The 57,330-nt window shown below is 64.6% G+C and carries 50 protein-coding genes, 2 tRNA genes and 1 other RNA gene (1 of these 53 only partly in view); 12 read left to right on the forward strand and 41 right to left on the reverse strand.

Going from position 1 to position 57,330, the window contains the following annotated elements; all coding sequences use genetic code 11:
- Positions 1-286: 286 nt before the first annotated feature.
- Positions 287-362: transfer RNA gene (locus HNO79_RS09600), tRNA-Asn, on the reverse strand.
- A 141-nt stretch (positions 363-503) separates the two neighbouring features.
- Between HNO79_RS09600 and HNO79_RS09605 the strand changes: the two genes are divergently transcribed.
- On the forward strand, positions 504-1,607 hold the full coding sequence (locus tag HNO79_RS09605) for an ABC transporter substrate-binding protein (protein WP_214164843.1): 1,104 nt from the start codon (positions 504-506) through the stop codon (positions 1,605-1,607).
- Positions 1,608-1,680: 73 nt separating this feature from the next.
- Here the strand turns inward: HNO79_RS09605 and HNO79_RS09610 are convergent, their stop codons facing one another.
- Positions 1,681-3,882: a TonB-dependent siderophore receptor gene (locus HNO79_RS09610; protein ID WP_010512991.1), complete on the reverse strand. Its 2,202-nt coding sequence runs from the start codon at positions 3,880-3,882 to the stop codon at positions 1,681-1,683.
- Between the two features lie 475 nt (positions 3,883-4,357).
- On the opposite strand from HNO79_RS09610, the gene HNO79_RS09615 reads away from it, so the two are divergent.
- Positions 4,358-4,807, forward strand: coding sequence for a hypothetical protein (locus HNO79_RS09615; protein WP_214164842.1), 450 nt, complete (start codon positions 4,358-4,360; stop codon positions 4,805-4,807).
- 448 nt (positions 4,808-5,255) lie between these two features.
- On the opposite strand, the gene HNO79_RS09620 is transcribed toward HNO79_RS09615, so the two are convergent.
- From HNO79_RS09620 to rnpB, 25 genes are all read right to left on the reverse strand, one after another.
- Complete coding sequence (locus tag HNO79_RS09620) at positions 5,256-6,194, reverse strand: ABC transporter permease (RefSeq protein WP_010512996.1); 939 nt, start codon at positions 6,192-6,194, stop codon at positions 5,256-5,258.
- On the reverse strand, positions 6,191-7,255 hold the full coding sequence (locus HNO79_RS09625; protein ID WP_010512997.1) for an ABC transporter permease: 1,065 nt from the start codon (positions 7,253-7,255) through the stop codon (positions 6,191-6,193). Before HNO79_RS09625 ends, HNO79_RS09620 begins: the two co-directional genes overlap by 4 nt.
- Positions 7,255-8,841 (reverse strand): ABC transporter ATP-binding protein, encoded by a 1,587-nt coding sequence (locus HNO79_RS09630; RefSeq protein WP_214164841.1) that lies wholly within the window; start codon positions 8,839-8,841, stop codon positions 7,255-7,257. The genes HNO79_RS09625 and HNO79_RS09630 overlap by 1 nt, the downstream gene beginning before the upstream one ends.
- Positions 8,834-9,955 (reverse strand): BMP family ABC transporter substrate-binding protein, encoded by a 1,122-nt coding sequence (locus HNO79_RS09635; RefSeq protein ID WP_048857185.1) that lies wholly within the window; start codon positions 9,953-9,955, stop codon positions 8,834-8,836. Before HNO79_RS09635 ends, HNO79_RS09630 begins: the two co-directional genes overlap by 8 nt.
- Positions 9,956-10,123: 168 nt before the next feature.
- Positions 10,124-12,271, reverse strand: a complete 2,148-nt coding sequence (ligA, locus tag HNO79_RS09640) for an NAD-dependent DNA ligase LigA (RefSeq protein ID WP_214164840.1) — start codon at positions 12,269-12,271, stop codon at positions 10,124-10,126.
- 1 nt (position 12,272) lies between these two features.
- Positions 12,273-13,994 carry a DNA repair protein RecN gene (gene recN, locus HNO79_RS09645; protein ID WP_048857183.1) on the reverse strand — a complete coding sequence of 574 codons (1,722 nt, stop codon included), beginning with the start codon at positions 13,992-13,994 and terminating at the stop codon, positions 12,273-12,275.
- Positions 13,995-14,033: 39 nt separating this feature from the next.
- The gene (locus HNO79_RS09650) at positions 14,034-14,918 is read right to left on the reverse strand and encodes an outer membrane protein assembly factor BamD (protein ID WP_214164839.1); all 885 of its coding nucleotides are present in this window, start codon (positions 14,916-14,918) and stop codon (positions 14,034-14,036) included.
- An 83-nt stretch (positions 14,919-15,001) separates the two neighbouring features.
- Positions 15,002-15,967 carry a UDP-3-O-acyl-N-acetylglucosamine deacetylase gene (lpxC, locus tag HNO79_RS09655; protein ID WP_216630151.1) on the reverse strand — a complete coding sequence of 322 codons (966 nt, stop codon included), beginning with the start codon at positions 15,965-15,967 and terminating at the stop codon, positions 15,002-15,004.
- A gap of 164 nt (positions 15,968-16,131) precedes the next feature.
- Positions 16,132-17,631 (reverse strand): cell division protein FtsZ, encoded by a 1,500-nt coding sequence (gene ftsZ, locus HNO79_RS09660; protein ID WP_214164837.1) that lies wholly within the window; start codon positions 17,629-17,631, stop codon positions 16,132-16,134.
- A gap of 77 nt (positions 17,632-17,708) precedes the next feature.
- Entirely contained in the window at positions 17,709-19,112 is a 1,404-nt protein-coding gene (gene ftsA, locus HNO79_RS09665; protein ID WP_010513006.1) for a cell division protein FtsA, read from the reverse strand.
- A complete protein-coding gene (locus tag HNO79_RS09670) occupies positions 19,109-20,044 on the reverse strand; it encodes a cell division protein FtsQ/DivIB (RefSeq protein ID WP_214164836.1) in 936 nt (311 codons plus the stop codon). Before HNO79_RS09670 ends, ftsA begins: the two co-directional genes overlap by 4 nt.
- Complete coding sequence (locus HNO79_RS09675; RefSeq protein ID WP_200409526.1) at positions 20,041-20,982, reverse strand: D-alanine--D-alanine ligase; 942 nt, start codon at positions 20,980-20,982, stop codon at positions 20,041-20,043. Before HNO79_RS09675 ends, HNO79_RS09670 begins: the two co-directional genes overlap by 4 nt.
- Complete coding sequence (gene murB / locus HNO79_RS09680) at positions 20,979-21,947, reverse strand: UDP-N-acetylmuramate dehydrogenase (RefSeq protein WP_244987496.1); 969 nt, start codon at positions 21,945-21,947, stop codon at positions 20,979-20,981. The genes HNO79_RS09675 and murB overlap by 4 nt, the downstream gene beginning before the upstream one ends.
- Positions 21,944-23,392 carry a UDP-N-acetylmuramate--L-alanine ligase gene (murC, locus tag HNO79_RS09685; RefSeq protein ID WP_010513011.1) on the reverse strand — a complete coding sequence of 483 codons (1,449 nt, stop codon included), beginning with the start codon at positions 23,390-23,392 and terminating at the stop codon, positions 21,944-21,946. The genes murB and murC overlap by 4 nt, the downstream gene beginning before the upstream one ends.
- Positions 23,393-23,424: 32 nt before the next feature.
- Positions 23,425-24,540 (reverse strand): UDP-N-acetylglucosamine--N-acetylmuramyl-(pentapeptide) pyrophosphoryl-undecaprenol N-acetylglucosamine transferase, encoded by a 1,116-nt coding sequence (locus HNO79_RS09690; protein ID WP_214164835.1) that lies wholly within the window; start codon positions 24,538-24,540, stop codon positions 23,425-23,427.
- Complete coding sequence (locus tag HNO79_RS09695; RefSeq protein ID WP_010513013.1) at positions 24,537-25,703, reverse strand: FtsW/RodA/SpoVE family cell cycle protein; 1,167 nt, start codon at positions 25,701-25,703, stop codon at positions 24,537-24,539. Before HNO79_RS09695 ends, HNO79_RS09690 begins: the two co-directional genes overlap by 4 nt.
- Complete coding sequence (murD, locus tag HNO79_RS09700) at positions 25,700-27,100, reverse strand: UDP-N-acetylmuramoyl-L-alanine--D-glutamate ligase (RefSeq protein ID WP_214164834.1); 1,401 nt, start codon at positions 27,098-27,100, stop codon at positions 25,700-25,702. Before murD ends, HNO79_RS09695 begins: the two co-directional genes overlap by 4 nt.
- Positions 27,097-28,188, reverse strand: coding sequence for a phospho-N-acetylmuramoyl-pentapeptide-transferase (mraY, locus tag HNO79_RS09705; RefSeq protein WP_010513015.1), 1,092 nt, complete (start codon positions 28,186-28,188; stop codon positions 27,097-27,099). The genes murD and mraY overlap by 4 nt, the downstream gene beginning before the upstream one ends.
- A complete protein-coding gene (locus HNO79_RS09710; RefSeq protein WP_214164833.1) occupies positions 28,188-29,579 on the reverse strand; it encodes a UDP-N-acetylmuramoyl-tripeptide--D-alanyl-D-alanine ligase in 1,392 nt (463 codons plus the stop codon). Before HNO79_RS09710 ends, mraY begins: the two co-directional genes overlap by 1 nt.
- Positions 29,576-31,045 (reverse strand): UDP-N-acetylmuramoyl-L-alanyl-D-glutamate--2,6-diaminopimelate ligase, encoded by a 1,470-nt coding sequence (locus HNO79_RS09715; RefSeq protein WP_214164832.1) that lies wholly within the window; start codon positions 31,043-31,045, stop codon positions 29,576-29,578. Before HNO79_RS09715 ends, HNO79_RS09710 begins: the two co-directional genes overlap by 4 nt.
- A 5-nt stretch (positions 31,046-31,050) precedes the next feature.
- Complete coding sequence (locus HNO79_RS09720; RefSeq protein ID WP_214164831.1) at positions 31,051-33,060, reverse strand: peptidoglycan D,D-transpeptidase FtsI family protein; 2,010 nt, start codon at positions 33,058-33,060, stop codon at positions 31,051-31,053.
- A gap of 47 nt (positions 33,061-33,107) precedes the next feature.
- Complete coding sequence (gene ftsL / locus HNO79_RS09725) at positions 33,108-33,899, reverse strand: cell division protein FtsL (protein WP_214164830.1); 792 nt, start codon at positions 33,897-33,899, stop codon at positions 33,108-33,110.
- On the reverse strand, positions 33,896-34,900 hold the full coding sequence (gene rsmH, locus HNO79_RS09730; protein WP_214164829.1) for a 16S rRNA (cytosine(1402)-N(4))-methyltransferase RsmH: 1,005 nt from the start codon (positions 34,898-34,900) through the stop codon (positions 33,896-33,898). The genes ftsL and rsmH overlap by 4 nt, the downstream gene beginning before the upstream one ends.
- Positions 34,897-35,373, reverse strand: a complete 477-nt coding sequence (mraZ, locus tag HNO79_RS09735; RefSeq protein ID WP_214164828.1) for a division/cell wall cluster transcriptional repressor MraZ — start codon at positions 35,371-35,373, stop codon at positions 34,897-34,899. Before mraZ ends, rsmH begins: the two co-directional genes overlap by 4 nt.
- Positions 35,374-35,703: 330 nt before the next feature.
- Positions 35,704-36,113: RNase P RNA component class A (gene rnpB, locus HNO79_RS09740), an RNA gene on the reverse strand.
- Between the two features lie 103 nt (positions 36,114-36,216).
- Here rnpB and HNO79_RS09745 point away from each other — a divergent pair.
- Positions 36,217-37,254: an alpha/beta hydrolase gene (locus tag HNO79_RS09745; protein WP_214164827.1), complete on the forward strand. Its 1,038-nt coding sequence runs from the start codon at positions 36,217-36,219 to the stop codon at positions 37,252-37,254.
- Here HNO79_RS09745 and HNO79_RS09750 read toward each other — a convergent pair.
- Complete coding sequence (locus HNO79_RS09750; RefSeq protein WP_010513024.1) at positions 37,172-37,627, reverse strand: hypothetical protein; 456 nt, start codon at positions 37,625-37,627, stop codon at positions 37,172-37,174. The two genes, HNO79_RS09745 and HNO79_RS09750, sit on opposite strands and share 83 nt — an antisense overlap.
- Before the next feature lie 7 nt (positions 37,628-37,634).
- Positions 37,635-39,116 carry a glucose-6-phosphate dehydrogenase gene (gene zwf, locus HNO79_RS09755; RefSeq protein ID WP_214164826.1) on the reverse strand — a complete coding sequence of 494 codons (1,482 nt, stop codon included), beginning with the start codon at positions 39,114-39,116 and terminating at the stop codon, positions 37,635-37,637.
- A gap of 255 nt (positions 39,117-39,371) precedes the next feature.
- On the opposite strand from zwf, the gene HNO79_RS09760 reads away from it, so the two are divergent.
- Positions 39,372-39,647 (forward strand): DUF2312 domain-containing protein, encoded by a 276-nt coding sequence (locus tag HNO79_RS09760; RefSeq protein WP_010513026.1) that lies wholly within the window; start codon positions 39,372-39,374, stop codon positions 39,645-39,647.
- Between the two features lie 66 nt (positions 39,648-39,713).
- Positions 39,714-40,466, forward strand: a complete 753-nt coding sequence (locus HNO79_RS09765; RefSeq protein ID WP_214164825.1) for a hypothetical protein — start codon at positions 39,714-39,716, stop codon at positions 40,464-40,466.
- A 113-nt stretch (positions 40,467-40,579) separates the two neighbouring features.
- On the opposite strand, the gene proB is transcribed toward HNO79_RS09765, so the two are convergent.
- From proB to rplU, 4 genes are all read right to left on the reverse strand, one after another.
- Entirely contained in the window at positions 40,580-41,731 is a 1,152-nt protein-coding gene (proB, locus tag HNO79_RS09770) for a glutamate 5-kinase (RefSeq protein WP_214164824.1), read from the reverse strand.
- Entirely contained in the window at positions 41,728-42,765 is a 1,038-nt protein-coding gene (gene obgE / locus HNO79_RS09775; protein WP_214164823.1) for a GTPase ObgE, read from the reverse strand. Before obgE ends, proB begins: the two co-directional genes overlap by 4 nt.
- A gap of 153 nt (positions 42,766-42,918) precedes the next feature.
- Entirely contained in the window at positions 42,919-43,188 is a 270-nt protein-coding gene (rpmA, locus tag HNO79_RS09780; RefSeq protein WP_010513031.1) for a 50S ribosomal protein L27, read from the reverse strand.
- Between the two features lie 63 nt (positions 43,189-43,251).
- On the reverse strand, positions 43,252-43,566 hold the full coding sequence (rplU, locus tag HNO79_RS09785; RefSeq protein WP_010513032.1) for a 50S ribosomal protein L21: 315 nt from the start codon (positions 43,564-43,566) through the stop codon (positions 43,252-43,254).
- 247 nt (positions 43,567-43,813) lie between these two features.
- Here rplU and HNO79_RS09790 point away from each other — a divergent pair.
- Positions 43,814-43,903, forward strand: a tRNA-Ser gene (locus HNO79_RS09790).
- Positions 43,904-43,924: 21 nt separating this feature from the next.
- Here the strand turns inward: HNO79_RS09790 and guaD are convergent.
- From guaD to HNO79_RS09810, 4 genes are all read right to left on the reverse strand, one after another.
- Positions 43,925-45,274, reverse strand: coding sequence for a guanine deaminase (gene guaD / locus HNO79_RS09795; RefSeq protein WP_010513033.1), 1,350 nt, complete (start codon positions 45,272-45,274; stop codon positions 43,925-43,927).
- Positions 45,275-45,318: 44 nt separating this feature from the next.
- Positions 45,319-47,526, reverse strand: a complete 2,208-nt coding sequence (locus HNO79_RS09800; RefSeq protein ID WP_010513034.1) for an FUSC family protein — start codon at positions 47,524-47,526, stop codon at positions 45,319-45,321.
- Positions 47,527-47,632: 106 nt separating this feature from the next.
- Positions 47,633-48,856, reverse strand: coding sequence for a UdgX family uracil-DNA binding protein (locus HNO79_RS09805; protein ID WP_214164852.1), 1,224 nt, complete (start codon positions 48,854-48,856; stop codon positions 47,633-47,635).
- 45 nt (positions 48,857-48,901) lie between these two features.
- Positions 48,902-49,693 carry a sulfite exporter TauE/SafE family protein gene (locus HNO79_RS09810; protein WP_010513037.1) on the reverse strand — a complete coding sequence of 264 codons (792 nt, stop codon included), beginning with the start codon at positions 49,691-49,693 and terminating at the stop codon, positions 48,902-48,904.
- Between the two features lie 199 nt (positions 49,694-49,892).
- Between HNO79_RS09810 and HNO79_RS09815 the strand changes: the two genes are divergently transcribed.
- The 4 genes from HNO79_RS09815 to HNO79_RS09830 all read left to right on the forward strand — a co-directional run bounded on the left by HNO79_RS09815 (position 49,893) and on the right by HNO79_RS09830 (position 52,304).
- Positions 49,893-50,297: an ArsR/SmtB family transcription factor gene (locus HNO79_RS09815; RefSeq protein ID WP_214164822.1), complete on the forward strand. Its 405-nt coding sequence runs from the start codon at positions 49,893-49,895 to the stop codon at positions 50,295-50,297.
- A gap of 222 nt (positions 50,298-50,519) precedes the next feature.
- Positions 50,520-50,996 carry a MucR family transcriptional regulator gene (locus tag HNO79_RS09820; protein WP_048855740.1) on the forward strand — a complete coding sequence of 159 codons (477 nt, stop codon included), beginning with the start codon at positions 50,520-50,522 and terminating at the stop codon, positions 50,994-50,996.
- Between the two features lie 61 nt (positions 50,997-51,057).
- Positions 51,058-51,981 (forward strand): signal peptide peptidase SppA, encoded by a 924-nt coding sequence (gene sppA, locus HNO79_RS09825; RefSeq protein WP_010513041.1) that lies wholly within the window; start codon positions 51,058-51,060, stop codon positions 51,979-51,981.
- A gap of 26 nt (positions 51,982-52,007) precedes the next feature.
- Positions 52,008-52,304, forward strand: coding sequence for an integration host factor subunit beta (locus HNO79_RS09830; protein ID WP_010513042.1), 297 nt, complete (start codon positions 52,008-52,010; stop codon positions 52,302-52,304).
- 94 nt (positions 52,305-52,398) lie between these two features.
- Here HNO79_RS09830 and HNO79_RS09835 read toward each other — a convergent pair whose 3' ends face one another.
- On the reverse strand, positions 52,399-53,283 hold the full coding sequence (locus tag HNO79_RS09835; protein ID WP_014104779.1) for a LysR family transcriptional regulator: 885 nt from the start codon (positions 53,281-53,283) through the stop codon (positions 52,399-52,401).
- A 106-nt stretch (positions 53,284-53,389) separates the two neighbouring features.
- Entirely contained in the window at positions 53,390-54,346 is a 957-nt protein-coding gene (gene trxB / locus HNO79_RS09840; protein ID WP_010513044.1) for a thioredoxin-disulfide reductase, read from the reverse strand.
- A 140-nt stretch (positions 54,347-54,486) separates the two neighbouring features.
- Between trxB and HNO79_RS09845 the strand changes: the two genes are divergently transcribed.
- Both HNO79_RS09845 and HNO79_RS09850 read left to right on the forward strand, forming a co-directional pair.
- On the forward strand, positions 54,487-54,957 hold the full coding sequence (locus HNO79_RS09845) for an Lrp/AsnC family transcriptional regulator (RefSeq protein ID WP_010513045.1): 471 nt from the start codon (positions 54,487-54,489) through the stop codon (positions 54,955-54,957).
- Positions 54,954-56,408, forward strand: coding sequence for an ArnT family glycosyltransferase (locus HNO79_RS09850; protein ID WP_214164821.1), 1,455 nt, complete (start codon positions 54,954-54,956; stop codon positions 56,406-56,408). Before HNO79_RS09845 ends, HNO79_RS09850 begins: the two co-directional genes overlap by 4 nt.
- 184 nt (positions 56,409-56,592) lie before the next feature.
- Here the strand turns inward: HNO79_RS09850 and HNO79_RS09855 are convergent, their stop codons facing one another.
- Both HNO79_RS09855 and HNO79_RS09860 read right to left on the reverse strand, forming a co-directional pair.
- A complete protein-coding gene (locus HNO79_RS09855; RefSeq protein WP_010513047.1) occupies positions 56,593-56,940 on the reverse strand; it encodes a response regulator in 348 nt (115 codons plus the stop codon).
- Positions 56,937-57,330, reverse strand: partial view of an NUDIX hydrolase gene (locus HNO79_RS09860; protein WP_010513049.1) — the 3' portion only. 113 nt of this gene lie beyond the right edge of the window; 394 of the gene's 507 nt are visible here — the last part of the coding sequence; its start codon lies beyond the right edge, outside the window; the stop codon is at positions 56,937-56,939. The genes HNO79_RS09855 and HNO79_RS09860 overlap by 4 nt, the downstream gene beginning before the upstream one ends.

Here is a 57,330-nt window from a genome sequence, read left to right on the forward strand (position 1 = left end):
CCCCATGCACCAGGGCGCAGTCATCCACAGCAAGGCTTCCTTACAATTTTCAACCGTAGCAAAGGAGTCGCCGCCTGTAGGCTGGTGATTGCCGGCAGGACCGCTTGGGATGTGAAAATGATGGGGGTGAGTCTGAGGGTTTGGAACAGGGCCAAACCGCGTTCAAACCGGTCTGGACGTGTCAGAACGTCCCCGGAAAGCGCATCGCTCATCATGGGTTTAATCGTGGGTTCAGATTTGAAGAAATCCGTAACCTACTGATTTAACACTAATTTTTAAGGAAAGGTGGCTCCCGAAGTAGGACTCGAACCTACGACCCAGCGATTAACAGTCGCTTGCTCTACCAACTGAGCTATTCGGGATCAGCGTTGAGCAGCTTATAGCCACACAGGCGGGGGGGCGTAAACCCCCCTTTTGAACTTTTTTTCAAAAAGGGGAAAAAGGGAACCCGGACCGGCTAAAAGCACGGTAGAGCCTTCGCGGAGCAGGAGAAACTGTAGGCAATGGAAGAAGATAACAGGGCAGGGCAGCCAATGCGCCTGCTGCGTCGGGCCGTTGTGCCGCTGCTGGTCGGGGCAGGGTGCGCCGTCGTGGGCGGGCAGTGGCTGCAAAGCCGGCAGCAGGCCCGCATCGTGCGGCATGATGATGAACTGCTGGATGGCGAACCCCATGACCTGACGCTGTCCTGGCCTTCCGCTCAGGCCTCGACCCTGTACAATGTCGCCCTCAGGCAGGACTTCTTTTCCCAGTATCATCTGGATGTGCACCTGCAGCCCGGCGCGCTGACGGGGCGGGACGCCATTGCCGACCTGCAGGCGGGCCGCAGCATGGCCGCGGTGGCCCCGGTGCTGTCATGGCTTCAGGCCTATCAGGCGAATGCGGACCTGCCCGCCCGGCTGGTCATGGGGCTGCAGGCGGGGACATTCCGCCTGCTGGTGCGCAGGCGGCTCAGGATTGCCAAGATCGAGGACCTGGTGGGCCGCAGGATCGCCGTGCTGAATGCGGACATGGCGGACCGGCTGTTCTTTTCCGTTATCCTGCGCCGCAAGGGCCTGAACCCGGATACGGCGCCCGACTGGGTGATCCTGCCCCCCGACCAGATTGACGACGCCCTTGCGGCAGGCACGGTGGATGCGGTGGCGCTGCATGACCCGCTGGCGTGGCAACTGCTGAACAACCGGGCGCTGGATATGGTTGAACTGGTCAACAGCGTGAAGGGCCTGTACGCGGAACGCACGAATCTGGCGCTGGGCGTCTCGACGGACCTGCTGGACCGGACGCCCGGTGCTGCGGTGGCGCTTGTGCTGGCGCTGTCACATGCCGCGCGCTGGCTGCCCGAGCACATGGCGGAAGCGGCCACCCTGCTTGATGGCCGGGTGGATGGCATGGATCAGGACACGGTCCTGCAGATGATGCGCCATGAAGTGTTGGGCATAAGCCCGGTGGGCAACGACCTGAAGATCCAGATCGCGCGTTATGTCGATGAGCTCAAGCTGCTGGGCCAATTCCCCGACAGCCTTGATTCCGCAGGTTACGCCCGTCGGATTTCAGCCGATATCCTGCATCACGGGCATGGTGGAAAAGGTGGTGCAGGGCAGACGGGCTGAACTGCGGATACGGCGCGCCGCCCATTATATCCGTCCGGCAGCCCCATGCATGGGCTGCCGGGATGGGACGACTTTACCACGTATAGCCAATGCTTGCCTGCGCGTTGCGACGTTCGCCGTAATAGCACCATTCCTGATTATAGGAGGCATAGCTCAGGCAGTTCGCGACATAATTCTTGTCAAATAGGTTGCGGACACTGGCCGCGACGGTCCAGCCATGCAGCGACGGCGAAAGGTTGGACAGGTCATAGCGGGCCGATGCATCAAACACGGCATATTGTGGCACCCAGACGCTGCCGTAACTGGCCTCGCCACCATAGGATTTGTTGGAATAACGCATGCCCCCACCAAAGCCGAGGCCTTTTACCGGGCCGGATGGCATGGTGTAGAACGCGAACAGCGAGGCATTGCCCTTGCCGGACTGGATCAGCGGCTTGCCGGTCGAATCATCATGGACCTTCTGCACGCTGACCGCTGCGGTGATCATGAGGTTCCTGAACGGTTCGGCATGGGCTTCGAATTCGAAGCCGTCCGAATGTACCTTCCCGCTTTGCGTGCTGTAGCCCAGGTTGCCCACGGCAACCAGAACGTTGCTCTGTTCAATATGAAAACCCGCGGCCGTCAGCAGCAGCGACGTACCCGGAAGCTGGTATTTCAGTCCACCCTCAAGCTGCTTGCCAAGGGAGGGATCGGCCTGGCGGAACGTCTTGCCGCCATCATTGGAAACAGTGCCCGACTGCGGCTGGAATGATGTCGAGTAGCTGACATATGGGGCTAGCCCAAAGCGGAAATGATACAGGCCCGAGGCGCGCCATGTAATCTGCCGCGGACTTTCCGCCGAGGATGAGTGAGAGATGTATTCGTTCTGCTGTGACCGGTACCAGTCATTACGCAGGCTACCGGTCAGGACCAGTCCACGCCAGTGCATTTCATCCTGCGCGTACATGCCGATCTGGTGCGAATTGGTCTGGTAATTCACATATGGGCTCATGGCGGGAATGACCATGTGATAGTCCGGGTGCAGGACGTTCAGGTCGGGCGCGCTGCCATAAAATCCCTGTTCGGACGCGCTCTGCTGCATGTAGTCGAAGCCGAACATCATCGTATGCCGTACGGGGCCGGTACGGACATGGCCCTTGAACTGGCTGTCGAATGTCAGGTTATGCGTATGTTCATTCGTCCCGAAGGCGGAGCGGCTGAGCATATCCTCGCTTGTGTAATACCCGTTGTTATACACGCTGCGATAGATGGTCTTGATGTCGTCATACCGACCGCGGCTGGTGAAGCTCCAGTTGTCATTGAAACGGTGGTTGAAGATATAGGTGATGCTGCCCTGCCGGCGGTTGAATTTCTCGAACGATACATCGCCGTCATAAAAATCTCGGGGCAGGTAGCCATATGACGCGGGTTTGAGCGACCCGACCAGCGGCTCACCGCCATAGGTGCCATTTTCCGGATCGTACTGGTAATTGCCCAGAATGGTCAGCGTCGTCGGTCCATCCCCGCCGAAGGTAAAGGAGGGGCTGATGGAAAAGCGCCGGCTTCCCGTCCGGCTCATCTGGCTGTGCTGGCCATTGACCGTGCCGTACAGGCGATAGCGCACAAGGCCATTATCCGTCGCATACCCACCAACATCGGCATCCACGCGATAGAGGTCGAACATGCCGCCCGTCGTGGTGACGCCACCATAGAACTTCTGGTCGGTCGGCAGCTTGCTGGACAGTGCGACAAGGCCACCGGGGCTGGACTGGCCATACAGTGCAGATGCCGGTCCCTTCAGGATCTCGACCCGTTCCAGCCGGGATGTATCGGTCTGCGCTGTGGCATAGCCCGTGGGGCTGTCCTGCAGCTTGAGGCCGTCAAGGAAGGTCGGGACCGTAAAGCCGCGCAGGGCAAACTGGTCATAGCGCGTGCCTTCGCCCCCGCCACGCAGGTCCGGGGTAATGCCTGCCGTGTACCGCACGGCCTGGTTCAGGTTCAGTACCCCGCGCACGTCCATTTCGTTGCGGGTCACGACCGTCACCGACTGGGCGGTTTCAATCAGCGGGGTATCGGATTTCGTTGCCGAGGACGCGACCGTTGACGGCCTGCGTGCATGCACTTCCAGCTTTTCAGCCCGTGCGGTGGTCGTGCCCGGCTGGTCGGTCGCCTGTTTCGTGGTCTGGGTCCGGGCCGGATGGGTAGAATCGGACGTATCGACCGGATTCGCCGCAAGGGCATTCCCTGTCACCAGAAGGGAAAGCGGAAACACATAAAAAACCCTGCTGCGCTGCATGCCTGACCTCGTTCTTGGCGTTTTCTGCCGTTAGGAGGTGGGTTCTTAAGGTTAATGAGAATCATTTGCAACATATATCAAAACGTGTCAGCACGAATGGCAAGATCCGGTGGAGCGTTTTCTCTCAGTTTGGCAGCAGGGCCACAGTCAGCCGCACCGACCGGTCAACAGGTACGCAGGGAGTGAATGCGCCGTGCAGACCGTCCGGCAGGATGACGGGATGTGTCCAGACCAGATGATTACGGTCATTGCGACGGGCGGACAGGTGTTCCGGTTTTGGATAATGCATCTTCCTGACTTCCCCTTGGGGGAGGGGCGTAGGGGCATGGCGCGCAGCATGCACGACCGTATTCAGCAATGCGTATGCTAATCAGAACAAACCGTTTGAGGATGTTCAGCCGAATGCGGATGATGGCATGAACAGGCAGCTTCATGATGCCCTGCGCCAGAACGCAACCGTATGGTTGACGGGGGCATGACCGCGGAAACTGACCATGAACCATTGGTTGCCACAGTCATGTCCGTCGCGCGCGCACAGGCACAGCCCATGGAGCGTACGGATGAATATGGAACCGCCGCAACGACGGTACGCGCGTTTTATACAGCGCTGGGCGACGGGCAGGGGGACGATGCTTCAGCCATGGTCATCCCGGATAAACGCTCCAGACCGGCATTTTCTACCGCAGGCCTGACCGGGTTTTATGGGCGGCTGGCAGACCCCATCCACCAGGTGGATATTACAAAGGAAAACGCCGGCACGTTCCTTGTCCATTGTCACTATGCAACAAAATCATGTGTCTGTAATGGCGCGGCAATAATCACGACAACCATTCGCAACGGACGGAATTTCATACAGGGCATCCGGGCACTGAACGGCTGCCAGGTATTACTCTGGCAGAATGTGTGGGGATGCGATCGGGAATGACCTGTCATATTGCTGACAGGCCGGGCCGAGCTCATCCGGTGCGCCTTCTTTCCGTCCAGTCGCCGTGTCGGGATTGGAGAAGGGCGTAGGTCAGATCATGGACAACAGGGTTCTGCGGTCCAGCCCATGTTCGTCTTTCAGAATGATCGGGTTCCGGTTACGCGCCCTACGTGACAGGTGCACCTGTCACGCAGGGCCAGACGGATATGACAGCACGCGATGACGTCGCTGCGGGCAGGCTTTGCCGATGCCCGGTTTTTTGGAACCGGGCAGATGCACTGGTGCAATGACCGGCGTGCCCTCTGTCGGCATCTGTCCCGCGCCTCAGCGGGTGCTCCCCTTCAACTGACATATCCCGGAACTGAAGCGAAACGGGATATGTCTCATTTATGGGCATCAGGACGTTCCGCCCTGAGTGCCCGTTCGCCAAAAACAGCAGGTCCAGGCCCTAGCGCACGTCGCGGTAATAGGGCTGGGCCAGCGCCGCAGGGGCGGCCATGACCCGCCGCATGCGGTGCCACACCACAACCGGCACGATAATGAAGGCCATGGTGCCCACATACGGCAGCATGTTCAGGAATGCCGGATCAATCGGCCAGTTATGGGCCTGCCCGACAAAGGACAGAGCCGTCACCAGCCCGAACAGCAGCGCGGACAGGGTCACGATAACCGGGCGGTACCCCGCAAAGATCACCAGCGCCAGCGCGATCCACCCGCGCCCAGCCACCATGCCTTCCGACCACACGGGCACATAGGTCAGCGTCAGGTATCCCCCCGCCATGCCCGCCATCGCGCCGCCAAGCGTGACGTACCAGAACCGCATGGCCATGACCGGAATACCGGCCGCATCCGCCGCCGCCGGGTTTTCCCCCACCGCGCGCATGTTCAGCCCGTGGCGGGTGCGGAACATGACAAAATGCACCAGCGCGGGCAGGATGACGTAAATCGGCACGATCAGGATATTCTGCCCGAACAATGCCGGACCAATGACCGGAATGGACGACAGCAGCGGCACGGTGACATGGCCAAACGTTGTCGCAACCGGCTGCCCGGCATAGTTGTGGCCAAGTGCTGTGGACAGCCCCAGCCCCATGAAGGTCGTCGCCAGGCCACACAGCACCTGGTTCGCCCGCATCACCACGGCCCCGAACGCAAACACCATGCCGCCCGCCGCGCCGACCAGACCGGCGACCAGCAGCCCGACCCATGGCGAGGGAATGGACGCCACGGTCATGACAGCCGTGACTGCCCCCAGCGCCATAAGCCCTTCCACGCCCAGATTGGTCACGCCAACCCGTTCGGCCAGCACTTCGCCAAGGGCGGCCAGCGCCAGCACGCCACCCGCCAGCACGGCGGTGGCCAGCATACCCGTCAGTAGCGTGATCATGATGCTTTTCCCTTTGGCGTGGCGCCCGCCACCGGACGGTAATGGGCCAGTTCGTCGCCAATGGCGATCATGAACAGGATCAGCCCCGTAATGGCGAGGACAACCGACGCCGAAAGCTGCTGTGTCTGCATGACAATGCCCGAATCAAGGATCAGCGCCATAAGCAGTGCTGCGGGAATGACGTTCAGGCACGACCCGCGCGCCAGAACCGCCACCACGATCCCCAGATAGCCAAAATTGTTGGCCATGCCGCCCTGCAGCCGGTGGACCGTGCCCGCGACCTCAAACATGCCCGCAAGACCGGCCAGCCCGCCCGACAGCAGCATGACCGAAATGATGCGCAGCCGCACCGGAATCCCGGCATAGCGCGCGGCTTCGGGGTTGGCGCCACCAATGCGGATTTCATATCCCCACCGCGTGCGCGACAGCACCAGCGCCAGTCCGATCACGATCACGATGGCCACCGGAAAGCCCCAGTGCACGATGCCCCACATTTCGGGAATGGAAACCGACAGGCGCTGCGTCGATACCTGCGCCCCGCTGATCCGGTCCCGCCATGGCCCGGTGGTCAGGTAATAGGTCAGCAGCGAGGCAATGAAGTTGAGCAGCAGCGTGGTGATGATTTCATTCACCCCGGCATAGGCCCGCGCCAGCGTGGGCACGGCAATCCATGCCATGCCGCCAAGGATGCCCGCAATGGTCATGACCGGCAGTACCATGATGGCCGGGCCATGCAGCCCCAGGGCAACGCCGGTCGCGGCAATGGCGCCAGCATAGAACTGGCCTTCCGCGCCGATGTTCCATAACCCGATCGTGCCGCATACGGTTACCGCCGCCCCCGTCAGCAGCAGCGGACACATGAACAGGGCCAGATCCTCCAGCCCGAAGCGTGAACCAAGGGTGGAGCGCAGGATCAGTTCCGCCAGCACCACCGGGCTGTGTCCCGACAGCGCCAGCACGCCCGCGATGATGCACAGCGACAGCACGATGGCCGCCAGCCGCAGCACAAGAATGCGTCCTGCCGGTGCACTGGGCAGGCGCTGGAAAGCACGTGTCGCCATTACTGTGCCGCTCCCGATTGGGTGTTGGTGGCGTCCCGGCCACCCATCAGCAGGCCGATGGTGGCCATGTCGGCTGCCTCGGCATCAATTACGGACATGAGCCGCCCATGGAACATGACCCCGATCCGGTCCGATACATTCAGCAGGTCTTCCAGGTCTTCGGATATGAACACGACCGCAACCCCCTGGTCACGCAGGTCGGTCAGGTATCCCAGCATGGTGGCGATCGCCCCGATATCTAGCCCGCGCGCGGGGTAGGCGGCCACCAGCACCCGGCTGGCGATACGGATTTCACGTCGCGCCACCAGACGCTGCTGATTGCCGCCCGACAGGTTGCGTACGGGCATGGCGAAATCGGGAATGGTGACCTGCGCCAGTTCCGCGATGTCGCGCGCCAGCCCGCTCGCCGCCTGCGCATCATACAGCCCGTGTGTCCCGATGGGCGGGTACGGATATTCACGCAGCGCCATGTTGGCGGTCACCGACAGCGATGGCGCCAGCGCGCTGCGCAGCCGGTCCTCGGGGATATGGCCTACACCCGCCTGTACGAACAGGGCGGGGTCCGCGCGATCCACAAGGTTGCCGTCCAGCAGGATTTCGCCCGACGTGCGGGCCATTAGCCCCGTCAGCACATGCGTCAGTTCCCGCTGCCCGTTGCCCGCGACCCCGGCAATGCCCAGGATCTCCCCACCATACAGGTCAAGGCTGACATCACGCAGCGTATCCACCCCGCGGTCATCGCGCACGCTGACATTGCGCAGTTGCATGACCGGGTCGGTCGCGATGGGGGCGGCGCCTTCGGGGCGCGCGCGCATGTTGCGCCGGACAATGTCACGTCCCACCATGGTCGCAGCCAGCATGGACGGGTTGCAGTCCGCCGTATTGAACGTGCCGACCTTGCGCCCCCCGCGCAGGATGCTGACGCGGTCCGAAATCTCCATCACCTCGTCCAGCTTGTGACTGATGATGATGACGGCGTTGCCCTGCGCGCGGAAGGCCCTCAGCGCGCGGAACAGCTCGCCCGTCTCCTCCGGTGTCAGCACGGCGGTGGGTTCATCCATGATCAGCAGGCGGGCCTTGCGCGCCAGCACGCGCAGGATTTCGACACGCTGCTGTTCGCCAGCCGACAGGTCGCATACGCGGGCATCGGGCCGGACGGGAAAGCCGAAGCGTTCCGAGATCTCGCGCGTGCGGGCTTCCATCACGGCGGGGGAAGCGATGCGTGGCGCTTCATCCCACCCCAGGTGGATGTTTTCCGCCACAGTAAAGGCCTGCACCAGCTTGAAGTGCTGGTGCACCATGCCGATCCCCGCGCGGATCGCTTCCTGCGGGGAGGTAAAGGTCTGGCCGTAACCATCAAGGATGATCTCGCCTTCCTCCGGCTGGTAAATGCCGGTGACGACGTTCATCAGCGTGGACTTGCCAGCCCCGTTTTCCCCCAGCAGGGCATGGATCTCACCCGGCCAGACATCCAGGTCCACGTCCTTGTTGGCGATCACGCCGGGGAAGAATTTGCCAATGCCGCGCAACTGCAGGACCGGCGGCGTGCCGGGGGCGACCCCGGCGGGGGCAGGCTGCTTACTCAAGGCCGGATACTCCCGCGACAGCCCAGTCGCTATGGTAGATTTCAAGGTCGCTCAGCGTCACGCCATCGGGCACGCGCAGGCGGCCATGGTTGTCATGGATCGGCCCGCGGAACGGGTTGTAGCCCGCCAGCATGCGCGTGCGCATGGCGTCGGCCTGGCGCGCGACCTCGACCGGAACGGTCGGGCCCCAGGCATCACGGTCCACGCCATGGCCCAGCGTCAGGAAGCGCCCCTGTGGCTGCCATGTGCCCGCCAGCAGGTTGCTTACCTGTGAGATATAGAAATCATTGAAATCAAGGGCCACGGAACTGACATAGGCTTCCGGCCCGTAATCCAGCATGCCGGTGTTCCACATCGCCGCTTTCAGCCCGCGCTGCAGGGCCACGCGCAGATAGGCCGGTTCATCCATGATTCCGCACAGGAAGTCGCACCCGTTATCCGCCAGCGCCGTGGCCGCCTGGGTTGCGGCCTGCGGGTCGAACCACGCGTTGATGGTGATGCTCTGCAATGTCACCGACGGATTGACCGACTGCGCGCCCAGCAGGGTGGCATTGGCCGAGGCATAGACCGAGGGGATGGGAAACGCGCCCAGAAAACCGATCTTGCCCGTGCGCGTCATAAGGCCCGCGGCAATCCCGATCACGTAGCTGGCATACCAGTGCGCCACGTAATACCAGCCCAGGTTGCCGGTCACATTCGTGCCGTCGCATTCCATGAAGGCCACATCGGGCGCGCGGTCCGACACGTCCTTGATGAAATCACCGTATTCGGAGGTCGCGAATACCATCTGCGCGCCTTCGGCTACGAACTGCCGGAAAATGCGTGTGGCATCGGCGGAATAGGGGACGCTTTCGACATATATGGTGCGGATTTTCGGGAATGCGCGGCGCACGGCCTGCACCCCACGGTCATGCACCATGGACCAGCCGCCATCGGTAATCGGCCCGGTATGGCCGAAGCCGATAATGGCGTCGGCTTCCGCCAGTGGCCTGCGCCATGCGGGCGTGGCCGCCGCGCGGGCCGGTCGCAGCAGGCCGGAACCGGCCGCCCCCGCCATGCCCAGCAGTGCCCGGCGCGTTGTCAGTAACCGCCCCCGCGGTCCTGAAGCTGTCATAAGATGTTATCCCCTTGATAATCCATGCCGTATCCCCCTGCGGCAAGATGGCGTGCTGACCTGTTCGGATGCTCCTGTCGCTGCGTTGTCCAGTGTGCCGTACCTAGTAAACGTTACGAGGCAGGTACATGCAAGACCATCGCGCAGCCTGTGGTCCGGCCCGGCGCATCAGGCGGGATCGGTCCCGGCCGGCGACATGCCCGCCAGCGTGCGCCAGCTGGCCTCATCCATGGTGGCAACACCCAGTTCGGTCGCCTTGCGCGCCTTGGACCCGGCCTTTTCCCCCAGCACCACAAGGTCGGTTTTTCTGGAAACGCTGTCTGATACGCGCGCACCCAGCCGTTCGGCCACGGCACGGGCCTCGGGGCGGGTCATGGTGGTCAGCGTGCCGGTAAAGACGATGGTCTTGCCCGACAGCGCGCCTGCGGCCACCATTTCCTCATCCGTGACCTGCGTCAGCACCGATGTCAGGTCATCCAGCGTCGCGCGGTTATGGGATTCGGCAAAGAACGACACCAGTTCATCCGCAATCGCCGACCCGATGCCGGTGATCGAGCCCAGTTCCAGCCGCTCGTCCGATCCGATGACGGCGGCCTTTTCCATCTGCTGCCGCCAGTTGGCCATGGACCCGTAATGCCGCGCCAGCAGGCGGGCATTGTTGATGCCGATGCGGCGGATGCCCAGCGCGTAGATCAGGCGCGACAGTTCGATTGTGCGCCGCGCCTCGATCGCACGCACCAGATTGCGGGCCGATACCTTGCCCCATCCGTCACGCGCCGCGATGTCCGTTTCGCGCGCGGGCAGGCGGAAAATATCGGCGGGCGTGCGCAGCCATCCCAGTTCGTGGAATTCCACGATCGTGCGGTCGCCCAGCCCGTCAATGTCGAATGCATCGCGCGATACGAAATGGATCAGCCGCTCCACCACCTGCGCGGGGCAGGTCAGGCCGCCCGAACACCGCCACACGACCTCGCCTTCCGGCCGTTCGGCATGTGCGCCACAGATCGGACAGGTATGGGGGAAGTGGAAGGGCGGGCGGTCATGGTCGCGCGGCAGCACCACACCGGTCACCTGCGGGATCACGTCGCCCGCGCGCTGCACATGCACAAGATCGCCCTCGCGGATGTCCTTGCGCGCGATCTCGTCTTCATTGTGCAGGCTGGCGCGGGTGACGATCACGCCACCCACATTGACGGCCTCCAGGAATGCCACCGGCGTCAGCGCCCCGGTGCGGCCAACCTGTATGTCGATTTTTTCAAGGCGGGTGACGGCCTGCTCTGCTGCGAATTTCCACGCCACCGCCCAGCGTGGCGCACGCCCCGCGAAACCAAGCCGGTCCTGCAGCGCGCGGTCATCGAGCTTGTACACAACGCCATCGATATCATAATCCAGCGCCGAGCGTTCCAGCGTCAGCCGGTCCATGAAGGCTTCGGCCCCTGCTGCATCCTTCACCTGTGTGCTGAGTGGATTGACCACAAATCCCCATGCCGCAAGCTGTTCAAGGTAGCCGTGATGGGTCGCGGCCAGTGGCGCGTCACAGAAGCCCGCGGCATAGGCGAACAGGGAGAGCGGACGCCGGGCCGTCACCGCCGGATCAAGCTGGCGCAGCGACCCGGCCGCAGCGTTGCGGGGATTGGCGAAGGGTTTTTCCCCCGCGCGTTCCTGTGCCGCGTTCAGTTCCAGGAATGCCTGCTTGGACAGGAACACCTCGCCCCGGATTTCGATCAGGTCGGGGAAGGGGGCGGGCAACTGTTCGGGAATGTCCTTCAGCGTACGCAGGTTGGCGGTCACGTCCTCGCCTTCGGTGCCGTCGCCGCGCGTGGTGCCACGCACGAAACGGCCATGTTCGTAGGTCAGGCTTATGGACAGGCCGTCAATCTTGGGTTCCGCGACAAAGGACAGGGCGCGGGCCTGATCCTCCCCCAGCCCGAGGAAACGGGCGATGCGGCTGATGAAACCTTCGAATTCCTCCCGCGAGAACACATTGTCCAGCGACAGCATGGGCACCATGTGCCGGTGGCGGTGGAAGGGACCGCTGGCGGGCGCGCCGATTTTTTCCGCCGGGCTGTCAATGCGGCGCAGGCCGGGAAAGCGCGTCTCCAGTTCGGTATTCAGCCGGCGCAGCCTGTCATACGTCGCATCATCAACCAGCGGCGCGTCATTCTGGTGATAGGCCGCATCCAGCGCGGGCAGCACGGTGGCAAGCCGCGCCAGCACCGCTTTCGCATGGGGTTCGTCCTGTTCCATTGCGGTCGCGTCGGCCAGCAGGCGGCGCGCCTGTTCGGACAGGGAACCGGATGACGGGTCATGGGGCATGTCAGACCCCTTTCAGCAGGCTGTCGGCCGCGGCGCGGGCGGCGGGGGTAATGGTGTCGCCAGACAGCATGCGGGCGATTTCCTCGCGCCGTGCCTGCGCATCCAGCGGTGCGGCGTGGGTTTCGGTGCGGCCCCTGTTCACGCTTTTGCTTATGCGCAGGTGGGCATCGCCCCGGGCCGCGACCTGCGGGCTGTGGGTAACGACCAGCACCTGCACACTGCGGCCCACGGTATAAAGCCGTTCCCCGATGGCCGACGCCGTGGCCCCGCCCACGCCGGAATCCACTTCGTCAAACACCAGCGTGGGAATGGCCGACCGACCGGCCAGCACCACCTTCAGCGCCAGCATGAGGCGGGAAAGTTCGCCCCCCGACGCAACCTTGGCCAGTGGTCCCGGCGGCTGTCCGGGGTTCGCCGCGATCAGGAACGACGCCTGTTCCTTGCCCCGCGCGTTCCATGCTTCCGCCTCCAGCGGCAGGAGCGAGACGATAAAGCGCGCGCGTTCAAGCTTCAGCGGCTTCAGTTCCGCCATCACCGCCTGTTCCAGCCTGCGTGCCGCCTTTTCCCGCGCGGCGGTCAGTTCCAGGGCGACCTCTTCAAACCGGGCGCGGGTTTCGGTCACGGTTTTTTCCAGCACCTCGATGCGGGCATTGCCCGAATCAAGGGCGGCCAGACGGTCGTTGAAAGCCGCGAGCAGCCCCGGCAGTTCCGGCACCGACACGCCATGCTTGCGCGCTTCGGCACGTAGGGCGAACAGGCGTTCTTCCGTCTGTTCCAGCAGGCGCGGGTCGGCCTGCGCGTCCGATGCAAGGCGCGAGAGCATGCTTTCCGCTTCCGCCAGTGCTTCTTCCGCGCGTTCCAGCGCGTTCAGCGCTTCCTGCGCGGCTTCCTGTTCGGCCGCCCCGACGGCTTCGGGGTTCAGGTCGGTGGGGGCGGGCAGCAGGCGTTGCAGGGCACGGCTGGCGTTGCGCAGCGCCGATGCGGGACCAGGGGAACGACGGTCCCGCGGGGCGAGATCGGCCAGGGCCGCCGCGATCGCTTCCGCCCGGCGTTCCCCCTGCTGCAATGCCTGGCGCAGGCCGGCAAGCTGGGTTTCCTCATCTTCCTGCGGGGCGAGGGTGGACAGATCGTCCACCGCCTGCCGCAGCCAGTCTTCCTCACGCGCGGCATTTTCCATTTCCGCCCGCGCGGCGGCCAGTGCAGCCGTGGCCTCGATCCATTTGCGATAGGCCCCGGCGGTGCGGGTGCGCAGGGGGCCCGGCACGCCAAAGGCATCCAGCAGGTCCAGATGCGTGGACTGATCGGCCAGTCCCATCTGCTCATGCTGGCCCTGTATTTCCACCAGCAGGGTCGCCGCCCTGCGCAGCAGGCTGACGGCCACGGGCTGGTCATTGATATAGGCGCGCGATCGTCCATCCGTGGTCACGACCCGGCGCAGCAGCACGGGTTCACGCACGTCATCCAGTACGATGCCCTGTTCACTGAACAGCTGGTGCAGGGGGTGATCCGGTGCGATTTCAAAACTGGCGCTGACGCTGGCCTGCTCACACCCGGCACGGACAAGGGAGGCACTGGCCCGTTCCCCCAGCGCCAGCCCCAGGCTGTCCAGCAGGATGGACTTGCCAGCCCCGGTTTCCCCCGTCAGCACGGTCAGGCCGGGGGGAAAGGCCAGATCCAGTTTTTCGATCAGGACCACATCCCGTATCGAGAGCTGTGTCAGCATGCAGGCTTCCCGTTCAGCACAGATAATCGTTGGCGGAAATCAGAAAACCGAATGCCACGCCCGGGAAAATACGTTCCGTCCCTGCTTGTGGTCCTTGCCGGTCGCGCCCTTGATCAGGTTATGCGCGCGCAGGTGATCGTAGGCGTCTTCATACCATTTGCTGCTGGGATAGTTGTAGGCCAGCACCGCGCCGGTCTTGCGCGCCTGTTCCAGCAGCCCCATGTCCAGATACACTTCCACCAGCCGTTCCAGTGCCTCGGGCACGTGGTTGGTGGTCTGGAAATCCTGCACCACGCGCTGGTAGCGGCCGGCGGCGGCGAGGTAGTCGTTCTGCTGCTGGTACCACCGGCCCACCAGCATTTCCTTGCCCGCCAGATGATCGCGGCACAGATCGATCTTCAGCTGCGCGTCACGGGCGTAAGGGCTCTGGGGAAAGCGGGTGATGACTTCTTCCAGCGCGTCCATGGCCTCGATCGTGCCCTGCTGGTCACGCTGCACGTCGGCCACCTGTTCATAATAACACAGCGCGCGCAGGTAGAAGGCATAGGCCGCGTCCGCGCTGGTGGGGTGCAGTTCCAGGAAGCGGTCAAGCTGCTGCACCGCTTCGGGGTATTTGTTCAGAAGGTAGTTCGCATACCCTTCCATCAACTGTGCGTTGGCGGTGTACTGGGAATAGGGGTAGTTGCGCTGCAGGGTATCGAACTGGTTGACCGACAGCAGGTACCGGTCCGAACGCAGGGCGTCCACGCCGTTGTTGTACAACGTTTCGGCCGAGCCGACGCGCGGCGCGCGTTCGTTGATGGTGCTGGCGCTCTGTCCGCACGCGGCCAGAAGGCCGGCAAGCGGCAGAAGGGCCAGCCAGGGCGCTGTCGGGCGCGGGGCGCGCGATGGTTGCGAAACGTAGTGTGATGTGCGTGCGAACATACCCGGCTCTTCCAGTTACGGAAGCTTTATATCATGTGCCGGGGGCGGGTGAAGTCTCCGCGTGCGGTTTTCGACCCGTCCCATCAGGCTGCCCGGTCGCGCGGGGCGGTAAGGGATGCGTCAAGCGGGGCGCGCCGCCAGTTCGCCTGTTCGGCAAATACCTTGCGCAACAGGCGGTTGTTCAGCGTATGCCCGGACTTATGCCCCCGGAAATGGCCGTTGACCATGCCCCCGGCCAGATACAGGTCGCCTATCGCATCAAGCACCTTGTGGCGCACGAATTCATCGGGGTGGCGCAGTCCCGACGGGTTCACCACGCTGTCGCCATTGACGACCACGGCGTTATCCAGCGATCCGCCACGGGCCAGCCCGACGGAATGCAGGTAATCTATTTCCGGCTGCAGGACGAATGTCCGCGCCCGGCTGAGATGCTCGCGGAACTGCCCCGGTTCCACGCACGTCATGTAACGCTGCTGGCCAATGGCGGCAGCCGGGAAGTCGATGGAAATATCGATCGTCAGGCCGGGCTGCGCCGTGGGGGACAGTTCGGCATAGGCATCACCGTCTTCCACCCGCACGGTCCTGTTTATGTGGACGTACTGGCGCGGGGCGCCCTGCGGCACGATGCCCGCACATTCCAGCAGGAACACGAATTCCGCTGCCGAACCATCGAATACAGGAATTTCGGGACCATCCACGTCAATGAAGATGTTGTCGACGCCACACCCCGCCAGCCCGGCCATGAGGTGTTCGATCGTGGCGATGCGCTCGGCATGGCCACTGGCGGTACCGCAGCCCAGCACGGTGCTCAGGCATGTATCAACCACCATGTCATACCGTGCAACGACCGGCGGCATGTCAATGTCGGTGCGCCGGAAGACGATACCGGTATTTTCCGGGGCGGGGGACAGCCGCAGGCTTATGCGCGCGCCCGTATGCAGCCCGGTGCCGACGCTGTTGATCGGCTGGCGTATGGTGTGCTGCATCCGCCCTTCATGCCGGGGTTCCGAGATGAAGGGGGCGTGTGTCTGCGGCAGCATGCCGTCCATTGCCTGTATCCTTGACGGAAGAGTGGGAGAACTCACAGTAACTGGCATGTTATCATGTTACTGCCTTGTCCCCCCGCAGGACAGTCAAGGATTATTGCCTATTGTTACCTATCTGGAAGGAAAGCATGGCCAGCCGGTACAGGGCAGGCCATGCACCGGTCGGATCAGGGTGAACGGCGGCGCAGGAAGGCGGGAATGTCCAGTCCGCCATCGTCGGGTGTCGGGTTGCCGCCCGTGTTCTGCGCCGATGGCTGGGACGGCTGCGACGGCTGGGGCTGTACGGCGGGTTCCGTGCGGGGCGCGGGTTCGGGTGCTGCCGGGGTGGAATGGCGGCGCAGCGCGCCGGTCACGATCCCGAACAGGCTGCGCGGCGCGGGCTGGGGTTCCGGTGCGGCGGGCTTGGCGCTTTCGGTAAATAGCGGCGAACGCGGGGAGCCTGCGCGCTGTGCCTGTGCGACATGCGGCGGCACGGCGTTGGGGGACGGCGCCTGCGGTGCGGCGGGACGCGGCTGTGGTGCCGCCGTCGCGGGCTGGCCCACCGGGGCGGCGGGCTGCGGCGGCTGGGTTGCCGCCTGTGCTGCAACGCCAGCGGCTGCCGGGGCCGGGGCAGCCTGTGCATCCGGTGCGGCGGCCTGCGGGGCAGGGGCCTCGGCCTGTGGCGGAACCTGGTGCGTCTTGGGGTGGCCGCCGGGCGGGTTGTCGATGCCCGTCGCCACGACGGAAACGCGGATGCGGCCGTTCAGCGAGGTATCTATGGCCGAACCGAAAATGATGTTCGCGTCTTCCGCCACTTCCTCGCGGATACGGTTTGCCGCCTGGTCCACTTCGAACAGGGTCAGATCCTCGCCGCCGGTGATGTTGATCAGCAGGCCCTGCGCGCCGGACATGGAGGTGTCTTCCAGCAGCGGGTTGGAAATGGCGTCCTCGGCAGCGGCGACGGCGCGGTTTTCGCCCTCGGCTTCACCCGTGCCCATCATCGCCTTGCCCATTTCCGCCATGATGGTGCGGATATCGGCAAAGTCGAGGTTGACCAGCCCCGGTGCCATCATCAGGTCGGTCACGCCGCGCACGCCCATGTACAGGACGTTGTCCGCCATCTTGAACGCGTCTTTCCAGCTTGTGCGCTCATTGGCCAGGCGGAACAGGTTCTGGTTGGGGATGATGATCAGCGTGTCAACGAACTGCTGCAGTTCGGCAATGCCCGCTTCCGCCGATTTCGCGCGGCGGTGGCCTTCGAACGTGAACGGCTTGGTCACCACGCCTACGGTCAGGATGCCGCGTTCGCGCGCCATGCGCGCAATGACGGGGGCAGCCCCCGTGCCGGTGCCGCCGCCCATGCCTGCGGTGATGAAGACCATGTGCGCGCCATCAAGGTGGCGGGACAGTTCATCACAGGCTTCTTCCGCTGCGGCGCGGCCGATTTCGGGCTTTGCCCCCGCGCCAAGGCCCTGCGTCAGGTGCGGGCCAAGCTGGATGCGGCGGTCGGCGCTGCTGTGGGACAGCTGCTGGGCATCGGTGTTGGCGACAACGAATTCCACGCCCTGCAACTGCGAATGGATCATGTTGTCCACCGCATTCGTACCACCGCCGCCAACCCCGATCACTGTGATGCGGGGCGTGAAATCGGAATGATTCTGTTGCGGGATGGTCAGGTTGAGGGTCATGCTTGGCTCCCGATGGATTGGGGTAGGCGTGCTGGCATACTAACGGCAAAAGTACAATAAAGGGTTTTTACGCAAGATCATACCCTGTCGCGTATGAAATCCACGAAACGTCTGACAAGGCTGCCGGGGCGGGTATCACGGACGTCGGGTTCGCCCATTTCATCCGCTGCCCCCGCGGCCCAGGCCAGAAGTCCCGCGGATGTGGAGAACATCGGCCACGTCGCCGCGTTTTCGGGCAGGCCGACAATGCGCCGCGGACGGCCAAGGCGCACCTGCCGGTTCAGGATACGCGCCGCCATCGGCCCGATTCCCTCCAGCAGCGATCCGCCGCCCGTCAGGATCACCCGCCCGTCCGACGCGGGGCCGACGGCGGCCATTTCCAGCCTGTCACGTACCATCTCCAGGGTTTCCTCCACGCGCGGATGTATGATCGAGACAATCTTTGCGCGGGGAATTCTGACATAATGATGGTCGTTGTCACCAATCAACTGCACAAGAATGGGATTGTGATCGTCGCCCGCCAGAAGTTCGGCGGACCCGTGCATGGTTTTCAGCCGCTCGGCATTGTCGATGGAGGTGGACAGCCCGTGCGCGATGTCGCGCGTGATGTGCAGCCCCCCCACGGGAATCGTGGCGGTATGCAGCAGCCGGCCTTCACCGAACACCCCGATGGAGGTGGTGCCACCGCCCATGTCCACCACGGTTGCGCCAAGGTTGCGTTCGTCCTCGTTCATCACCGCAAGCCCGGATGCGAGGGGAGACGACACCATGCCCTCGATCTTCAGCTCCACACGCGACAGTACGGCCTCCAGGTTGCGCAGCGCGGTGGTGTTGGCGTCGATCACATGCAGCCGCGCCGACAGCAGGTCACACAGGTGCCCGCGCGGGTCCAGCACTTCCTGCGTATCGTCCACCGCGTAATCCAGCGGCAGGGTATGGATGGCCGAACGCCCTTCCGACACCGCGCGCATGCGGCCCTCGGTTATGATCCGGCTGACATCGTTGCCCGTGATCTCGCGTCCACCCACGGACCAGCGCGCGTTGATGTGCCGGCTTTCGGGGTGGCCGCAGGACAGATTGACGAAAATCGAGTCCCGGCGTTCCGTCGCCATGTCCTCCGCCTGCGCCACGGCGGCGCGGATGGCGCTTTCCGCCTCGCGCAGGTCAACGATTCCGCCCGAACGCACGCCATGCGACCGCCGCCACCCATGGCCGAGGATGCGGATGGTGTTGTCAGGCTCCCCCCGCCCGATCAGGCAGACGATCTTGGTGGACCCGATATCCAGCACGCTGAACGGTCCCGTGCGCAGCTTGCGTGTCGGCAGGCGTTCGCCCTCGGGGACAAGGGACAGCGCAGGCCGCGGCCGGGGCGCGCGCGCAGGCGTTCCGGCCTCCCGGATGGCGGGAACCGGGGCGGCTGCCGTGGTGGTCTTTGTCGCGGGAAGGGTCGTCCTGACCGGTCCCGGCACTGGATAAGTCATGCCCGCCTCCGTCTTGGACCGGTCTGGGGGGAAGAAAGCCATGGCGCGGAAGTATCCTGATCCCCGGTGGGGTCGGCCTGCGGCGGCGTGTCGCCCTTGTCCCGGTCGGTATTGTCGTTCGGGGCAGGGGGCGCTTCACGCACGATCAGGCGGTCAGGCAGGCGCATGTCGATGGCGATCACCGGCCGGTCCAGTATTTTTATGTTTTCCTGCAATTGTGCAAGACGCTTCAGTGCCGCAACCTCCTGCCCTTCGGGCAGCAGCACGGTCGTGCCGTTGCGCAGCGTCAGGTTCCACCGCCGCTGGCCCACGCGGGATGCGGCCACGACATGGCTGCGTACCTCCGGCTGGGCCGACAGTTCATCAATCAGGGCGGCGGCGGCGGTGTTGGCATCGGGGCCAACAACCAGCGGCAGCTGCATGAAGGCTTCGGCGTCCTTGCCGGTCATGCCCTGGTCGCGCACCTGATTGCCTTCGCGGTCGATCAGCATGAAATGCCCGTGGTTCTGCCATACGGCAAAGGGGCGGCGTTCAAACAGGTGGATGATGATGGTGCCGGGCAGGTGACGTTCCACCACCGAATGATCGACAAACGGCAGCGCGTCGATGCGCTCGCGCGCGGCAGCCACGGAAAAGCCGAGGATGAAGTCCCCCGTGCGCACGCCCAGCGCCTGCTGCAGCGAGGGTTCGCTGGTCAGCACGCAGCCCGTCACGTCAATTTCGGTAATGCGCAGCGGCAGCATGTTGATGATCCGCCCGCGCAGCGGCGCGAAACGCGGGTCAGACCCGAAATGCCGGAACGCCGTAACGCAGCCCACCCCAAGCCCGAGCAGCACCAGCACCAGCAGTAACGGACGCAGCAGGCGTTTCTGGCGGCGCAGGAAGATCGAAAGCCGGGAAGGGCGGTCGCTGCTGTCGGTCGGTCGCCTCATGTACGGCAGGTCGCGTGGTCGATCATCCACTGGCACAGCGCGGCATAGTCCATGCCGCAGGCCGCCGCCTGTTCCGGCAGCAGGGAGGTTGGCGTCATGCCCGGCTGGGTATTGGTTTCCAGAATGACAAGCCGGCCGGGCCGGTCCGCCCCCGCCGTGTCGTCATAACGGAAATCCGTGCGGCTGGCCCCCCGGCAACCCAGCGCGCGGTGGGCGGCCAGCGCCAGTTCGCGCGCCTGTTCAAAGGCTTCGGGATGGATGCGCGCAGGCAGTTCATGGCATGACCCGCCAGCGGCGTATTTGGCCTGATAGTCATAAAAGCTGGGGCCGCTGCCGGTCGGGGTGATGTCGGTCACCGTCAGAGCACGGTCTTCCAGCACGCCCACGGTCAGTTCCCGTCCCGGAATGTATTCTTCCACCAGCATGTGCGTGCCGAACGTCCATCCCCGTGCCAGCGTTGCGCGGCGGTTGCTGCCGGGGTGGATGATGTCAACGCCGACCGATGACCCTTCGTTCAGCGGCTTGACCACGTACGGGGCGGGGATCGGGTCCGCCGGTTCAAGCTGCGTGGGTGTCAGGACCAGTCCGGCGGCGACAGGCAGCCCCGCGGCCATGAACACGGTGCGGGCCGCGTCCTTGTCCATGGCGGTGGCCGACGCCCGCACGCCGGAATGGGTGTAGGCGATGCCCATCCAGTCCAGCACGCCCTGGATCGACCCGTCCTCGCCAAACCTGCCATGCATGGCGTTGAACACCACGTCCGGGCGGTGGGCCTGCAGGTCGCTTACAATGGCCAGCAGGTCCGGGCCCGCGTCAATGCAGCGGACGTCATGTCCAAGCCCGCGCAGGGCATCGGCCACGTTGCGCCCGCTGGCAAGGCTGACCTCGCGTTCGGCGGACATACCGCCCATCAGTACGGAAACCCGGCGGGCCGTCATGCGCTTTCTCCCATCCTGTGCGTGGCGGGGCGACCGATGCGTTTGATTTCCCAGCGCAATGTGACCGCCGTGTGGTCATGCACGCGCTGGCGCACGGTATCGCCCAGCTGCTCAAGATCGGCTGCGGTTGCGTTGCCGGTATTCAGCATGAAATTGCAGTGTTTTTCACTGATCTGCGCACCGCCCACCGTCAGGCCGCGACAGCCGGCCGCATCAATCAGTTCCCATGCCTTGCGTTGCGATTCGTCAGGGGCGGGATTGCGGAAGGTGGAGCCGCCGGTCCGGGCACGCACAGGCTGCGCCGCCTCCCGCGCCGTGCGGATTTCATCGATTCGCTGGCGGATGATGGCAGGCGGCGCCACCATCGCGTTCAGCCGCACCCGCACCACGACCGACTGCGGGGGCAGGGTGGCGTGGCGGTAGCCGAAATCCAGCGAGGCTGCAGGCAGGCGCAGAAGCCTGCCATCACGCGTCACCACTTCCACCCAGTCCAGTACCGCCGACATGTCCGACCCGTATGCACCCGCGTTCATGGCCACGGCCCCGCCGATCGAACCCGGAATGCCCGCAAGGAATTCCAGACCCGACAGGCCCGCTTCCGCCGCGTGTTCGGCAACCGTCATATCCAGACAGGCTGCGCCCACGACCAGCCCGTCACCATCACGCGTGATGGTGGAAAACCCGCGCGCAAGGCGGATGACCATTCCGTCGATCCCGCCATCGCGCACGATCACGTTGGAACACGCACCCAGCGGCAGGACGGGAACCTCCAGCGGCAGGCGCTTCATGACCTGCGCCAGGTCCTCGGCGCTGGCGGGCTGGAACAGCAATTCCGCAGCCCCTCCCACACGGAACCACGTGCGCGGGCCAAGGGGGGCCTGTGGCGTCAGGCGGCCACGCGGGCGGAAATCATCCGTGTCCAGAACCTGTGCCCATTGCGGCAGTATGGCGGGGGCGGTGGTCATGAATGGGCGTCCGCCTTCTGGGCCGGGGCGTGGGCGATGCCCTGCAGTTCCGCCAGCTGCGCGGGCAGCGCCTGCGCCCAGTTGGTGATGCTGCCCGCACCCAGGCAGACCACGAAATCACCCGGCCGGGCGATGGCATTGATCATTTCCGCAAGGTGTTCCGGCCCCGGTAGCGGTACGACGGAGCGGTGCCCGCGTTCGCGCAGGCCCTCGACCAGCGCATCACGGTCAATGCCTTCGATCGGCTGTTCGCCCGCGGCATAGACATCAGCGATGATGACGGTGCCCGCGTCGTTCATGCAGGTGCAGAATTCGTTGAACAGGGTTTTCAGCCGCGAATACCGGTGTGGCTGCATGACCGCGATCACGTTGCCGGCCCCCGCCTGCCGTGCGGCCTTCAGCACGGCGGCGATTTCCACAGGGTGGTGGCCGTAATCGTCGATGATGGTGATGCCGCCGGTTTCCCCCGTGCGGGTGAAGCGGCGCTTCACCCCACGGAACGCGGCAAAGGCGGAGCGGATCGTGGCGTCGTCTATTTCCATCTCGGTGCCCACCGCAATGGCCGCCAGCGCGTTCTGCACGTTGTGGTGGCCCAGCATGGGCAGGCGGAACGGCCCGGCCCGGCGCGAACGGTTGCGGTTGCGGTTGGTGATCACGACCTCGAACGTCGCCCCCAGCTTGTCGGTAATCACCTTTTCCGCGCGTACGTCCGCCTGTGGGGAAAAGCCGTAGGTGATGATCCGGTGGTCAGACAGGCGCGGGATCATCTGCTGCACGGCGGGATGGTCGATGCACAGGACGGCAAAGCCGTAGAACGGGATGTTGGAGACGAACTGGTCATACGCCGCCTGCATGGCTTCTTCAGTGCCCCAGTGGTCCAGGTGTTCGGGGTCCATGTTAGTCACGACCGTAATGACGGAGGGCAGGCGCAGGAAGGAGCCGTCGCTCTCATCGGCCTCGACCACCATCCAGTCGCCCGACCCCATGCGGGTGTTGGTGCCGTAGGCTTCGATAATGCCGCCATTGATGACCGTGGGGTCCAGCTTCGCCGCTTCCAGCACGGCGGCGACAAGGCTGGTGGTGGTGGTCTTGCCATGCGTGCCACCCACCGCCACCGACCACCGCAGGCGCATGAGTTCCGCCAGCATTTCCGCCCGCCGCACCACCGGGATCAGCCGCGCGCGCGCGGCCACTACTTCAGGGTTGTCGCGCTTGACGGCGGTGGAGGTCACCACGACCTGCGCATTGCCCAGGTTGGCGGCGTCATGGCCGATGGTCACGGGAATGCCGGCGGCGCGCAGGCGCGCGACATTCGCACTTTCGGCAATGTCGGAACCCTGCACCGCATAGCCAAGCATGTGCAGCACTTCGGCAATGCCGGACATGCCAATTCCGCCAATGCCGACGAAGTGGATGGTGCCAATGGAAAGGGGCAGGGCTCTCATGTAATCAGGTCTCCGTGTTCGCGCAGGCGGAATTAAGCGGTGCGGGGCAGGTCAGGCAAGCGGGCTTCTATCATGTCCGCCAGACGGGCGGCGGCGTCGGGGCGGCCAAGGGCAGCCGCCGCCTGCGCCGTGCGGGCCAGCAGGTCACGGTCGGCCAGCAGTTCCGTCAGGCGCTGCGTCAGGGCAGGGGCGGTGAAATCGGGCTGGCGGATCATCCATGCCGCATGCGCGTCGCACAGTGCCTGCGCATTTGCCCCCTGTTCATCACGCGCGGCAATGGGCAGCGGCACCAGCAGCGACGGGCGGCCCGCAACAGCCAGTTCCGCAACCGATGACCCGCCTGCCCGGCCAATGACCAGATGGGCCGCGCGCAGGCGGTCGGGCACGTTGTCAAGGAACGGGGCGATCATCGCTGGAATGCCCGCCGCGCGATAGGCGTCGCGCACGCGCTCCACATCTTCCGCGCGCGCCTGCTGTGTTACCTGCACGCGCGCGCGCAGGGCCGGGGAAAGGGCGGCAAGGGCAGGGGGCACCACGTCGCTGAACACGCGCGCGCCCAGCGACCCTCCCCACACCAGCAGGTTGATCACCCCGTTGGAGGGGGCGTAGCCTTCCCCCGCCAGGGCCGCGATATCGGGCCGTACCGGCATGCCCGTCAGGGTGGCGGGAATCCCCTCAGGCACGCCCGCCACGACGGGAAACGATGTCGCGATGCCATTCATGCGCGGGGCAAGGAAGGTATTGGCCTTACCCAGCACGGCATTGCCTTCGTGAATGAACAGCAGCGGCCGCCGTCCCTTGGGCAGCAGGCTGCCGCCCAGCAGCGGTGGCACGGACGGATACCCCCCGAACCCGATGATGGCCGAAGGCCGGATGCGCGACAGGATGCCGCGCGCCTGCATCACCCCGCGCCCCAGCGCCACGGCCGCGCGTGCCGCGCGGATGATGCCGCGCCCCGCGATCCCCGCGCCGGGCAGGACAAACTGCTGCCGCCCGGCAAAGACCCCGGTCTCGCGCATGCCGGCGCGCCGGTCGGTCATGAGGATGATGTCATGCCCCCGGCGCACCAGTTCACAGGCCAGTGCCTCGGCTGGGAAAAAATGGCCGCCGGTGCCTCCGGCCGCGACAGCAATGCAGTGACGGGTCATGACGATGCTTTCTGCGATGGAGAGGGGGGCGGACCAAACTGCCCGAACCGGCCTTCGCCCACCCGGTTGCGGGTCAGCGCCAGCACCAGGCCGATTGTAAGCGCAACCGACATGGCGGAGGAACCACCATAGGAAATGAAGGGCAGCGTCATGCCCTTGGTCGGGATCAGGTGCAGCGTGGACCCCATGTTGACAAAGGCCTGCAGGCCAAAGCCGGTCACAAGCCCCGCCGTCGCCACCGTGATGAACGGGTCGTTTTCATGCAGCAGCTTGAGCAGCGTGCGGATGACGATGGTGGCAAACACCCCGATGATGAACAGGCACACCAGCATGCCGAATTCCTCCCCCGCCACGGCGAAGACGAAGTCGGCATGCGCATCGGGCAGCAGGTCCTTCACCCGGCCCTCGCCGGGGCCACGGCCCAGCAGCCCGCCATTGCCAAAGGCCCGCAGCGCGGTATCGATCTGGTAATGGTCCCCCACGGCGGGGTGCAGGAACCGCTCCACGCGTGACCGCACGTGCGGGAACACCATGTACGCGCCCACAAACGCCGCGACCATGGCCGCCACCCCCGCCCCGACCAGGAACAGGCTCAGCCCGTCAATGAACAGCTGGGTCAGGAAAACCGTGGTGATGACGCTGAGCATCCCGATATCGGGCTGTGATTTCAGCAAAAGCAGCACCAGCGCGAACAGCCCGATCGCCACCAGCATGCCGGGAAAATACCGTCGCGTCCGGCGTTCGGTCAGCAGCCATGCCGTGACCACGGCAAAGAATGGCTTGAGGAATTCCGACGGCTGCACCGACATCATGGGCAGCGCGATCCACCGCCGCGCGCCCTTGATCTCGATCCCGTGCACCAGCGTCATGAATGTCGCCGCCAGCGCCAGCGCGAATCCGATCCATCCCGTCAGCCTGACCGCGCGCAGCGACATCATGGACGTGGCGATGACAATGATCGCCGCCAGCAGCAGGAAGCACACCTGCTTGAAAATGAACATGTCGCGCGATGCACCGATACGCACGGCCACGGCGGGGCTGGCGGCCAGCATCAGGATGTAGCCGAACCCGATCAGGATCCCCACGCAGATCAGCGTGACCCGGTCGATGCTGCGCCACCACCGTGCCGGCTGCGACGTGTTTATGCGCGACATGCCGCTCATGCGGGGGTGGTTCCATCCCTGCCGGTGGCCAGCCCGCGCACCAGTTGCGCGAAATGCTCGCCACGCGCCTCGAACCCGCTGAACTGGTCGAAACTGGCGCAGGCGGGCGACAGCATCACGGTATCGGCGCCCAGTTCGCGCGCGCTGTCCAGTGCCTGGGGCACGGCACGGTCAAGGGTATCGACAATGCGGTGAGGAACGTCGTGGCGGGCCAGTGTCGCCGCCAGCACCGGCGCATCGCGCCCGATCAGCAGTGCCAGGGCCACGCGGCTGAACAGGGGGGCCAGTTCCTCGATCCCGCCCGCCTTGGCCATGCCGCCTGCGATCCACACCATCCGGTCATGGCACGCCAGCGCGCGCGCGGTCGCGTCCGCATTGGTGGCCTTGCTGTCATTGATGAAGCGGATGCCATCAACGCTGCCCACGGTCTTCTGCCGGTGGTCCAGCGCGCTGAAGGATACAAGGGCTGGTTCCACCGCCGCGCGCGGCATGCCCAGATGCAGCGCCATGGCGGTCGCGGCGGCCGCGTTCTCGCGGTTATGGGCGCCGGGCAGGTCATGGACCGCACGCAGGTCGGCAATGACGCCCGCATGGTCACACAGCGCGCCCGGCGTGCAGTACAGGTCGCATTGCGGCATGTCCGCGCCACTGACGCGGGCGATGGTGGTGCGCGTCGCAGCAAGCCGCCGGCGGATCGTATCGTAATCAGGCAGCGTATCGCCCAGCACTGCCAGGTCGCCCGCGTGCTGGTGGTCGAATACATGCAGCTTGGCGGCGATATACCCCGCCATGTCGCCATGACGGTCCAGATGGTCCGGTGTCAGGTTGAGCAGGCAGGCGACATTGAAGTGCATCTGGTCCAGCCGTTCCAGCATGTAGGACGACATTTCCAGCACGTACACTCCGTCATCGGGCAGCAGCGGCAGGGAAAGTGCCGCAGGCCCAAGGTTGCCGCCGGCCGCAACCGGCATGCCGCACCCGGCCAGCATGTGGGCCAGCAGCACCGTGGTGGTCGATTTGCCATTGGTACCGGTAATGCCCGCAAACCGCGCGCGGCTGCCCGCGGCGCGGACGGCGCGGAACAGCAGTTCCGCATCCGACAGGATCGGCACCCCCGCTTCCACCGCCATGCGCGCCAGCGGGTGGGGGCTGGGCAGGTTGTGCGGAATGCCCGGCGACAGGACCAGCCCCGCCAGTCCCAGCATGTTTTCGAACGGTGCGACCGTCAGCCGGTCGTGCGGCGCAAGGGCGGCGCGCGCATCCGCCCGGTCGTCCCATGCCTGCACGCTGGCCCCCATTGCCAGCAGGGCGGTGACGGCAGCGGCGCCATTGCGGCCCAGACCGGCCACGCCATAATGATGGGCCGCCAGCAGGGTGGGGGGGAACGCCATGCTCACCGCAGTTTCAGCGTGGCCAGACCACACAGCCCCAGCACGATGGACACGATCCAGAAGCGGATGACGATCTTGGATTCCGCCCAGCCCTTCTTTTCAAAATGATGGTGCAGCGGCGCCATCAGGAACACGCGCCGCCCGGTGCGCTTGTACCAGAACACCTGGATGATGACGGAAAACGTCTCCACCACAAACAGGCCACCCACGATGCACAGCACCAGCTCATGCTTGACCGCGACGGCCACCGCCCCCAGCGCGCCGCCCAGCGCCAGCGACCCTGTGTCCCCCATGAATACGGCCGCAGGCGGCGCGTTGAACCACAGGAACCCAAGCCCCGCGCCTACAAGCGCTGAACAGAAGACCCCCAGTTCCCCCGTTCCCGGCACGGCATGCAGCTGCAGGTAGTCGGCAAAGACGTGGTTGCCCACAAGGTAGGAAATCAGCGCGAACACAAGGGCCGCGATAATGACCGGCACGATGGCCAGCCCGTCCAGCCCGTCGGTAAAGTTCACGGCGTTGCCAAAGCCCGTGATGGTGATCATGGCGAAGATCGGGAAGGCATAGCCCAGTGGCAGCAGCAGGTCCTTGACGAACGGGAAGGCAAGGTGGTTGGCAAGGTCCGGCGGCATCATGTGTTCCAGCCAGATCCCGCCAATCAGGGAGGCACCGAACTCACACCCCAGCCGCATGCGCTTGGACACGCCGTCGGTATTGCGGCGCGACAGCTTCAGGTAATCATCGGCAAAGCCCACCGCGCCGAATGCCAGCGTGATCAGCATGACGGCCCAGACAAAGCCGTTGGTCAGGTCCGCCCACAGCAGTGTGGACCCGAACAGCGAGATCAGGATCAGCACGCCGCCCATGGTGGGGGTGCCCACCTTTTCGATCAGGTGGCGTTCGGGGCCAAGCTTACGGATGGGCTGGCCCCCACGCTGGATGCGGCGCAGCTGCGCGATCAGCGGGTTGCCAAGGCACAGGCTGATCACCAGCGCGGTCAGGCACGCGGCCCCGGAACGGAAGGTAATGTAGCGGAACAGGTTGAGCATGGAGGTATGCGCCCCCGCATGCTGCTGGAACAGATCATACAGCATCAGGCCTGTCCCACCCACGCATCATCTGCCGCGATGGCGGCAACGACATGGCGCATCCGGCTGCCAAGGCTGCCCTTGACCATAACGGTATCGCCCGCGCGCAGGGCGGCATGAACCAGCGGCGCAAGCTGGCGGGAATCAGGCGTCCACCCCCCCTGTAGGGAAGAAGGTAGGGTGTCAAAGAGTGTTTTCATATTCGGGCCGCAACAGAAGACAATATCCGCGTTCGCGCGGACGGCAGGGAGAAGGGAGACATGCTCATGCCGTGCAAACGCGCCCAGTTCAAGCATGTCACCCAGGACAGCGATACGCCGCCCCGTGGCAACCAGCCCCAGCAGGTCCAGGGCCGCCTGAACGGATGCGGGTGATGCATTGTAGCTTTCATCCAGCAGGGTAACCTTGTCATGCATCACCCTTGCCATCGCCCCGCGCCCCGCGCCGGGGTGGAAGGTGGCCAGTCCCGCGACCGCATGGCCCATGTCCGCGCCCAGCGCATGTGCCGCAGCCAGCGCCAGCATCGCGTTCCCGGCCATGTGCCGCCCCGGCGCGTTCACCCGTGCATGTCCCTGCCAGCCGGGCAGGCGCAGGTCGAACCCGCTGCCATGTGCATCGGATTTCACGTCCGTTGCCTGCACGGTGCAGTCCGCCGTCGTCCCCGCCCACCACAGCGTGGCGCCCGCGGTGGCGGCATTGGCTCGGAAATATGCGGCGCCGGTCACGTCATGGGGCACGATGCCGGTCCCGCCACGGGGCAGGGCCAGCAGGATTTCCGCCTTTTCACGCGCAATGGCGTCGATGCTGCCCATAAGCCCCAGGTGTGAGGAGGCAACCGTCGTCACGACCGCGACATCAGGCTGCACCATGGCGGCCAGTGGCGCGATTTCGCCGGGGTGGTTCATCCCGATTTCACATACACAGTACGCAGCCGTGGCGGGCAGGCGCGCCAGCGTCAGCGGCACGCCCCAGTGGTTGTTGTACGACGCCACGGCATAATGCGTGGGGCCGCAGGCCTGCAGGGCATGGCGCAGCATGTCCTTGACCGATGTCTTGCCCACGCTGCCGGTCACCGCCACCATGCGTCCTGCAAAGCGCATGCGGGCGAAACGCGCCATGTCCTGCATGGCCACCAGCGTGTCGTCCACATGCAGGATGCGCGGATCATCGCCACACGGTTCATGCGCCACGACCGCCGCCGCCCCCGCATCCAGTGCTGCCGCGACATGGGCATGCCCGTTGCTGTTTTCGCCCTTCAGCGCAATGAACACGTCACCGGGCTGCAGTGTGCGCGTATCGATCGAGACGCCGGTTCCGGCAATGTCCGCGTGCGATGCTGAGGGAAAATGCCCCGATGTCGCGGCCAGCAGGTCCGCGCGGTTCCATAGCAGTGTCATTCATTCCCCGTCAGGCCACGGATGACCGTGGCATCATCAAATGGCAGGACATCGTGGCCCACGACCTGTCCCTGTTCATGTCCCTTGCCCGCGACCACCAGCACGTCGCCTGCATCCAGCATGTCCAGCCCGGCGGCGATCGCCTGACGCCGGTCCCCGATTTCGGTCGCGCCGGGTGCGGCCGCCATGATCGCGGCGCGAATGGCGGCAGGCTGTTCCGTGCGGGGGTTGTCGTCGGTCACGATCACCCGGTCGGCCAGGCGGGTGGCGGTTTCCCCCATGACGGGCCGCTTGCCCCGGTCGCGGTCGCCGCCCGCCCCCATGACCACCACCAGGCGGCCGTGAGTATGCGGGCGCAGGGACAGCAGCAGGCGTTCCAGCGCATCGGGTGTATGGGCGTAATCGACATATGCCGCAGCCCCGCTGGACAGGACCGCAACCTGTTCCATCCGTCCCCGTACGCCACGCAGTTGGGCCAGCAGGGGCACGGCCCTGTCCGGCCCGTCCACGTCCCTGTCCGCCATGGCTGCGGCCAGCAGCATGTTATCCACCTGGAAACGGCCTACCAGCGGCACCGTGACCTCATGCACCATGGCGGCGGTGGCGATGCGCAGGACCTGACCCGTGGGGGTGGGGCATGCACCCAGCAGGCGCAGGGTTGCGCCCTGTTCGCCAGTACTGCGCAGGACAAGGTCGCGGCGTCGGGCGATGTCGGTAATCGCAGTACAGGTGGCCACGTCCATGTCCGCGTTGATGGCGGCAATGCCGCCTTCGGGCAGGATGGTGTCAAACAGCCGCAGTTTCGCCGCGCGGTAATGTTCGGTCGTGCCGTGGTAATCCAGATGGTCGCGGGTCAGGTTGCTGAAGCCCGCGGCATAGGGCGCCAGTCCGTCCAGCCTGCGTTGTTCCAGCCCGTGGGATGATGCCTCGATCGCCACGTGGCCCACGCCATTTTCCGCCATGGCGCCCAGCAGGCGCATCAGTCCAACGCTGTCCGGCGTGGTCAGCACCGGCCCGCAATCGGGCAGGGCGCAGGGGGCGACGGCCCCCAACGTGCCAATGGTGCCCGCAGCATACCCCCGCAGCGCCCAGATCTGGCGCAGGAACTCCACGGTACTGGTCTTGCCGTTCGTACCGGTGACCGCTGCGATGCATTCCGGGACATGCGGCGTCAGCACGCGTGCGACCAGCGCCAGCGTGCGGCGTGCGTCCGGCACCCGTATCGCCACAATGCCTGCAGGCACGTGACAGGGCGACATGTCCAGCAGCACGGCCACGGCCCCGCTGGCCACGGCCTGCGGGATATAGGACCGGCCATCCATGTGCGTGCCATGCAGCGCGGCGAAGATCATGCCGGGACGGATGGCGCGGCTGTCGGCGGTGATGCCGGTAATGGACAGGTGGTCCGCCCCGGCGGGCACGGGTGTCTCCACGCCGGAACGGCGCAGGACTTCAGGCAGGCGCATTGCTCTCATCCCCTGTTGCGCAGGTGTGGGGCGGGCAGGCTGTCCACATCGTTGCGGGCATGCAGGTTACGGGCGGGAACCTGTGCCGTATCGGCAGTGCCGCGGGACGTATGCGCATGGCGGCCCGTCGCCTCGCGTTCATGCTCATGCAGGTGGGCCGTGCCCGGATCATAGCCCGGGCCCAGCGCGCGATAGCCACGCGGCACGGCGGGCTTCATGGGAATGGCCAGCGAGGCCTCGATCGCCGCAGTATGCTGCGTGTCGGGGAACAGGCCCAGCATGGGGGCAATGCGCGTAATCATGTGCGACGCCGTGGGGGCCGCGTTCCAGCCTGCCGTGGTCCAGCCATGGGTCTGGGCCGTGGGCTTGGGGCTGTCCAGCATGACATAGATCGCGTAACGCGGCGCGTTCATGGGGAAAATGCCGGTAAAGGCGGAGACGTTGACGTGCTTGAGGTAGCCGCCATGCGGGCCGATCTTTTCCGCGGTCCCCGTCTTGCCGCCTACATAATAACCGGGGGATTCCGCCTTCTGGCCCGTGCCCTTCGCCACGTCCAGACGCAGGATCTTGCGCAGGATGTCCGAATTGGCGGCCGAAATCAGGCGTTCGGCATCAGCGGGCATGCCGGGTGCCGCATCCGGCGCGTCGGGCGTCGTCCCGTCGTGGCTGGCCTCCGCCGCGACCAGCGTGGGCCTGAGCAGGAAGCCCCCATTGGCGGTCGCCGCCGTGCCCCGGACGATGGAAAGCGGGGGCTCGGCCACGCCATGGCCGAACGCGACCGTCATGGTGGTTGATACGCCCCAGTTATGGACGGAAGGAATGATGGGCCGCCCCGCTTCGGGCAGTTCGACCGGCACGCGGGAAAAGAAACCCATGTTGCGCAGCCAGTCCTGCTGGCGCGCAGCCCCCGCATCCAGCGCGATGTGCGCCGCCGCCGGGTTGGAGGAATAGGCCATGACCTCCGGCAGGGACAGCCACGGGGCGAAATGGTCGGCCTTCATGTCCGATATGGTGAAGCGCCCGATCTTGATGGGCGTGCTGGAAAAGCTGTCCCATATGTGCGCGACCCCTTCCTGCAGGGCCATGGCCACGGTCTGCAGCTTGAAGGTCGATCCGGGTTCGTACATGCCGGTCACGGCGCGGTTGAAGCGGGAATCAGGCGATGCGCGGCCAAAGTCATTGGCATCGTAATCGGGCAGGCTGACCATGGTTATGATCTCGCCGGTGTGCACGTCCATGACGATGGCACACGCCCCGATGGCCTGGAACGTGTCCATGGCGGACTGAAGTTCGTCATGCACCACGTTCTGCACGCGCACATCCACAGACAGGCGCAGCGGTGCGCGGTCGCTGTCCAGCCGTTTGTCGAAAAACCGTTCGACGCCCGCCACGCCATGATCGTCAATGTCCACGCCACCGAGGATCTGGGCGGCCACGCGGCCCATGGGGTAGCGGCGGCGCTCGCCCGGTTCGAAATAGATGCCCGGAATACCCAGGTTGTTGATCGCCAGTTCCTGTGCCGGGGAAATGTCACGCGCCAGATAGACGAACTGCTTGTTCAGCGACAGGCGGCGTTTCGTTTCTTCTTCGTTCAGGGTGGGCAGGGCGCTTTTCAGCTTGTGGGCCGCATCGGTGGCGTCGATCATTTCCTGCGGGTTGGCATAGACCTGCGCCACCGGCAGCGACATGGCAAGCACCTGCCCGCTACGGTCGATGATCGATGCGCGGTGCACCTGCGGCAGCGCGATATCCCCCGCGATCATGCCCTTGGGGTCGCTTTTGGGGATGGGGGGAACCTGTGGCGCAATCTGCTGCTGCTGGGGCGGCATGGGGCGGATGATCGTCGCCAGCGTAAGCTTCAGTCCAATGGCCGAAAACAGGATGCAGAACACCCCCGCCACGACCACAAGGCGCGCATGCATCCGGTCCTGCGCCATAAGCGTACGCAGGCTGCCACCAACAGGGATGGTGTCCTGCGCGCGTCTGGCTGGCTGGTCATGGTTCGGGTCGGTCATGCGCGTTCCGGGCCGGTGGGCCGGCGGGGTGGTGGGACAGGGGTCAGTCAGTTGCTGACAGGCACCGGTGGCGGCAGGGCGCTGACATGCGGGGTGCCAAGGGAACTGCCACCCATATGCACGGGGGCCGCCACGGGGTGCCAGGCTGCCTCGGCTATGTTCTGGCTGTGTGCATGATAGCTGCCGACCCCCATGCGGGTGGGGGAGACGATGCTGTCATGCACGGCCGCCGCATGCGTGGGTTCTGCTGCCGCCACGGCCACCGGGCGTTCGGGGGCATGGACGTGTTCCACCACCGGGGGATGGGCCACGGGCGTCCTGACCTCGTTCTGCGCCAGGGCGCGGGCCAGTGCGTCATGCTGTGCTGCGGGTTCGCTGTGACGGGGGGCTGCCGCCACGTGATCGACATGCGGCGCAGCCGGGGACGCGGGTAGCGGCGGGGCGACGTGCTGCGTCATGTCATGCGGCGTCGGGACCGCGACATGATCTGCTGCAAGTGTTGCGACCATGGTGGCGCGTGGGGCCGGGGCGGGGCGATGCATCGGGCTGCCGGGGGCAGGCATGTGGGACGCCAGCGCCGACATCTGCACGAACTGCGTGGGGGTGACGGGCTGCAGCCCCCTGTCATACCGGCTGGCCAGCGTGCCCAGCCGGTCGGGCTGGTTCAGCATGGCCCATTCGGCACGCAGCATGGCCGTCTGTGAGCGCACGTGTTCGGTCTGTTCCACGATCTGGGCGATCTGGTGATCAAGCGCGGTGGTCTGCTGTTTCTTGTTATACAGGAACAGGCCCGATATCGCCGCCACCACGGCGCAGAAAAACGTGACAAACCGACTCATTCGGCAGGTTCCGATGCTGGAATGGATGAGGGGGCAATGCATTCCATCGCGCGCAGTCTTGCGCTGCGTGCACGTGGATTACGGCGGGTTTCTTCGTCTCCCGGCCGGATGGGGCGTCCGGTCAGCAGCCTGAAATCTGCAGGCGCGGCGCGCGCGGTCATGGCGCGCGGGTCATGGCGCGAGGGGGCGGGCATGCGCCCCGCAGCCCGCGACATGGCCTGCTTGACCAGCCTGTCCTCCAGCGAATGGAACGACACGACCACCAGCCGGCCGCCGGGCGCAAGCAGGCGCGGGGCCTGTTCCAGCACGCGGGTGATCTGGCCCAGTTCGTCATTGACGTGAATGCGCAGGCCCTGGAACGTACGGGTGGCAGGGTCGATGCCCGAGCGGTCTGGACGCACGACCGAACGCACCACATCGGCCAGTTGCGACGTGCGCAGCAGCGGGGCCTCGGCCCGGGCGGCCACGATGGCGCGGGCCACGCGGCGCGACAGCCGTTCCTCGCCATAATGATAGATGATGTCGGCCAGTTCGTTTTCAGGCAGGGTGTTGACCACGTCGGCGGCCGTCGGTCCCGTGTCATTCATGCGCATGTCCAGCGGACCATCCATGCGGAATGAGAAACCGCGCTCGGCCTCATCGATCTGGTAGGACGATACGCCAAGGTCCAGCACGATGCCGTCCACCGTCGTGACGCCGTCGTCCGCCAGCAGGTCCGCCATGTCGGCAAACCCGCCATGAAGCAGGTGCAGCCGCGAACCGCCGCCCCGCGCGTCGGGGAAGGCGGGGGCAAGGGCCGTGCCACGTGCGATGGCAGCGGGGTCGCGGTCTATGCCCCAAAGCTGGCAGTCGCACGCGGCAAGGATGGCGCGGGCATAGCCGCCACCGCCGAATGTACCGTCCACGTAACGTCCGCCATCATGCGGGGCGAGGTATTCCATGACCTCGGCCAGCATGACGGGCACATGCTCGGGGTCGTGCGGGGGAAAGGGGCCGTTCATGACGGCGTGCCCGTGGCGCTGGCCACGCCCCGGCCCGAAGTCAGGCGGCGGGCGCGTTCGCGCGCGGTGGTGCGGCGTGCAAGGGCCGCCTGCGGATCCCAGATCTGGAAAGTGCGGCCCAGCCCCATGAAGGTGACCTGATCCGTCAGGCCCGCGTATGTGCGCAGCGTTTCGGGCAGCAGGATGCGGCCTTCCTTGTCTGCTTCGAATGGATAGGCATCGGCATACAGCGCGGTGGCGAGGTCGTCGTGGTCTTCGGAAAAAATATCCATTTCATCCAGCGGGCGGGTCAGTGCGGCAAATGCATCGGCGGGCCATGCCTCAAGGCAGGGGTGCAGATGGGACGGGCGCAGTATGGCCAGTGGCTCGCCCGATTTGGCCCTGGCACGCAGCGCCGTGCGGAATGCGGAGGGAATGGAAACCCGTCCTTTTGCATCCAGCCGGTTCTGGTGTGTGCCCAGGAATACACTCACGCTGCGCGATGCCCTCCCTTGGCATGAATTTCAGGAACCGGATGGAACGCCCGCGGGCGACGCCGCCAGGATCTGGCTGATCGCCCTCTGTCCGGTGTGATCATGGGATAACATGGGATTTTATGGGTGGTCAATTAAAGATGTAGGAAAGATGGCTGAAAACTGCAGTTATTCCAGCACTGGCGGGTCGGGATGCAGGTAAAGCGGGCAAAGGGCGCGCAATATGGCAGCAATGTGATATGTTTATGTTTTGTTCTTTGGTATTAATACTTGTAAACAACTCTGGGTAGAGCGCCCCGCGCGCCCCGATTCACAGCAGAAACAGGAAAAAATGCCAGACGGTCTGTAAGCCGGGTTCTGTCCGCCCATGGGGCGGGACGGTCATTCCTCTGCGATGAACCTTGCGGCACACCTTGCGCGACCAACCCGAACGACGGGGCGGAAACCCCTGATGGCGCCTTGCGGCCCATCCGTCGTTCCTATTCGGTCTTGCTCCCGGTGGGGTTTGCCCTGCCATCCATGTTACCATGGATGCGGTGCGCTCTTGCCGCACCGTTTCACCCTTGCCCTCAACACTGCCCGCATTGCTGCGGGCACCGCCGTGGGGGCGGTCTGTTTTCTGTGGCACTGTCCCTGGGGTCGCCCCCGCCGGCCGTTAGCCGGCACCGTTTTTCCGTGGAGCCCGGACTTTCCTCCATCACGCGGCATGACCACGCGACAGCGACCGTCCGACCGTCTGGCATGCGGAAACTGGCGGTGCATGCCCCCTGCGTCAAGCGATAAATGATACGGAAGGGGTGGCCATGCCCTTTTGAATTCCGTTTCCCTGCCGGAGATGCGCCCATGCCAGATTCCACCGTCGTGTCCCGTCCCGGCCTGCTGACCCGCCTGCTGCTGGGGAGCATGAAGCTGCGCGTCGGCCGCCGTACCGAAGTTCCCCATACGCTGGAGGACATACGCCGCAAGCTGGACCGCCCATGTTTTCCCATGGCGCTGTCATCGCTGCAGGTGCGGCGCGTGGTCGAATGCCGCGTGCCCGGCAGCCATGGCCTGCTGTCGGCGCGGCTGTATGTGCCCTATGGCCGGGTGCATGGCGTGGTGCTGTTCATGCATGGGGGCGGATATGTGCATTGCGGGCTGAATTCGCATCATGGCATCTGTTGCAGGCTGGCGCGGCAGTCGGGGGCGGCGGTGCTGTCCATTGCCTACAGCCTTGCGCCTGAAAACCGTTTCCCCGTTGCGGTGGATGACTGCTGGGCCGCATTGCAGTGGCTGGCGGGGGAGGCGCATCGCTGGGGCGGGCCGATCGCGGTGGCGGGCGACAGCGCGGGCGGTACGCTGGCCGCGGTGCTGGCGCAGATGGCGCGTGACCGGGGCGGCCCGGAACTGGCCATGCAACTGCTGTATTATCCGTCACTGTATGGCGAACGCGATGTGCCATCGCGCCAGACCTATGCCAGCGGCTACATGCTGTCGACCAAGCTTATGGAATGGTATGCCGAACAGTATATCCGCACGCCCGCCGACCTGCGCGACCCGCGTCTTGCACCCATATACGCCCGGTCGCTGGCGGGACTGGCGCCTGCGGTGATCGGGCTGGCGCAATGCGATCCCCTGCATGACGAGGGTACCGGCTATGCCGCCGCCATGCAGCAGGCCGGATGCGTGGCGCAGACCCGCACATGGCGGGGGACGGTTCACGGGTTCCTGAACTTCTATTCCTTCCTGCCCGCCGGGCGCGAGGCCATACGCTATGGCGCCCACGCCCTGAAGCGGGCCCTGCGCGGCGGGCGCGTGGTCAGCGCGGCAGCGGGTGGAAGACCCCCGGTGACTGCCAGTCCGTCTGCACCTTCTGGTCAATCCGATCGATCTGCAGCGTAAACAGGCGTGGCAGGGTGTTACGGTCGCCGGGGCATTTGCCGGAATGTTTTTCCATGACGTCGATGCGCGTGGCGTCCGGCGGGTCATTGCCGTTGACCACGAACAGCAGGCAGTCCTTGGAATCCGACGTCATGCCGTTATGGGTGACGATGGTGCGGAAATGTTCGACCAGCGCGGTGTTGTCAAACCAGCTTGTGCGCGAAAAGGTCAGCTTGTCCGCCGCCTGATCCAGCCAGCCCATGCGGCCGACCAGAAAGACAAGGGCCGCCATGGGCACGATCATGAGCACCCGGCGCACGATCCGCTGTTTCAGGGTGACGGGGCCGCGCCTGCGGGTCAGGCGCGGCGGTGTTGGTGTGGGGGCTCTGGTCATGCGGGGATTATTTCTTCATGTCCTCGTGCCACAGGTGCCCTGACTGCGACAGCAGGTTGCGCGCACCTTCCGGGCCCCATGTTCCTGCGGCGTAGGGTTCAAGCGGGGCCTTGTTTTCCTTCCATCCCTGCAGGATCGGGTCGATCCAGCGCCACGCCGCGGCCACTTCGTCACGGCGGATGAACAGGATCGGGTCCCCGCGCACCACATCCAGCAGCAGGCGTTCATAGGCGTCGGGATAGCGGATGTTGAAGGCTTTTTCGAATTCGATGTTGATGTCGGCCTGGCGCAGCGCAAGGCTGTCGGTAGGCGTGGGGTCCTTGGTGGAAACCGACAGCATCACCCCCTCATCGGGCTGGATGCGGATGATCAGCCGGTTGGGTTCGGGCCGGTTGGCGAAGATCGACCACGGCGCGGACTTGAACTGGATCACGATTTCGCTGGACTTTTCCGCCATGCGCTTGCCCGAACGCAGGTAGAACGGCACGTTGCCCCACCGCCATGTCAGGATTTCGGCCTTCAGTGCGACAAAGGTTTCCGTCTCGCTCGTCACCCCTTCGCCCAGATCCTCCAGGTAGCTGCTGACCGTCCTTTCGCCAATGGTGCCGCGCATGTACTGCCCGCGCGAGGTGTAGATCGCCACGTCATCGGCCGGGATGGGCCGGAGCGCATGCAGCACCTTCAGCTTCTCATTGCGCACGCTGTCGGCTTCCAGCGAAACCGGCGGGTCCATCGCCACAAGGCACAGCACCTGCAGCAAATGGTTCTGGATCATGTCGCGCAGCGCGCCGGAACGGTCGTAATACGCACCGCGCCCTTCCACGCCTACGGTTTCGGCCGCGGTGATCTGCACGTATTCGATCGCATCGCATGACCACAGGCGTTCGAACACCGGGTTGGCGAAGCGCAGTGCGATCAGGTTCTGGACCGTTTCCTTGCCAAGGTAGTGGTCGATGCGGAAAATCTGGTTTTCGTGGAAGTGCCGCCCCACGCTGTCATTGATCGCTTCCGCGCTGGCAAGGTCGGTGCCGATGGGTTTTTCCAGCACCACGCGCGACTGTTCCGTGATCAGCCCCTGCGTATCCAGGTTTTCACAGATCTGCCCATACAGCGCGGGCGACGTGGCCAGGTAATAGACCCGGATGCGGGTGGGCGGCGCCGCGTTCAGCAGGTTCTTCAGCGCGGGCCAGTCGCTTTCGGCTTCCGCGCCGTTCAGGCTGACATAATGCACCATGTTCAGGAAACGCTGCACCGTTGCGTCATCCAGCGCGTCGGGCTGGACATGTTCGTTCAGGGCCGCATGCGCGCGCTGCTGGTAATCCGCGCGGGACAGGGGGGACCGTGCGGTACCGATAATGCGCGAATCATCGGGGATCTGCCCGTCACGGTACCGGTGATACAGCGCAGGCAGCAGCTTGCGCATGGTCAGGTCACCCGTCCCGCCGAAAACGATGTAGTCAAAGGTGTCAACGGGGGGAAGATGTGCCATGGAAGTCGGCCTCCTGCCTGTATATGGTGCCAGGCATGCCCGCCGGGCATGCGCGGTATATGGGGCATGACGCAAATGCGGCATACTGGCGTGCCGCTTCGATTACGGCCCGGCTCTCGGGGCTGTCAAGTTGGCATTGACCATCGGGCGGCAGCGCGATAATCCCGCCGTTCCACCCCGTCGCCTAGTGACATTCCCTTCATGTGTGCCGGCGGGCGCGGAACGGCACAATCACGATATCTGGAGACACCTGCCATGAATGCTGACAATTTCGAGGCGGACGACAAGTCTGCCGCCGTCGGCGGTATCGCAGCCGACCGCCTGCGCAGCATTATCGAACGCGTTGAGCGCCTTGAAGAAGAACGCAAGGCCCTTGCCGGCGATATCAAGGATATTTTTACCGAAGCGAAGTCCGCCGGTTTTGATGTTAAGGTCATTCGCCAGATCATCCGCCTGCGCAAGCAGGAACCGGCGGAGGTGGAAGAACAGGAGACCCTGCTCGACATCTATCGCCGTGCGCTGGGCATGTAATGGTCTGGTGGCGCGGGCGGGTTCCGCCCGCGTTGCCGGGTAACTTCAGTTCAGGTGGTGCGATACATGCTGTCGTCCCTTTTTCCCGAATGGATGCCCGCGTGGGCGCAGGCCGTGCTGCTGGTGGGTGGTATCCTGTTCACGCTGGTGTGGCTGCTGGTGCCTTTCGCGGTATTTGGCGTGAAGGGACGGCTGGATAACCTGGCCATACAGCTTGATGACCTTCAGGCCGAACTGCGGGTCCTGGCGATGGGGCAGCACGCGTCTGCCACCCCGGCATCCGTCGCGGGTGACATGCTGCCTGACATCGTGCCCCCGTCCGCGCCATCATCCGCCCCCGTATGGGAACCCGGGCCCACGCGGCCCGCCGCCACGGATTATGACGGCATGGGGGATGAAACCGATATTCCCGCCTATGAACGCCGCGCGGCCCGCGCCCAGCCCGCGCAGCCCATCCGTCCCGCGACCCCGGTGCGCCCGCCGCCACGTCCCGAACCGATCCGGCCTGCGGAACCTATCCGGGCGCCGGAACCACTGCGCGCTTCCCCACGGCAGCACGACATTGCCGATGAGTGGGATGTACTGTCATCCGCGCGCAAGGCGCAGCGGCCCTACGTCCCCCGTGCGCCCGAAGGGGCAGGGGAGGATGACCGCCGCGACAGCCGCGATACGCCGTCCCTGTCTGAATGGAGCCGCACGAACCCGCCACGCGATGATGCCGCCAGCCGTGGCGCGCGTCCGGTGCGGGCATCGGTCTGGCCGCCTGAACGCGGCGCACGCGCGGAGCCGACCCTGCGCTGGCCGCCGCGTCCTGAATAAGGGGCTGCCTGGGATAACCATTTGATGGAAAGGCATTTCCGGGTATCGCCTTTTTATGAAAAAGCTTTCCCGGAAACTGTCTCATGATCGCCCGAAGTTTTCGGGGCGGGCGATCAGGGTGTCACGGGTTCCGCCCGCGTCAGTAGCACGAGGTCGTCGCGGTGGATCAGTTCATCCGCGCCCTGCCAGCCCAGCAGGCCTTCGATCTCGTCCGACTGGTGTCCCGCGATCCGTCGGGCGTCATCGGCGGCATAGGCGGCAAGGCCGCAGGCAATCCGGTTGCCCTGCCGGTCAATGACCGAGATCAGGTCGCCCCGGTCGAAATCCCCCGTCACGTCGGTCACGCCCGCGGGCAGCAGGGATGATCCCATGGCCAGCGCCCGGATTGCGCCATCATCAATCACGGCCTGTCCTGCGGGCGTCAGGCTGCCCGCGATCCAGCTCTTGCGGGCCGAACGGGCGTCGGATGCGGGCAGGAACCATGTGCAGCGTCCACCGTCGCGCAGGCGGGCAAGCGGGTGCAGGGGCTGGCCCTGTGTAATGGCCATGGCACAGCCGGACTGCGCCGCGATCCGCGCGGCCATGAGCTTGGTCCGCATCCCGCCCGATGAGTAGCCCGGCGGTGGCGCGCCGCCCATGGCCTCGATACTGTCGGTCAGTTCGGTCACGACCGGCAGGTGCCGTGCATCGGGGTTGTTGCGCGGGTCGGCGGTGTACAGCCCGTCAATATCCGACAGCAGGACAAGCTGGTCGGCATTGATCATTTCCGCCACGCGCGCGGCAAGGCGGTCATTGTCGCCAAAGCGGATTTCGGTCGTGGCGATGGCGTCGTTTTCGTTGATGATGGGCACGCAGCCCAGCCCCAGCAACGTATTCAGCGAGGCACGTGCGTTAAGGTAACGGTTGCGGTTTTCGGTATCATCTGGCGTCAGCAGAAGCTGGGCCGCCGTAATGTCGAAGCGTGACAGGGCATCGGTCCATGCCTGCGCCAGCCGGATCTGCCCGACCGAGGCCGCAGCCTGCTTTTCCTCCAGCCGCAGCACGGGGCGTGTCAGCCCCAACTGGTGGCGGGCCAGCGCGATGGCTCCGGAGGAGACGACGACCACTTCCGTGCCCTGCGCGCGCAGGGCCGCAATATCCTGGGCCACGCTGTCCAGCCATGGCTGGCGGGGGGCGGCCTGGGCCGGATCGACAATCAGGGCGCTGCCGATCTTGACGACAACGCGCCGCGCCGTACGCAGCTGGGGCAGGGCAGTATCCGTCATGTGGCCGGGATCTCCCCCTTTTCCTGTTCGGCCCTTTCCGCGCGGTCGCGGGTCACGAAATCCTGCAGACGGCGCAGCACGGTATCGACATTGAGATGCGCGACCGATGACATGCACATGACATCCTGCCCGCAGGCCCGTTCCAGCGCGGTCCGGCGTTCCTCGATTTCTTCGGGCATCAGGGCATCGATCTTGTTCAGCACGATGATTTCGGGCTTGTCGGCCAGACCTCCGCCATATTCCGACAGTTCATGGCGGATGGTGCGCCACGACTCAACCACGTCTTCCGCCGTGCTATCAATCAGGTGCAGCAGCACCGCGCAGCGTTCGACATGGCCAAGGAAACGGTCGCCCAGCCCGCTGCCTTCATGCGCGCCCTCGATCAGGCCGGGAATGTCGGCAATCACGAATTCTTCCGTCACCGACAGGCGCACGACGCCAAGTTGCGGATGCAGCGTGGTGAACGGGTAATCCGCGATCTTGGGCCGCGCCGCCGAGACGATGGACAGGAACGTGGACTTGCCCGCATTGGGCAGGCCCACCAGCCCGACATCGGCAATCAGCTTCAGGCGTAGCCAGACCCAGCGTTCCTCGCCTGGCCACCCCTTGTCCGCGCGGCGGGGCGCGCGGTTGGTGCTGGTCTTGTAATGCGCGTTGCCGCGCCCGCCATCGCCACCACGGCACAGCAGCAGGCGTTTGCCCGCAACATCCAGATCGCCCAGCATGGTTTCGCGGTCTTCATCGAATATCTGTGTGCCGATCGGCACCTTGATCACAACCGTTTCCGCTGCCGCACCCGTACGGTCGGACCCCGCGCCATTGCCGCCCTTGCGCGCGCGGAAATGCTGGGTGTAGCGGAAATCGATCAGGGTGTTCAGGTTATCGACCGCTTCGAATATGATATCGCCGCCGCGCCCGCCATTGCCCCCGTCCGGACCGCCAAATTCAATATATTTTTCCCGGCGGAAGGCGACGACACCGTCCCCGCCGTCGCCGGATTTTACATAGATTTTGGCCTGGTCAAGAAACTTCATTGCCTGCGATCCGGTCGGGGCGGCCTGTCATGCGCGCGCCCTGTGTGCGAGCATGATACCAGAAAATGCAATCCGGCATCATACGAAAAAGGGGCGGCCAGAATGACCGCCCCCTTCAATTCGGGTATTCCCGCAGTGATTAAGGCGTAAACCTTATTCCGCTGCCAGCGGCAGCGACTGCACGGAAACATGCACCCGGCCTTCTGCGCGGCGTTCGAACTTCACATGTCCGTCCACCAGCGAAAACAGGGTGTGGTCGCGGCCAACGCCAACGTTCACGCCTGCCTTCATCTTCGTGCCGCGCTGACGGACGATGATGTTGCCTGCGATGACGCTTTCGCCACCAAACTTCTTGACGCCAAGACGACGTCCGGCGCTATCGCGCCCGTTACGGGATGAACCGCCTGCCTTTTTTTGTGCCATTGCCTGAACTCCTTAAAACTGAAATCTCTGATCTGACCTGCCCGGTCGCGACCGGGCGAGGGATCAGGCGGCGTTGATCGCGGAGATGCGCACAACGGTCACCGGCTGGCGGTGGCCGTTCTTGCGGCGGCTGTTCTGCCGACGGCGCTTCTTGAAGATGATGATCTTGGCCAGACGGTCCTGTGCGATCACGGTGCCCGTGACGGTCGCACCCTTGACGGTCGGCGCGCCGATGGTCGTGCCACCTTCGCCGCCAACGGCCAGAACCTGATCGAACGTGATGGTGGAACCGGCTTCGGCTTCCAGCTTTTCGATCTTCAGGACGGCGTCCTTGGCAACGCGGTACTGCTTACCGCCGGTACGGATAACTGCAAACATGTCTTTATCTATCTTTCCGATCTCTTGGCGTGCGCGGCATCGTCCGGATGCAGGCGGCACGGCCCAGTCGCTTTTTTATATTGGCCGCGATTGCAGCGGCTCCCCGTCCGCGCGGGGTGAATGCGGGCTTTTACTGGGTGTGCCGCCACAGGTCAATATTTTTTATCTTCGCCGCAGGGGGTGAAAAAAGACCCCTTGCGCAGCCCCGCGCACGCCCCTATAAGCCGCTGCATCACCGCGTGCAGTTGGAGAGGTGCCGGAGCGGTCGAACGGGGCGGTCTCGAAAACCGTTGTGCGTGCAAGCGTACCGTGGGTTCGAATCCCACCCTCTCCGCCACTGCATCGCGTGTGTTTTTCCCTACATTCCTGTCGTGCCGCCGCTGTCGCGGTCATGCGCCAGCCGCCCGCCCACCCAGGTCGCGCGGATGCTGCGGTCATCGCCCAGCATCATGAGCGTGAACAGCACGTCGGCCGTGCTGTCGCACATCTGCGCGCGCAGGGCCTGCAGCGGCGTGGCATTGGGGTCCAGTATGCACAGGTCCGCATCCATGCCCGCAGCCACCGTGCCGATGCGGTCATCAAGGTGCAGCGCCTGCGCGCCGCCCTGTGTCGCCAGCCAGAAGGCCTGCACCGGGTGCAGCCGCTTTCCGGTCATCTGCGCGATCTTGTAGGCTTCGTTCATGGTCTGCAGGTGCGACAGGCTGGTGCCGCCGCCCACATCGGTGCCCAGTCCCGTGCGCACCGGGCGCCGGGCGTCCATGGCGTCGAACAGCCTGAACGCACCACTGCCCAGGAACAGGTTGGACGTGGGGCAGTGCGCCAGCGCGCAGCCGCTTTCGTGGCAGCGGCACATGTCATGTTCATCAATATGGATGCCATGTCCCATCACGCTGCGCGGGCGAACCAGTCCCGCGCGATCATATACATCCAGGTAGGACCGGCTGTCGGGGAACAGTTCGGCCACCCATGCGACCTCCGCCCGGTTTTCCGCAAGGTGGGTCTGCATGAACAGCGTATCGTCGCCTTTCAGCAGCGCGGCCGCCAGTTCAAGCTGCTCGGGCGTGCTGGTGGGGGCGAAGCGGGGGGTGACGGCATAATGCTGGCGGTTGCGGCCATGCCAGCGTTCGATCAGGCGGCGGGAGTCATCATACCCGCTCTGGGCCGTATCACGCAGGTAATCGGGCGCGTTGCGGTCCATCAGCACCTTGCCTGCCACCATCAGCGTGCCAAGGCGGGTGGATTCGCCGAAGAACGCGTCGACCGACTGCGGGTGCACCGTGCAGTACACCGCCGCCGTGGTGGTGCCGCAGCGCAGCAGTTCACCAAGGAATTTCCGTGCGATGGTGGTGGCGTAGGCTTCATCGCCAAAGCGGCTTTCGGTGGGGAAGGTATAGCGTTCCAGCCATTCCAGAAGCTGTTCGCCGTACGCAGCGATCATGGGCAACTGCGGGTAATGGACGTGGGTATCCACAAACCCTGCCGAAATCAGGCAGCCCCGGTAATCCGTGACCGTCGTGCCGGGGGGCAGGTGGGCGATGGTGGCGTCATACGCCCCGGCATGGGTAATGCGACCGCCGGCAATGATCACCAGCCCGTCGGGTTCGTCCACCAGCGCATCCTGCGGCGGCATGAGGAACGGGTTGCCGCGAAAGGTCACGATATGCCCGCGCAGGGCTGCGGGGGCGGAGGGCGCTGGGGCAGTGGTCATGGTTGGCTCCGTTCTCCACTGGCCCGGCGCATGTCAGGGGCGCGTCATGATGATCCGTCGGTCATGCGATAGGGCTGGGAGGCATCAAGGAAAGCTGCGTTTGCCCCCAATTCATAGGAAATGACCAGCAGGTAGGCAATGGCGCGCGTGATCTCGATGCGCGAGGTGATGTTGGTTTCCGTCGCCTCCAGCCGGCGCAGGCTGCGGGTCGCCCCGCGCGCCACGCGTGCCGTGCGGCCAAAGCGCCCGTACCGGCCGCTGAACTGCGACATGCGGCTGAGGAACAGTTCAATGGCACGGTTTGCCGCGGGCGGGAGCTGTCCACGTTCCATGACCGTGCGCAGGCGGATGATGTTCAGCCCGATGGTCATGGCCGACAGCGTGCCCTGCAGGTAGGCCTCGATCGTGGGAGTGGGCGTGGGGCCGGCATGGCGGATCAGGCGCGAGAACCGGTCCGTATTGCGCCCGATCCACGACTGCGTGCGTGGCATGGGCTGGGCGGATGCCAGGTGGCGCAGGTCATGCAGCGTGCGGTTGCGCATGCGCCAGCGTTCTTCATCATTGTCGAAGGGCAGCACCGCGCGGAAGATCAGCACCGCGAAGCCGATGCTGCACAGCAGCGCGAAGGACGCATTGAAATATGCGATTTCGTTCAGTCGCGTCTGGTTGCCCGGGCCGACAAGGTTGGGCAGGAACAGGCAGTACGATGCTGCGGCCCCCGCCGTCGCCGGGTTGCGCGCGGCAAGGCCGCCCGCGATCATGGGCAGGGCGAGGACGGCGGCCAGCATTTCGAATTCCGCAGGCCGCGGCAGGAACAGCAGCACGAGGAAGCCCGAGACAAACACCGCCCAGCACGCCCCGCGCAGGAAGTTCATGGTGCCTACCACCGGGTTTTCGCGCGTGGCGAACAGCCCGCACGTCACGGCGACCATGGTGATGAAGCCGATGCCATTGGCCCATGCCGTCACTTCCCATATCAGGGCGGACGCGCCGATGGCCACGGCGGCACGGATGCCGTTATAGGCGGCTTCCTTGTAATCGCGGTGCGCCTCGATGCGGAAATGGAAATGGTCGCCACGGATTTCGTGCTGGCTGGCATCAAATTCCGTAATGGCCTGTTCCAGTTCCCCCAGCAGTTCATCCAGCGCGTTGTGCAGGATGCGGCAGTTCAGCAGGTCGTCCACCTCCAGCGTTTCGGACGTTGGGGCCATGCTGATTTCATGGGTCAGTGCGTCGATGATGCGCTGGCGGCACACGCCACGCAGGTCCTGCAGGTCCTGCTGTATGTGCGGGATCTCGGCATCGTTCTCCAGCCGCGCGGGCACGCCCAGCAGGAAAGTGCGCGTCAGCAGCGACGTTTCGGTAAACTGTTCATTGGTGGTGCCCAGCGCCTTGATACGCGCCATCATGCCCAGTCCGCGCGACAGAAGGACCGATACCGCGGCAAGGGCCGCGCGTGCATGGTCGCCTTCATGCCCGTGGGGGCCCATCTCGACTTCACTGAACTCGATCTGGTCATTGATGCTCAGGATCGTGCCGAACAGCGCGCGTGAGCGGATGAAGGCCGCCTCGTCCCCCGCCAGGAGGTTGGCCACCGCGTCTGTCGAACTGCCCAGCGCCATCTGGATCTTCTGGCGCATGTTGCGCCGCGCGGAGGAGGCGAGGTTGTGCGCGAACAGGACCGCCACCAGTGTTTCGCACGCGATTCCCAATACGATGTAGGACGTGCGCGACATGGTGATCATGAAGATGTTGTCGGGGTCACGCGTCGCGGCCAGCGCGATGATGGCGCAGGTATAGCCCGACAGCACCAGCGCGTAGGACCGGAAGTTGCGCACCAGCGTCGCGCACATGCAGCACAGCCCGATCCATATGCTGATGGCGGGGAAGAACAGCCATGGCGCCTGTGGAAACGAACAGACAAGGATGACCGCGCTGGTCGCCCCGATGGCGGTGCCCACCAGTCGCCACCGTGCCTTTGACAGGCTTTCCCCGCGCGACCCCTGTGCGACGATCCATACCGTCATGGCCGCCCATGGCGGATCGTCCAGTTCCATCCACATGGCGATGGTCAGCGCCATAAGTGCCGCGAACGTGGTGCGTACCGCAAAGGCCAGGGCTTCTGGCGTGGGGGCATACAGCCATTTCAGGCCACTCATCCGCGCGTAGCCGGGGGCGCGCAGGGTGGGGAAATGTTTTCCGCTGAAAATACGGGTTATGAAAGAGGGCAGAAGATTGAGGTCTGCAGGCACGATATGCGGCTTCCGGCGACAAGGGGCGCGTTATCCATAACGCATCTTTGCATCACGTAATGGTGTCGCTAGTGCATATCTGGCATCGGCTTTCCTCGTGGCGGGATTATGGCGGGGGTGCGCTCCGCAGATCGGCAGCCAGGCGCAGGTCCGCGACAAAGCGGGCATATTCACGCGTGCGCGCATCCTCATCAGGCACGCGCAGCAGGAAGGAGGGGTGAACCGTTACGACCCCTGTCGTTCCATCCTCCAGCGTGATCGCGCGCGAGCGTTCGCGTCCGATCGTGACATGGCGGCCCAGCAGGGCGGATGCCGCCGTGGCCCCCAGCATGACCAGCACATGCGGGCGGATGATCCGCCGTTCCGCCGCAAGCCACGGGGCGCAGGCGGCGATTTCCTCCGGCCCCGCCTTTTCATGGATGCGGCGCGTGCCCCGTGGGCGAAATTTGAAGTGCTTGACGGTATTGGTCACATACGTGTCATCACGTTCGATCCCCGCCTCCAGCAGGGCGCGATCGAACAGTTGCCCCGCCGGGCCGACAAAGGGGCGGCCGGCGATGTCTTCCCTGTCGCCCGGCTGTTCACCCACGAACATCATGCGCGCGTCGCTGCGGCCTTCGCCAAACACCGTCTGGGTGGCGCGGCGGGCCATGGGGCAGATCCGGCACGTTTTTGCCGCCAGCGCCACGGCGGGCAGGGCGGTGATGCGGGGAATGTCGAGGTCGGTGACCAGCGGCATGGCGGGCGGCGGCAGGCTGTTGAAGGCGAGGGGGGCGGCCACGGCATCGTCCTGCCCGTGCAGCAGTTCCCTGCCGGTCCACTCCATCCGCCGTCCTGGCAGTGACAGCCGCCATGGCGCAAGCGAAAGCTGGAAGGTCATGAACCGCGCATTGCTTTCGGGGGCGTAGGTCGTGGCATCCAGCGTGCCGTGCCAGGTGTCGTTCGCCCCGCTGCGCTGCATGAGGGTGAACAGGTCGTGACGCAGGTGCACGGTCTCCGCGCGCACGGTTTTGGCCGCGTCCTCCATCCGTGCAAGGTCGGATGGTGCAATGTCGGTGCCCGTCACATGGGCATAGATCAGGCCGTAGGCCAGGGTAAAGCGGTCGGGCAGCATGGACTGCACCACGTCCGCCGCCAGCTGCATGGTTTCGCGCGGGATGCGGAAAGGCTGGTCGGCGGGGGATGGCGCCGCCGCGGCAGGTGCATCGCCCGGCGTGATGTGCCAGGCGATGTCGTCCGGCGGCACGCGCCGGGTCACCAGGTCGCGGGTTGCCGCGCGCCACCGTGCGAAGTCGATGGAGTGGGCAAGGGCTATGGTGGTCTGTGGCATGGGCGTGGCTTCCGGGTCATGGCGGCGCGTGGCGGCCACGGGGTGTCAGGCAAGGCCCATGGCCCGCGCGCTGCGCCACATCATGTAGAGTGCCACAATAAAAATCAGCCAGGCAAAAATCATGCGCAGGCGCTGCGGGTGCTGGCCCAGATGGCGCGCCAGCGTGGCGCCCCCGGCGCTGCCCACTACGCCGCCCGCGACAAGGATGCCCACCATGGGCAGGTCAACCAGGCCCGCGACCGCGTAACTGACCGACGTTGTCAGTCCGAAGGCGCAGACCGCCACCAGCGACGTGGCGATGGCGTTGAGCATGGGCATGCCGGTCGCGGCAAGCAGGGCGGGCACGATCAGGAAGCCGCCGCCAATACCGAAGAAACCCGAACAGAACCCGGTCAGGATTCCGTATGATACGACAGGCAGCACTGCCGGGCGTGGGGTATCCTGTCCCGCCTGCGGGCCCGGCTTGCGCCCGCCGCGCGCCATGAGCGCGCCCACCACCATCATGACGATCGCAAACAGGAACAGCAGGTGCTGCCCGTTGATCACCTTGCCGCACGCAGCCCCGGCCAGCGCGCCGAATATGCCCGCGCATGCGAACAGGGCCGCGCATGTCCACCGCACGTTGCCCGAACGTGCGTGGCTGGCCAGGCTGCACAATGCGTTGATGGTGACGGCCAGCGCGCTGGTGCCGATGGCCCGGTGCGGGTCGGGAATGCCGACCACATACAGCAGCAGCGGCACGGCCAGGATCGAACCGCCGCCGCCCACCAGCCCCAGCGTAAACCCGATGACGCCGCCGCTGCACAGCCCCAGCAGGGTATGGATGGCGTCAGGCATGCGTGCCCCCGGCGGGCAGTGTGGCCATATATGCGTGCGCGGCGCGGTCAGTCATGCAGGTGCTCCCGAACGGGGTGGGTGCGCTAATGATTTATCTATTTAATATATTATGTATCTATTTTATCAAGCCCTGTCCTGTGTTCGCCCTGTGGGGGATATGGTACGATGGGATCTGGAACTGTCGAAGGGGGTCCGTGGCATGAATAACCTGCCCAGAACACGTGAAATTGCAGAAAACCTGGTGCAGCGGCTGCGCCTGCTGGCCCAGCCGCAGCGGCTGATGGTGCTGGCCTGCCTGCTGGAGGGAGAAAAGAGCGTCGGTCAGATTGAAGCCGAAACCGGCATCGGCCAGCCGACCCTGAGCCAGCAGCTTGCGGAACTTCGGCGTGCGGAGATCGTTATAACGCGCAAGGAGGCCCGGCAGGTCATTTACAGTATTAAGGATAGTATGGAGGAAATGCGTATTCGCCTGATCTGCGCGGCCTGCGGTCCGGAGTTTGATACCGAACAGTTGAGCGGAGTATTGCGCAGGAAGAAAGCCCCCCCTGTTATGACACAGGACGGCACGGCGGCCTGTTTCGCACGTATCAGCACCGATGTCTGAGCGGGATTGATACATGTTGCAACGAATTTGTACAAAAATGAACATTATGTTCTGAAGACGTTATTTATGACGAAGTATTCTATATAATATATCCGCCAGGCAATAAGGCTCCTGACTGGTGAGTCGTATTGTATTTATTGAAAAGGCAGTATATGTCCTTGAAATCAAGGTTCGTGAAGATGTCGCGACTGTGTGGTTGAATATAGAGGCACGGAATAAATTATGTCTGATACTGAGCAGGATTTTTCATGTCTGGAACTGACGACACAGATCGTGTCGGCGCATGTTTCAAACAATAGCGTTGCGGCAGACGTGCTTCCCGACCTGATACGCAACGTGTACCAGGCGCTGGCCATGGCCGGCCGTCCGGCGGAAGAGCCTGAAAAACTCCAGCCTGCCGTGCCGATCAAGCGTTCGGTCTTTCCCGACTACATCGTCTGCCTGGAAGACGGCAAAAAGCTCAAGATGCTCAAGCGCCACCTGCAAAGCGCCTATGGCATGACGCCCGAGCAGTACCGTGAACGCTGGGGCCTGCCCGCCGAATACCCCATGGTCGCGCCCAATTATGCCGAACGCCGTTCCAGCCTTGCGCGTGAAATCGGCCTTGGCCGCAAGATCACCGCCGCATCGGCGGCCGCCGCAGCTTCCGCCACTGGCGATGAACCCGCCCGCCCCACGCGCCGCCGCCGCAAGGCGTAAGGATGACGCGCGTTTCCTAGTCCTGCTTCGGTATGGGCGGTATCCATGATATTGCACGATCATGGATACTGATCCCGATATGTTGCTGCATGCCACCGCACTGCGTCGGCGCCTGATGTTCTGGCGCGGCGGGGCCGTGGCTTTTTTTGTCCTTGCCTGCATTGTGGCCATGGCCCGTGCCGGCGGCCTGGGCGGCCACGCGCCGCATCTGGTCCACCTGAAGCTGGAGGGGGTCATCCCCTCCGATCCGCATGAGAATGTCGAGGCCCTGAAAAAGGCGGCCGATGATGCCTCGGTCCGGGGGCTGGTGCTGGAGGTCAACAGCCCCGGCGGCGCCGTAACCGGGGGCGAGGAACTGCATGATGCCGTCGCCGCCTTTGCCCGGCGCAAGCCTGTGGTGGTGTCCATGGGCGGGGTCGCGGCATCGGCGGGGTATATGGTGTCTGTCCCTGCGGCCCGTATTTTCGCCAACCGTTCCACCCTGACCGGGTCCATCGGCGTCATTCTGGAATCCCCGGATGTCTCTGGCCTGCTGGACCGGGTGGGGGTGCATGTGGACCAGCTTGTCTCTGGGCCGATGAAGGGGCAGCCTTCTGTCGTGCAGCCGCTGTCGCCCGAGGGGCGGGAGATGCTGCAGGGCGTGATTTCCGACCTGTATGGTTTTTTCGTGAATGTCGTGGCGCAGGACCGCCATATGCCGGTTGACCGTGTCCGGCAGCTGGCCGATGGTCGTCCCTATACCGGGCAGCAGGCGGTTTCGCTGGGGCTGGTGGACCAGATCGGATCCATGGATGACGCGCGCAAATGGCTGGTCGGGGCCACGCACCTGCCCGATACCGTGCGGGTGACGGATATTGGTCCTGCCGCCACGCGCATCAACTGGCGGCGGTGGATTTCGGGGCTTCTGTCCGGTGTGCCGGGTGCGGAAATTCTGTTGAACGAAAGTACCGCGCTTGACGGGGCCGTTGCGATCTGGAAACTTTAATTTCTTGTTTAAGCTAGGGGAACAGGATGACCAGATCGGAATTGATTGCCGAACTTGCCGCTGCCCGTCCACATCTGCCGATACGGGAAGTGGAACGTATTGTTCAGGTCATCTTTGCGGAAGTCAGCAATGCGCTGATGCGGGGGGACCGGGTGGAACTGCGTGGCTTTGGCGCGTTTACGGTCAAGAAACGTGACGCCCGCACGGGACGGAATCCCCGCACGGGCGAAACCGTGTCGGTGGAGGAAAAGGTCGTGCCATTTTTCAAGGCGGGAAAGGAATTGCGCGAACGCGTCAACCGCTCCCACCAGACGGTCGACTGATACCGGTCAGCTTTCATGATCGGCTCATAAAAAACACCGCGCCGGGGCAGACCCGGCGCGGTGTTTTCATACAGGCATCGCAGTGGCTGGCGTATCAGTGTCGGGCGTTGATTTCCGCCAGCAGGAAATCGCGGAATACCGCCACGCGCTTGGATGTGCGCAATTCCTCGGGATACACGAAATAGGCGTCCACCGTGGGCAGCGGCACTTCCGGCAGGATCTTGACCAGGTTGGGGTACTGTGACGCCGCATAAAGCGGGATCGACCCGATTCCGATGCCTGCGGCAATCGCGCCCGCCATGGCCGCCAGGCTGTTGACCTCCAGCCGGGCCTGACGGCGTTCATCCGACGGGACACCGGTTTCAGCCAGCCAGTTGATGTGCGGCACGGGTGGGTGGTACCCCCCGAACAGGATCAGCTTGTGGGCGTTCAGTTCCTCAAGCGTACGGGGTGTGCCGTAATCATTGAGATAGGACTGCGAGGCATAGATCGGCAGCGGAAAGTCCGCCAGGTGCCGCTGGATCAGGTCCGGCTGGCGGGGCGGGTGCATGCGCACCGCCACATCCGCTTCGCGCATGCCCAGATCCAGGTCGTTATCTTCCAGGATCAGGGTGATCGAAATGTCCGGATTTGTTTCCATGAACCGGTGCAGGCGTGGCGTCAGCCAGCAGGTGCCAAACCCGGTCGTGGTCGTGACCCGCAGCCGGCCTGCCGCCTTTTCCTTGCTTTCCGTCAGCAGGGACTGCGTCATGGCCAGCTTGGAAAAGACTTCCCGAACCGTCTGGTTCAGTGTCTCACCCTGTTCGGTCAGGATCAGCCCCCGGGCATGCCGGTGGAAAAGGGGGACCTGCAGCGCCTCTTCCAGGGCTGAAATCTGCCGCGACACCGCAGACTGGCTCAGGTTAAGCACGTCGCCGGCATGGGTGAAGGACCCTGCCTCGGCTACAGCATGAAATATCCGGAGTTTATCCCAGTCCACGCGTTGACTCCGCTTTGCTATCTATAAAAGGCGCGCCAAGTGTTATGACACTAAGTCGTTGTGGTGAAGGAAATGCGAGGGCAGGTCAAGGACTCTTCCTGATTCCTTACTGCGCTGACGCAAGGAAGCGTTCGGCCTCGAGTGCCGCCATGCACCCGGTGCCAGCCGCGGTCACCGCCTGGCGAAAGATCTTGTCCTGCACGTCACCTGCGGCAAAAACGCCGGAAACCGAGGTGCGCGTGCTGCCCGGCGTGGTGACGATGTAACCGTCTGTGTCGATCTCCACCACATCACGGAAAATTGTGGTGTTGGGGGCATGGCCAATGGCAACGAATACCCCATCAACATCGATATGCTGAATCGCGCCGGTCACGGTGTTGCGCAGGTCCGCCCCCGTGACCACGGGTGGCGTGCCGCTGCCGGTTATGCGTTCGACCGCGCTGTTCCATATGACGGATATCTTGGGATTGGCATGCAGCCGGTCCTGCAGGATCTTTTCCGCGCGCAGGCTGTCGCGGCGGTGGATCAGGGTGACGTGGCTGGCGTGATGGGTCAGGTACAGGGCCTCTTCCACCGCCGTATTGCCACCACCGATGACGGCCACGCGCTTGCCACGATAGAAAAAGCCGTCGCATGTGGCACAGGCCGACACGCCGGAGCCCTGGAATTCCTTCTCCCCCGGCACGCCCAGCCATTTGGCCTGCGCGCCGGTTGCAATGATCACGCTGCGGGCTTCGTACACCGTGCCGGAATCGCCGGTGGCATAGAAGCGGCCTGTCCCGTCGGTCCGGCTGAAATCGCACGAGACGATGATGTCATCCATAAGACGGGTGCCGACATTGCCGGCCTGTTCGGCCATCTGCATCATGAGGTCCGGTCCCTGCACGCCCTTGGCGAAACCGGGATAGTTCTCGACATCCGTGGTGATCATGAGCTGGCCGCCGGGCTGCAGGCCCGCGACCAGTACGGGGGAGAGATTCGCGCGCGCGGCATAGATGGCGGCAGTGTAGCCGGCGGGACCCGCGCCAATGACAAGCAGGTCGGTAGAACACGTCTGGGGCATGAGATCAGAAAAACCCTATCGTCACAATTTCCTTTGGTATGGTCGTCCACTGGCGTCCGTGCAAGGGTTGGAGTAGGAAGGGCGTCATTATTGCGGCGTATGGGCGTGACAGCCGCCCCTTTGCGAAAGATGGAACAGGCATGGCGGAACGGATGGCTGATCTGGATGCGATTGACCGTCGGATTGTGGCCGAGCTTCAGCTGGACGGACGCATGACGAATGTGGAACTGGCGCGGCGCGTGGGCATATCCGCCCCGCCGTGCCTGCGCCGCATGCGGCGGCTGGAGGAAGATCATGTCATTCGCGGCTACCATGCCGATACGGATGGCACCCGGCTGGGGTGGTCGATCACGCTGTTTGCGCTGATCGGTCTGGACAGCCAGAAGGAAGCGGTGCTTTCGGCATTTGAAAGCCAGGTCTCGGGCTGGCCGGAAGTGCGCGAATGCCACATGATCCGTGGCGGGGGGGATTTCCTTGTGCGGCTGGTGGCGCGGGACGCGACACATGAAAACCTGCTGACCCGCCAGTTGACCGAGGCCCCGCACGTGGTGCGGGTGCAGACGCTGCAGACCATCCGCACCAGCCTGAACCGCCCGGGCGTGCCTGTGTGACGGCGCGATACAGCCCGTGGTGGTGGCTGTATCTGCTTGTGCTGCTGGCCGGTATGCGGCTGGCTGTGGCCGGTATCCTGCCACTTTCCCCTGACGAAGCGTATTACCGGCTGTGGGCGTTCGCGCCCGCCGCAGGGTATCTGGACCATCCGCCCATGGTGGCGGCGTGGATATGGCTGGGCATGAAACTGGGCGGGGATGACGCGCTTGGTGTCCGGCTGGTGGGTGTCCTTGCAGGGGCGGGGGTGTCCGCCTTCGTGTTCCGTGCCGTGCGTGACCTGCTGCCCGATGCGGGGCGGGCAGGGGGCATACGTGCCTGTGTCATGTTGCAGGCGACTCTGGCACTGGCAATTCAGTCTGTTGTGATAACACCGGACATGCCGGTGATGTTCTTCCTGTCCGTGCTGCTCTGGGCCATGGGGCGTGTCGTGGCGGGGGCCGGGGCGCGCTGGTGGCTGGTTGCGGGGCTTGCCGCCGGGCTGGCGTGCGACAGCAAATATACCGCCGTCCTGCCCGTTGCCGGTATTGCCCTGTGGCTCGTGATGCAGGCAGTCAACCGGCGTGCATGGCTGTTGCGGCAGGTGCCGGGGCTTATGGGGGCAACGGTCCTGTCGGCCCTGTGCGTTGCCCCCGTAATATGGTGGAACGCGCGGCATGGCTGGGCCAGTTTTGCCCGGCAGGGTGGGCGCACGGCAGACTGGCATCCGGGGCGGGCGCTGCAGTTCCTGACCGAACTGGTGATGGGGCAGCTCGGGCTGATGACGCCGGGCATCGCTGCCTTTTTCATATGGGGACAGGTTGTCCTGCTGCGCCGTGCGCGGCGGGATGCGGGTGCCGCGCTGCTGTCGTGCATGACGCTGCTGCCTGCCTGCGTGTTTGTGCAGCATGCCATAGGCGACCGTGTGCAGGCGAACTGGCCGGTGGTGATCTACCCCATGCTGGCGGTGGGCGCGGCCACGGTGGCGTGGCGCTGGGGGCGGTGGGCGGCTGCAGGTGGCATCGTGATTGGCGCGCTGGTTTACATACAGGCCTTATTCGGCCTGTTGCCGCTGTCCGCCCATACGGATGTCGCATTGCGGCAGATGGCAGGCTGGCGGGATCTGGCCGTCCGGATTGAAGACCATGCGGGGCAGGGTGATTTCATTGCCGCATGTGATTACGGCACGGCAGCGGAACTGGCGCGCGTCCTGCCCGGTCGGGTCGTGGTGGGGATGGAGCCGCGCTGGGCGCTGTTCAACCTGCCGCATGATGTCTCGGGGGCGGGCATCATGGTCTGTAACCCACGCCGTGGTTTTGATCGCGATGTGTTCACATCCGTCCAGCCGGTCGGTACGCTGGTGCGCGGACGGCGCGGGCGGGTGGCCGAACGCGTTGACCTGTACCGCGTCACCCTGCGTGCCGACCTGTCGCCCGCGCAGCGCGACAGTATCGTGCGTCTTTCCACGCCGTAACCGGCTGTTTCAAATTAAACTATTGATAAATAATAAAAGTTTTCAGGTGTAGCCTTTTTCAAAAAGGTGACGCTTTTTGAAAACAGCGCGACCGGGAAACATCCCTCAGCTTCGCGCGCGTTTCAGGCTGGCCGGGATAGAAACCTCGCACGCTGTTCCTGCTGCCTTCTGTCGGCGCAGGACATCAGGCTGCCGGGGCAACCTGACGGACCTGTTCCAGCAATGTTTTCATGCGGAAGGGCTTTTCCAGCAGCGGCAGCGGCGCGTAGCCAGCCAGCCGGTCGGGATCGCCACTCATCACGATCACATGGCATCCCCGCTTCTGGGCGGTTGCGATGAAGCCGTCCGGGTTGCCATCGGGCAGCGTCAGGTCAACCAGCACGAGGGAGAAGTCGCCATCCTCGATCCGCTGCATCGCCCCCGCCACGTCGTGGCTTATGGTGGCGCGGATCCCCTGCGTATCCAGCATGGTGGCGACCAGTTCCGCTATCGTCGCCTCATCTTCGACAATCAGGGCAGAAATCTGGGTCATGACGGGATGCTTTCGGTCCGGGAGGAATGGGGGGCGGGGGTGCGTACCTGTGCTGCCACCGGCCATGGGGCGATGCCACGCGGGGACAGGGCCAGCGCGCCCAGTTCCAGCAGGCCGGGGCTGAAGGCTGCGGGGCTGGCGCGTACCTGCGCCAGGTCAAACCATCCCGTATCACATGCGTCATCGCCCGCCGCGATGTCTGTCCAGCCATTGTCGTGGCATTTTACCGCCACGATCAGATAGTGGAAACGGATATGGCCCGTGCTGTCGCGGTCGATCAGGTCGAAGGCGGTCAGCGTGCCTTCGGCATGGGTCACGAAGCCGGTTTCTTCGCGCAGTTCGCGCGCGGCCGCGTCCAGATAGCTTTCGCCATATTCAATGCGACCACCG

Origin of the sequence: Komagataeibacter oboediens, from assembly GCF_018491655.1 — a bacterium.
Classification (GTDB): domain Bacteria; phylum Pseudomonadota; class Alphaproteobacteria; order Acetobacterales; family Acetobacteraceae; genus Komagataeibacter; species Komagataeibacter oboediens.

Excerpts from the sequence above, each read along its gene's own strand:
- HNO79_RS09855 (WP_010513047.1), bottom strand. The coding sequence starts at position 56,940 with ATGACCCAGATTTCTGCCCTGATTGTCGAAGATGAGGCGACGATAGCG.
- zwf (WP_214164826.1), bottom strand. The coding sequence starts at position 39,116 with ATGGCACATCTTCCCCCCGTTGACACCTTTGACTACATCGTTTTCGGC.
- HNO79_RS09610 (WP_010512991.1), bottom strand. The coding sequence starts at position 3,882 with ATGCAGCGCAGCAGGGTTTTTTATGTGTTTCCGCTTTCCCTTCTGGTG.
- ligA (WP_214164840.1), bottom strand. The coding sequence starts at position 12,271 with ATGCCCCATGACCCGTCATCCGGTTCCCTGTCCGAACAGGCGCGCCGC.
- HNO79_RS09625 (WP_010512997.1), bottom strand. The coding sequence starts at position 7,255 with ATGGCGACACGTGCTTTCCAGCGCCTGCCCAGTGCACCGGCAGGACGC.
- rplU (WP_010513032.1), bottom strand. The coding sequence starts at position 43,566 with ATGTTTGCAGTTATCCGTACCGGCGGTAAGCAGTACCGCGTTGCCAAG.
- HNO79_RS09805 (WP_214164852.1), bottom strand. The coding sequence starts at position 48,856 with ATGCCACAGACCACCATAGCCCTTGCCCACTCCATCGACTTCGCACGG.
- ftsA (WP_010513006.1), bottom strand. The coding sequence starts at position 19,112 with ATGACTTATCCAGTGCCGGGACCGGTCAGGACGACCCTTCCCGCGACA.
- rpmA (WP_010513031.1), bottom strand. The coding sequence starts at position 43,188 with ATGGCACAAAAAAAGGCAGGCGGTTCATCCCGTAACGGGCGCGATAGC.
- HNO79_RS09715 (WP_214164832.1), bottom strand. The coding sequence starts at position 31,045 with ATGCGCCTGCCTGAAGTCCTGCGCCGTTCCGGCGTGGAGACACCCGTG.
- murC (WP_010513011.1), bottom strand. The coding sequence starts at position 23,392 with ATGAGAGCCCTGCCCCTTTCCATTGGCACCATCCACTTCGTCGGCATT.
- mraY (WP_010513015.1), bottom strand. The coding sequence starts at position 28,188 with ATGCTGTATGATCTGTTCCAGCAGCATGCGGGGGCGCATACCTCCATG.
- HNO79_RS09670 (WP_214164836.1), bottom strand. The coding sequence starts at position 20,044 with ATGAGGCGACCGACCGACAGCAGCGACCGCCCTTCCCGGCTTTCGATC.
- ftsL (WP_214164830.1), bottom strand. The coding sequence starts at position 33,899 with ATGAGTCGGTTTGTCACGTTTTTCTGCGCCGTGGTGGCGGCGATATCG.
- HNO79_RS09650 (WP_214164839.1), bottom strand. The coding sequence starts at position 14,918 with ATGTTCGCACGCACATCACACTACGTTTCGCAACCATCGCGCGCCCCG.
- trxB (WP_010513044.1), bottom strand. The coding sequence starts at position 54,346 with ATGCCCCAGACGTGTTCTACCGACCTGCTTGTCATTGGCGCGGGTCCC.
- HNO79_RS09845 (WP_010513045.1), top strand. The coding sequence starts at position 54,487 with ATGGCGGAACGGATGGCTGATCTGGATGCGATTGACCGTCGGATTGTG.
- HNO79_RS09690 (WP_214164835.1), bottom strand. The coding sequence starts at position 24,540 with ATGACCCGTCACTGCATTGCTGTCGCGGCCGGAGGCACCGGCGGCCAT.
- HNO79_RS09720 (WP_214164831.1), bottom strand. The coding sequence starts at position 33,060 with ATGACCGACCCGAACCATGACCAGCCAGCCAGACGCGCGCAGGACACC.
- proB (WP_214164824.1), bottom strand. The coding sequence starts at position 41,731 with ATGACGGATACTGCCCTGCCCCAGCTGCGTACGGCGCGGCGCGTTGTC.
- HNO79_RS09760 (WP_010513026.1), top strand. The coding sequence starts at position 39,372 with ATGAATGCTGACAATTTCGAGGCGGACGACAAGTCTGCCGCCGTCGGC.
- obgE (WP_214164823.1), bottom strand. The coding sequence starts at position 42,765 with ATGAAGTTTCTTGACCAGGCCAAAATCTATGTAAAATCCGGCGACGGC.
- HNO79_RS09810 (WP_010513037.1), bottom strand. The coding sequence starts at position 49,693 with ATGCCTGACGCCATCCATACCCTGCTGGGGCTGTGCAGCGGCGGCGTC.
- HNO79_RS09605 (WP_214164843.1), top strand. The coding sequence starts at position 504 with ATGGAAGAAGATAACAGGGCAGGGCAGCCAATGCGCCTGCTGCGTCGG.
- HNO79_RS09675 (WP_200409526.1), bottom strand. The coding sequence starts at position 20,982 with ATGACGGCCCGCCGGGTTTCCGTACTGATGGGCGGTATGTCCGCCGAA.
- recN (WP_048857183.1), bottom strand. The coding sequence starts at position 13,994 with ATGCTGACACAGCTCTCGATACGGGATGTGGTCCTGATCGAAAAACTG.
- HNO79_RS09750 (WP_010513024.1), bottom strand. The coding sequence starts at position 37,627 with ATGACCAGAGCCCCCACACCAACACCGCCGCGCCTGACCCGCAGGCGC.
- rsmH (WP_214164829.1), bottom strand. The coding sequence starts at position 34,900 with ATGAACGGCCCCTTTCCCCCGCACGACCCCGAGCATGTGCCCGTCATG.
- murB (WP_244987496.1), bottom strand. The coding sequence starts at position 21,947 with ATGACCACCGCCCCCGCCATACTGCCGCAATGGGCACAGGTTCTGGAC.
- guaD (WP_010513033.1), bottom strand. The coding sequence starts at position 45,274 with ATGACCACTGCCCCAGCGCCCTCCGCCCCCGCAGCCCTGCGCGGGCAT.
- ftsZ (WP_214164837.1), bottom strand. The coding sequence starts at position 17,631 with ATGACCCTCAACCTGACCATCCCGCAACAGAATCATTCCGATTTCACG.
- HNO79_RS09635 (WP_048857185.1), bottom strand. The coding sequence starts at position 9,955 with ATGACAGCTTCAGGACCGCGGGGGCGGTTACTGACAACGCGCCGGGCA.
- HNO79_RS09820 (WP_048855740.1), top strand. The coding sequence starts at position 50,520 with ATGTCTGATACTGAGCAGGATTTTTCATGTCTGGAACTGACGACACAG.
- sppA (WP_010513041.1), top strand. The coding sequence starts at position 51,058 with ATGGATACTGATCCCGATATGTTGCTGCATGCCACCGCACTGCGTCGG.
- HNO79_RS09745 (WP_214164827.1), top strand. The coding sequence starts at position 36,217 with ATGCCAGATTCCACCGTCGTGTCCCGTCCCGGCCTGCTGACCCGCCTG.
- HNO79_RS09830 (WP_010513042.1), top strand. The coding sequence starts at position 52,008 with ATGACCAGATCGGAATTGATTGCCGAACTTGCCGCTGCCCGTCCACAT.
- lpxC (WP_216630151.1), bottom strand. The coding sequence starts at position 15,967 with ATGGACGGCATGCTGCCGCAGACACACGCCCCCTTCATCTCGGAACCC.
- HNO79_RS09615 (WP_214164842.1), top strand. The coding sequence starts at position 4,358 with ATGACCGCGGAAACTGACCATGAACCATTGGTTGCCACAGTCATGTCC.
- HNO79_RS09815 (WP_214164822.1), top strand. The coding sequence starts at position 49,893 with ATGAATAACCTGCCCAGAACACGTGAAATTGCAGAAAACCTGGTGCAG.
- HNO79_RS09710 (WP_214164833.1), bottom strand. The coding sequence starts at position 29,579 with ATGACACTGCTATGGAACCGCGCGGACCTGCTGGCCGCGACATCGGGG.
- HNO79_RS09620 (WP_010512996.1), bottom strand. The coding sequence starts at position 6,194 with ATGATCACGCTACTGACGGGTATGCTGGCCACCGCCGTGCTGGCGGGT.
- HNO79_RS09695 (WP_010513013.1), bottom strand. The coding sequence starts at position 25,703 with ATGAGCGGCATGTCGCGCATAAACACGTCGCAGCCGGCACGGTGGTGG.
- HNO79_RS09765 (WP_214164825.1), top strand. The coding sequence starts at position 39,714 with ATGCTGTCGTCCCTTTTTCCCGAATGGATGCCCGCGTGGGCGCAGGCC.